The following is a 57671-nucleotide window of genomic DNA, read 5'->3' as shown; positions in this document are numbered from 1 at the left end:
GGCGAGCCCGTTCAGATACTGCGTGCCCGTGCTCGCCGGCACGAAGTACGGGGATATGAGGTCGAGCGAGTGGGTCGGCTGGCCCATCACTTCGCGCAACTGGTGGGCAATCAGTGCTTCCGGCGGCGCGTTGTTCAGGCCTTTCGCAGGGTCGTCGCTGATCATCTCCGTTTTGGCCCAGTCGAGCGGCAGCTTGTCGTCGAGCAGGTTTTGCACGACGCGCGGACCGCGCAGCGCTTCAATATAGGCCGCGGCCGCCGGATCCCGCTCGATCGCCTGCGCATTGCGTTCTAGCGCGGCCAGTTCATCGACGCTCTCATGCGGCAGAATCTTCTCGACCGGATAGGCGGACGCGCTCGCCCAGTAGCGGTCGAAATCGCGTGACACGTCGGCCGCGGCCGGCCCGATCGCGAGTACGTCGAGATCGGCGAACACCACGCCGTCGGTGGCGTCGAAGTACTCGTCACCGATATTGCGGCCGCCGAGGATGGTCGCGGTCGAGTCGGCGGTGAGGGACTTGTTGTGCATGCGTCGATTGGCGCGCGAGAAGTCGGTCAAGAAGCCGAGGAATTTCGGGCTGCGCACGACGAACGGGTTGAACAGGCGCACCTCGATGTTCGGATGCGCGTCGAGCGCGGCGAGCGTCGGGTCGAGCGCGGAGGCGATGCCGAGATCGTCGAGCAACAGGCGCACCCGCACGCCACGGTCCGCTGCCTCATGGATCTGTTCGAGCAGCAGCGTGCCGGTCAGGTCGTCGCGCCAGATGTAGTACTGGATGTCGAGGGTGCGTTGCGCGGAACGGACCAGGTCCATCCGCGCGGCAAACGCGACATGCGCATCCGACAGCGGATAAATGCCCGCCAGCCCCGCGTGTGCGGCGAGCCCGGGCGCGACCGCACGACCGAGGTCCGTGCTGGCGGCCGCCGCCGGCGGCAATGCATGCGACTCCTTGCGACCCTCGAGGGAAGGTAACGGCGCGCAGCCGACGAGCAGGCTCGCGCACAGCAGCGCGCACAGCGCGCCCCTCCATTGCCGAGATGTAAACAACGGGTGGTGTGTCTGCGCTTGCATGGAGTCCAGGTCTTCCTTTGGGTCGCGCGACCCGGCCGGTTCTAGAATCGGAACATCGCGTGGCGTTGCTCGACAAAGCTTGGCTCGACATCCTGGTAGTGGAATGGCGCGCGGATTCTTGCATGCAGCTTGCATTCGCTGAGAAGAATACTATGAGCGCAAGCCCATCGGCGCGCCGGTCGACGCTCTTGTTGCGCAAAGCGCTTTGTCCGATGATACGGGCAGGCTGGGCGAATTCGCACGGAGGGCAAACCCGGCCGCGGATCGACCGCGCGGGTTCTGCGCGGTCCCGGGTGATCCGCTCGGCGTCAGCGTAAAGGGTCCGGTTCTGGGGCCTTCGAGCGTTTCGCTCACTCTGGAGTCGAGCAACGTGAAGATCTCCCGCTTGCTGCTGGCTAGCGTGCTGCTTTTCGTGGTGGGCACCGCGCTGCAGATGATCTGGCCGCTCGCGCAGCCGGCCTCGTATCACCACTTCGCCGATCAACGCTCGTTAGGGCCACTGCACAATGCGTCCGACGTGCTGTCGAACTTCGTCATTCTGATCGCCGGCGTGCTCAGTCTGCGGTGGGTCGGGCGGCATGCGTCGAGCCAGCCGGCGCAATTTCCCGGTATGGTCGTCGCCGCGTCCGGGCTGCTTTTCACCGCGTTCGGCTCGGCTTACTACCACATGGCGCCGAACGATGCGACGCTGGTGTGGGATCGTCTGCCGATGACGATCGTGTTCGCCGGCATCCTCGCGATGCTATGGACGTCGTGGAGCGCACAGCGCGTTGGCTGGGCGCAGATGCTGATCATGGTGGTCGTGTCGCCCGCCACCGTCGGCTACTGGCTCGTGTTCAACAGCCTGTGGCCTTACGCGATTCTTCAGTTCGGCGGGCTCATGCTGATCGTCGGTATGACGCTCACGCGCAAAGTGGACGGCGTGTTCGCGTGGACGCTCGTGATCGTCTTCTACGGGGTCGCGAAAATTTTCGAAAGCCTCGATTGGCAGGTATGGGATCTGACGCATCACCTGATCGCCGGCCATGCGTTGAAGCATGTCTCGAGCGGTCTCGCCGGCGCGGCGATGATTCTGGTCGCGAACGCGGCGCCGCGCTCCGTCGCGGGCGTCGTGCCGCGCCCGCCGGGCGGCGTCGGGCATTCGGGTACGCCGCGTTGAAGCCGCGCGACGGCGGCGCAGTGACGTGGCTTTCTGCCGACGTCACTGCGGCTCGTACCACGAATACGTCGCCAACGTGCTCACCGGCGGCGTGCCGATTTGCAGCGTGATGTCACGCAACGACGTCAGCTCGATATTGCGCAAGTCGCCCATGTAGCGGCGCGAGTCGCCGTTGTCATTGATATACGCGACTACGTCGCCGGTGATACCCGCGACGTTCGTGTTCGTCAGCGGCTCGCCCCAGATATCGAAGAACTCGCCGAGCGTGTAGGTCTTGAGGTTCGGCGCTTCGATATGAATGATGCCGGTGTTGTCGTGCGTATGCATTTCATACGTGCATTGCGACAGGATGCCGACATTCATCGGCAACGCGAGCCACTGGCCGTCCTTGATGATCGCGAGATGCGCGTGCACGTGATACAGCACGCTCATGTCCGGCGCGCAGGTCAGGCCGTCGACCGGCGTGCCGGTGCCGCCCGTCGAGGTCGTGCCGTTCGGCCAGAACGAGCTGCCGACCACGCCACCGAAGATGAGCGTGACCGGGTTCGGATCGAACGGCGGCGGATCGGTCCACGTGTAGGTGGGCACTTGTGTGACAGGCGTGCCGACCATGATCGTGATTTCGGCGTGCGGCGTCAGCACGAGGCTCGCGGGGTCGCCCGTATATTGCGTGAGCGTGCCGCCGTCGTTCACGTAGATCGCGATCGGCGAGCCGGTCAAACCCGCCACGTTCGACGCACTCAGCGTCTCGCCCCAGATCGAGAAGAACTGGCCGAGCGTATAGGTCGCGCCGGTCGTCGCGTCCATATGGATCTTGCCGCTCGAATCGACCGTGTGCACCGGATAGGCGCAGCCGGTCGGCGCCGTCATGGTCGGCTCGACCATGCCGATGTTGGGCGGCAGCGTCAGGAGTTGCCCGTTCTGGTAGATCGACAGATGCGCGTAGGTGTACGCGGTGCTGCGCAACGCGCAGTTCAGTCCGCTGACGGGCTGACCGGTCCCGCCCGATGACGTGGCGCCCGCGGGCCAGTTGCTGCCGCCGAGCGTCGTGCCGTCGATGATCGGCGTCGCGGCGGCGAGCTTGGGCGTCGTGGCGCTCGCGTCGGATGCGCTCGACGGACTCGACGCCGGTGTTGGACTCGATGCGGGCGTGGTCGCGCCGGCCGCGCCATTCGAGCCGGTGCTGCCTGAGTCCGTACTGCCGCCGCCACCACCACCGCCACAAGCGGCGCATGTCAACACCAGACCGATTACGACGAATCGCGAACCCAGCCGTTGCAGCATCTCATACTCCATGCCGTGAAGTGAGAGGTATGCGTAAAGTCGAACGTCACGCACACGCAAAGCGCGGACACCGTACGGACGCGCGCGGCGCGGGCTTCACTGCGTGGAATCGGCCGTGCGCTGCCACCGGGTCGCGTAGGCGCTCGAGTCGGATCACGTCAGGGGATCGAAACCATCTAGCCCAGCGTAGCAGATGGTTTCGCGAGCGAGTCCGGCGCATCACAACGTTTCGCGACATTCTGATGGCGCATTTCGAGGTGTCCCTGGAGTTGGCCGACGGAACGATCTGTCGCGCTTTTATATGAGCCGTCATCGTTCTGTGCGAAGATCGATGCTGCCCATCGCGCGACCCGCTGTGCAGGGGACCGTACGGCGGGCGGGGCGCGCGGCCATCGCTTTCATCCTCGGCTGATCCTGCGGCGCACCTGTTTGCGGATTCATGGAGCACTGACCGATGACCGACAGATTGCAAGCGTCCGTATGCGTAGTGGTGCTGGTGCTAATTGTGGGCTGGGTGCTGTACATCGGGCGCGTGGTTTTCGTGCCGATCGTGTTCGGCGCGATCGCGGTGTACGTGGTGGTCGACTTCACGCGGCTGCTGCAACGCATTCCGGTGATCGGCCCGCGGCTGCCGGTCCAGTTGCGCTACGGACTCTCGATGTTCCTGATCGGCGCCGCGATCTTCTTCGCGGTCGACATGCTCGTCGCGAACTATGACGCGCTCGTCGCGCTCGCGCCGCGCTACCAGGACTCGGTCCTGCTGATGATCCACAAGATTTCGGTCCTGCTGCACCTCGAAAGCGAGCCGACCTGGGAATCGCTGCGGCGGAACATGCTCACGCAGTTGAACATTCAGGCGATGGTGACCGGCATGCTGGCCTCGCTGTCGTCGGTGATCATCGACCTCTTCGTGATCGTGCTGTATGCGAGTTTTCTGCTGGTCGAGCGCACGACCTTCGGCGAAAAGCTGACGAACATGACCGCCAATTCGGCCAACGCAGCGCGCATCCGCGGCGTGGTCACGGACATCAACCGGCGCATCGGCGCGTATCTTGCGCTGAAGACGTTTCTTGGCGTGCTGCTCGGCGCGCTCTGCTGGCTTGCGATGCGCAGCGTCGGCCTCGAGTTCGCCGGCCTGTGGGCGATACTGACCGCGCTGCTCAACTACGTGCCGTATATCGGCTCGGTGCTTGCGATCGTGTTCCCGGTGCTGATGTCGGTGCTGCAGTTCGGCGAGCTGAATTCGATCCTGGTCGTACTCGTGTCGCTGAGCGCGATTCACTTCGTGATCGGCAACATCCTCGATCCGTATCTGACGGGCAACTCCCTGAACCTGAGCCCGTTCGCCATTCTTGCGAGCATGGCGGTGTGGTCGGCGTTGTGGGGCGTGCCGGGCGCCTTTCTCGCGGTGCCGATCACGGCCAGCATGACGATCATCTTTTCCGAGTTCGAAATGACACGGCCGGTGGCGGTGCTGCTGTCGAAAAACGGCCGGCTCGCTTTCGGCAAGACCGAGCAGACCGCCTGAAGCGGCGGCGAGCGCGTCGTCCACCCAGCGCATCAAATGAAAACGGCCTGTGAGGAATAGTCCGCACAGGCCGTTGAATGAAAACGTCTACCTCGACGCGTGCGGCTCACCATCGCCGCACGCTATTGCCATCAGCGCCGAGCGCTTACTGCCCGATGCTTACTGCGAAGAACCCGCCCACGTCTGGCCGGTCGTGGAAGCGTCGCCGATCGCAGGGAAGTCGACGTACGCTGCGCTGCAATCGACCGCCTTCGCGGTGCTCAGTTGCTGCGACGCGGAGCCGTTCAGTACGACACGGTTCGCGGCCGACGGGAAGATCGGCAGATTCACGTTGTTCAGCGTCAGATTCGCATCGGATGCGGTCACCGCGACGTTGTCCGGCGAATCGGCGAGCACATTGTTCAGCGTCATGCCGAGCGGAATCTGCGCGTGCGCGATGCCGCCCGAGTTCGCCTGGAAGCCTTCGAAGATCGCCGACGTGCCACCGATGATGTGGATATTCGACAGCGTGATGTCGTGGAAGTCCGGATACAGCGGCGAAGTCGGATTCGACAGTGCCTTGGTGCTGTAGTACGGCGTGAACAACAGCGCCTGGCCGCTATTGCGGATGCAGATGTTGTTGTAGTTGACGTTCGTCACGAGACCGCCGCGCGCCCAGTCGGACTTGATGCGCAGCGCCTGTTCCGAGCCATCGAACGAGTTGTCGTACACCTGGATGTTCGTCACGCCCGCATTGGTCTCGCTGCCGACCGACACGCCATGACCCGCGTAAATATGGTTGTGCGCCACGACGAAACCATACTTGCGATCGCTCGCGACGTCGCGATTGCCGTCGACACCATACAGCCCCGAGCCTGCCGGGCTCGGGTTGCTCGAACCCTTGATCGCGATATCGTCGTCGCCGGTGCTGATGTAGTTGTACGCGAACACGACGTTCTTCAGATAGCCGTCAAACGCGATCTTGCCGGCCGACGAGGTCGTGGTGCTACCGGTCGCCAGTGCCTGCGTGACCGGCTTCGAAGCCGAACCCGGGTCGAACGCGTCGGTGTTCTTCGCGGTATCGACGGTCGGCACCATGCCCAGGTAGTTCGGGTTGCCGTTACCAGCCGGGTTAGCCGAGGCCGATGCCGACGGCGTCTGCACCTTGACGTTCCACACTGTGAGGCCGTCCACACCGCTCGGCACGACGTGGAAATTTGCACTGTTGTGCAGCGTGATGCCGAACAGCGTCAGGTTCTTCGCGTAGTTGAGCACCATCATGCGGAAGTTCGACTGCGAGCCGACACCGGTCGTGCCATTCTCGACCATGTTGCCGAGCCACGCGAGGTCCCACCACGTCATGTGACGCGCCGAAGCCTTCGAGTTCACGAAGGTGCCGCCGTCGTCGCAGGCAGTGCCGTCCGGGGCCTGGGTGCCCGCCTTGTAGGCGACGTACGTGTTGGTGCAGCTCAGGTCGACGCGCATCAGCGGATAAAGGCTGTTCGACGTGGTGATTTCCGATGCCGCGCGACTGTCGATGGTGCCGCCGCCGACCACCGCCGAGTTGACGAGGTAGCTGCCGCCGATCAGCGGCAGGCAGTTGCCCGAGCTACCCGCCTTGGTCGAGCTGACGGCCGTGTTCGCGCAGTACGGTCCGGCCGCGTTCGGCGAATAGGCCATGACGTCACGCGTCGCGTAGACGGTCACGCCGTTGTCGATCCACAGCGTCACGCCCGAGGGCAGTGTCAGCGGGCCCGTGATGAAGGCGTTGCCCGCGCCGGTGCTCGACACGACGAGGCGCACCGCGAACTTGGTCGCGCGATACTGCGAGGCCGCGAGCGTTTGTGCCGACGCGCCCTTGATGTTGACGTTCGGCACGGCGGCCGCGGTTTGCGATGCGGCGGCCGCTGCGTCCGCGGCCTGGATCGCTGCGCCGACCTGAGCATCCACGGCGGCGCCGCAGGCGTCGAGCGCGGCCTGGATGCGCGCCTGGTCCGGATTCAGGATCGCCGACGTGGCGCCGTTGTCGGCTTCGGGTCCGAGTGCGCCGCTCGGCTGGCTCACGAGGTTGTTGCTGGCTTCCAGTGTGCTGCAAACCTGGTCGGCGCTCGGCAGTTGCGGTGCCGCGGGCAGATTGGGGTCGTTGGCGGTGGTGCCGACCTTGAAGGCGGCGGGCGCCGCCGATGCCGGCGGCGTGGTGCTGCTCGTGGTCGACGCGGGCGGCGCATTATCGCCGCTGCCGCAAGCCGCGAGCAGCGCGGTCAGGCATGCCATGACGGTGACTCGGTAAAGCATGGGGTCATCCTTGTTATTAAAGAATGCGAGCGTTTGGACGCGTTCAGGCCGGGTGAAAGGCACGGAAAGTTGTAAGACGACATACGAATCTTAGGTGAAGGCTGCGTCTACGTACATGCAGTACTTACCCGGACTTGCCTAGCGAATAGGATTTTTTGGAAGGGTAGCGGAGGTCGATGCGTTTATCACTACCCGGCAGTTGTACGACAACCTATAAGGAAGAGTTGATCGCAGCCGGTGACGCGGAATTCGTAGAGAGGCATGCAACAATGGCCTCGCGCTGCGGCCACGGCGAGTGGCCGTAGTGTGTATTCCGATCAACACTAGGCCTGCCACTCGATGACCAAGCCAACCCGGACGCGCCGCGCCGACGCACTCGAAGACCCGGCGCTGCTGCGTCGCCTACTGCGTGCGAAAGACCGCATCGACGCCGCCTCGCACGAAGCCTGGCCGGTGCGGCGCCTGGCCGAAGTCAGCGGCGTGTCGGAAGCGCACTTCGCGCGTTCGTTCAAGCGGGCGTTTGGCGTGCCGCCACACCGCTATTTGTTGACGCGCCGTATCGAGCAGGCCATCACGCTGCTGCGCGACACCGAGCTCGCCATCACGGACATCGCGTTTGCGACCGGCTGGGAAAGCCTCGGCACGTTCGGCCGAATCTTTCGCGACATCACCGGCCTGAGCCCGAGCGGGATGCGCGTGCGGGCACGCGCCGATCAGGCTGCACTCGATCGCGTGCCCGCGTGCATGCTGAAGGCCGCGCAACGCCCGCACCTGACGATCGCAGTCTTGAAGAAGCGTCGCCGCGTGGCCAGCGAATAGCCGCAGTACCGATGCGATTTTCGGCCGGGTCGGCTTTCGGTTCGGACGCGACTTCATGTCCCGCTGCGTCTGCGAAGCGCTTTGACGTAGCGCGGCAGGCGGCGCCGTGATGCCGGAATCCGCAGCATCGATGCGGTTTCCAGCCAAGACCCGCCCATTTCGCCTACCTATACTCGTTCGACCATGCCCGGCGCCACGGCGCAGCCCTTTCTGGAAGCGAGTCATGTCGACGATTCCCGCGCGCATAGAGCGCCTGCCGTACTCGAGGTTTCATCGGAAACTGCTGTGGCTCGGAGGACTCGGCTACGTGTTCGATGCGATGGATGCCGCCGTACTGGCCTTCATGCTGCCGGTGCTGCGCAACCAGTGGCATCTGAGCAGCGTGCAGACCGGCGTGCTCGGCAGCGGCACCTTCATTGGCTATTTCTTCGGCGCCGCGCTCGCCGGCATCCTCGGTGACGTGATAGGACGGCGCAAAGTCATGGTGTCGGCACTGATCATCTACTGCATCGCATCGCTGATCAGCGCCACCGCGCAGGATTGGCCTTTCTTCATGGCGATGCGCATCATCGCCGGGGTCGGCACCGGTGCCGAAAGCGCGATCGTCGCGCCCTTTCTCTCGGAGTTCTGCGCGCGCAAGTACCGTGGCGCATTCACCGGCAGTCTGGCGGCATTCTTCTCGTTCGGCTTCGTCGCCGCCGCGATACTCGGTTATCTGGTGATACCGCTCGCGCCGGACGCCTGGCGTATCGTCTCGGTGATCACCGCGTTGCCGATCGTCATGCTGTTGTGGTGGCGGCGCGCGTTGCCCGAATCGCCCCGCTGGCTCGACAGCCGCGGCAGAAGCGCCGAAGCGGCGGTGATCGTCGACCAGATGGAAGCGGTGGTGCGCGCCGCCGGCTTGCCGCTGTTGCCGGAGCAAGCGCCCGAGGCGAGCGTTGCGGCCGCCGTCGCGCGCGCCACGCCACTGGCCAAACTCAAGGCGCTATGGTCGCGCCAGCTGGCGGGCATCACCGCGATGGCCTGGTTGATGTGGCTGTCGATCACGTTCAGTTACTACGCGTTCTTTACCTGGATTCCGGGTTTGCTCGTGCAAAGCGGCATGACGATCACGCGCAGTTTTTCATATTCACTGGTCATGTACCTCGCGCAAATTCCCGGCTACTTCTCGGGCGCATGGCTCAATGAAAAGATCGGCCGCCGCGCGACGATCGTGACGTACATGGCGCTAGGCGGATTCTCCGCGTTAGGGCTCGCGCTCACGCACAGCGATGCGGAAATTCTGATGTCGGGCTTTTTGCTGTCGTTCTTCATGAACGGGACTTATGCCGGCGTCTACGCCTACACGCCCGAAGTGTTCCCCACCGATGTGCGCGCGACCGGCATGGGCGTCGCTTCGGCAATCGGACGCCTCGGCGCGATCGCCGCGCCGATACTCGTCGGCTATCTCTACCCGCGCCTCGGCTTCGGCGGGGTTTTCGGCGGCACGACGCTGGTGCTGATCATCGGCGCGCTCGCCGTTCTGATCATGGGCGTGCCCACCCGCGGCCGTTCACTGGAAGAAATTGCCGCGATGCGCCTGAAACGCTGAAGTCGCTCACAGCCCGCGCATCGCGGGCTCGCATTCTGCAACCCGAGGAAGAACATATGGACCGCATCCTGTTCAAGAACGGCGCTTTACTCGACCCGCTGCAAGCCGCATTGCAGCCGGGCCACGATCTGCTCGTCGAAGGCGACACCATCAAGGCGGTATCGCAGCAGCCGATCGACGCGCACGGCGCACGGATCATCGATCTCGAGGGTAAGACCATCATGCCGGGCCTGATCGACTTGCACGCGCACATGGTCGCGACGCAGTTCGATTTGCCGAGCCAGGTGAACATGCCCAACGTATTCGTCACCCTCAAGACGCTGCCGATCATGCGCGGTATGCTGCGGCGCGGCTTCACGACCGTACGCGATGCGGGCGGCGCGGGCTTCGCACTTAAACAAGCGGTCGAAATGGGCCTCGCGCAAGGGCCGCGCCTGTTCGTTGCCGGGCGCGCGCTCAGCCAAACCGGTGGTCACGGCGACGGGCGCGCGCGCACGGACTTCCTGCCCGGCGACGCGCCTTGCAACTGCTGCGTGCGCGTCGGTGCGTTGAGTCGGGTGGTCGACGGCGTAGACGCGTTGCGCCGTGCCGTGCGCGAGGAACTACAGATGGGCGCGGACCAGATCAAGATCATGGCCTCCGGCGGCGTCGCGTCGCCGACCGATCCGATCGGCGCGCTCGGCTATTCGGAGGACGAAATCCGCGCGGTCGTCGCCGAAGCCCAAGCGCGCGGCACCTACGTGATGGCGCACGCGTATACCGCTGAATCGATCCAGCGCGCGGTGCGCTGCGGCGTGCGCACCATCGAGCACGGTAATCTGATCGATGAACCGACCGCCGCTCTGATGGCCGAGTGCGGCGCGTACGTGGTGCCCACGCTGGTGACGTACGAGGCATTGCATATCGAGGGCGTGCGCTATGGCTTATCGGCCGAGAGCGCGGCCAAGATCGACATCGTGCGTGAATCCGGCCTGAAGTCGCTGGAAATTTTCAGGCGCGCCGGAGTCAAGATGGGCTTCGGCACCGATCTGCTCGGCCCGGGCCATCGTATGCAAAGCGACGAGTTTGCGATCCGCGCGCAAGTGCTGACGTCGGCCGAGATCATCGGCAGCGCCACCACCATCGGCGCCGAAATTCTCGGCATGACCGGTAAGCTGGGACGCCTCGCACCGGGCGCCTATGCCGACGTGCTGGTGGTCGACGGCGATCCGTTGCGCGACTTGAGCTGCCTGAGCGGCCAGGGCGAGCACATCCCGCTGGTCATGAAGGGCGGGCGGGTCGAATTCAACGAATTGCCTTGAACCGGCGCGCCAGCCGTTTGTCGCGCCGCCGACAGCACATACGATCGCGCCGATCGCAGTTTTGGAGAAGCGCCGCCGCGTGGCCAGCGATACAGTCGAGTCCTCAACCAGGGAGGAATCATGAATCAGGGTGTCAATGTGGTCGGTTTGTACGTCGACGATCAGGACGCGGCGCTTTCGTTCTACGTCGACAAGCTCGGCTTTCGTGTCCACACGGACGTGCGCAACGGTGCGTACCGCTGGCTCACGGTCCAGCATCCGGAGCAGCCGTCTTTCCAGTTGGGACTGTTCGCGCCGGGGCCGCCGGTCCACGACGAAGCGACCGCGCAAACGCTGCGCGCGATGGTCGCGAAGGGCGCGATGCCGCCACTGGTGCTGTCCGTTGCCGACTGTCGCGCGAGCTACGAGCAGTTCAAGGCGCGCGGCGTGGAATTCACGCAGGAGCCGGTGGATCGTTTCGGCAGCGTCGATGCGGGCTTTCGCGATCCGGCGGGCAATGGATGGAAGATGATCCAGGCGGCGGCAGGCAAGTGACCGCGCGGGCGCCGCGCGTAGCCGCCTACGGCCGACGGCACGTCGCATGATCGCGACGCGCCGCAGGCCGCCAGGCCGCCCGAATGGCCTAACAGACTCTTACTGCTGATGCTGCTGCAGATACTGCCTGACGTCGTTCAACGTCACACGGCCCGAATGCGCGGTATCGATCTGGTCAAAATGCCTGGCGATATAGCCGAGGCCATTGCTTTGCGCCTGGGCCTTGGTGATCGACGAGCCGTTGCTGAGTACCGAATTCACGCCCAGCCGGTTCTCGATGCGCTGCTGAGCCTGCTGCTGCAGCGTCGAACCGGTTGTCGGCGCCACCGCGCTGGCACGGTTGCGAGGAAAGAACGGACCGTCCACGCCGTGTCCGCCGTTGGGTAGCGTCACGGGCGCCACCGGCTGAGGCGGCAACGCGTGGGCACTGCCGGCCGACACACCGAGGACGAACAACGCTAGCGCACGTCGCAAGATATCGATTGAAGACATGATCATTCGCCATAAAAGGTAGTCAGAGGGTCTCGCGCGAAGCGAAACCACCATCGATCAGGGTGCGGCCGCGGCGACCGCCTCGCTCGTCGGCGTAGCGGCCGGCGCTTCGTCGCCCCACGGCTTGGGCAGCGTCGCGAGCGTGAGTGCGCCTGCTATCGGCATGCCGCCATAGAAGGCGACGAGATCGGCCTTCATCTGCGGGCGCGCCACGTCATCCAGATAAATCATATGCCCGCCCTGGAAGAAGTTGACCTGCAGATTCGGGTTGAGACCCTGCACCGTCTTGAGTCGCGCGAGCTGCTTCTCGGTATTGAAGAACGGCGTGGCGAGATCGTGGAAGCCGTTTTCCGCCAACACCTTCAGCTGTGGATTGAGCGTCAGCGCGCCGAGCAGATCGGGGATGGTGTCGGGCAACGGCTGACCACCGTGCGAGAAGTTCCACACCTGGATGATCGCGTCGTTCAGCGGCATGTACGCCGCGTTCGGTGCCGTGTAGCCGAGGTAATCCGGCATCTGCGTCGCCAACGCATTGGTGAATGGCTGGGAGATCAGGATGTCCGACGGATCGCCATCGCTCTGCAGACGCGGATCCGAGTTGGGCAACGACACACGCCCATCGTAGCGGCCGATCGTCGAGCCCGGCACCAGCGTAAGGTTGAACGGATTGATGTTGAAGTAGCCCTGCATCGCCTGCAACGTGAGGCCGGATTCGGCGTCCCAGATCCGCTCCAGCCACGTCGGCGGGAAATTCGGCGGTCCCGCGAAAGTGGGCGCGCCAAGCTGGCTCAACGTCCAGTACAGCGAATAATTCTTGAACAGGTTGTAGTTGGCGGTCACGAAGGCCTCGCTGCGCAGCGCGTAGGTCGCCTGACTCGCCGGCGGTGGCGATACCTGGTTGTAGTACGCCGCGACCTCGGCATAGCCTGGCATGTAGCCGCTGAGCGTATCGGTTTCGAGCGCGAGCTGATCGGTCGAACCCGTGATCGCCACTGCCTCGATCGCATCCGCGAAGTAGTTCAGGATCGAAGATTGCAGCGTGATACCCGTCAGATGCACGCCGGCCGACTCGAGCGCGAGCGCCAGGATGTCCGTGCGAGGCGTGCCGTACGATTCACCGTACAGATAGATCGGCGAGCTGCTGCGCGAATTGACCGTCAGGTAGCGGATGATGAAGTCGCGCATGATGTTCGCGTCCGCATCGGTGCTCCAGTAGGTCTGGTTCGTGTTCGGCAGGATCGCTTCGGAGAGGCCCGTGCCCGGCGGATCGATGAATACGAGGTCGGTCGTGTCGATCAAGCTCTCGGTGTTGTTCACGAGCGGGTAGTTCGGCCAGCTCGTGCCGTTCAGCAGCGGATCGGTCGTCGCGACGCGCGTCGGCGCGAACGACCCGAGCCGCAGCCAGATCGACGACGAGCCCGGCCCGCCGTTATAGACGAACGTGACGGGGCGCGGTTGGCCATTCGTGCTCGGCGCCGTGTAGGCGACGTAGGACATCGTCGCTTCGGGTGCGCCGCTCGTCAGATCCATGGCGGTCAGGTGACCGGTGGTCGTCGTGTAGTTGACGGTGGTGCTGCCGGACGTCCATTGGTAATGCATGATCGCGGCTTTCTCCGCGACCAGTGACGCGGCGATGCCGGAGGTCGCACTCGTCGAATAAGTAACGGGATCGATGTAGGGCTGATTCGCGGCCGGCGTTTGCGGCGCGGACGCGGCTTGCGCCTGATTGGCGACCTGCGCCATGCTGCCCGGTACCGTCGATGCCGACGACCCTCCGTCGCTGCCGCCGCATCCGGCCAGCACGACGATTCCGAGTGTCAGCGCACCGAGCGCGGCTAGCCGGCCATGACGACGGACGCGACCATCGTCGGTATTCCTTCTGTCTGGTTTCATCTCGTTCCCTGGTGAGTGATACCGCTACACAAAGGCCGCTTTTCGCCGGTCGCGCGCGTTGGAGATCGAATAACCCGCACCGCACTCGGAGGCACGCAGCGGTTGCATGGACAGCTTTTCCCAAAATCACTAATTCAAACGACTTGCGTTTATATTTCTATTTGCTTTCTGCAATTGTGGGTTGAATGGCCAACGGAATTCCCTGTCGATTTATCTCGACATTTCAAGAAAATTTTCAAGATTGAATCTTTCCGATGCTTACAGCAAGACTGAAAATAGGCTGTGAAACAAGGTCTGTCAAGGGACCAGGCAGTGATTATCTGCAGGAATTCTCAGTTCCGTTGTCGGAATTATTTGCGCTTGAAAATATAATTAAATGGCAAATTTAACCGGCGATAATGCACCGTGGATAGATAAAAAAATCAACCGGATCGCGGGCGAATCCGGTACCAGGTGAGAATCACTGCGAGCAGGAACGCGACGTACGCGAGCACGAATACCCAGCCCGGAAAGTCGTAGAACAGCCAGGCGCTAACCCAGCGCTGTACGAAGCCTTGGGGGCCGGCCGTACCCGTGCGCAGATAGTCCTCGAGTACCGTCAACGGGCACGGCACGTCGAGCACCGCAAGGATCGCCACGACGCCGATGGCGAGAAGGTGCGCGGTCCGGAATGTGCGATTGCGCGCCCACGCGAGTCGCAAACCGTGGGCGATCCAGACCGCGAATAGTCCGCCGACGATAAACAGCACGATCAGCGCGTGTAGCACGAGGACACTATTGGCGAGCCAGACCATGCTGCTTCCACTACCACGATTCTCGAGACGACGTCGCTCGGATCTCAACTGGCGGAGACGACTCACTGCCCATGGCCATACAGATTGAGCAGCATCAACGTTACGCCATTAGTCCACCCGAAGCCATCCTGCAGCGGATACTCACCACCTCCGCCGCCGCCTTCTCCCGCGCCTTCGACCACGTACTTCTCGACGAGCTTCTGCTGCGTGTTGTAGACGTTCTCGACGTCCGCGAGAAAGCGCGTACCGATCGGCTGCGCGAGGTCGGCGCGACCGTAGCGCTTGAGACCCTGAATCGCGATCCAGTGCAACGGCGCCCAGCCGTTCGGCGCGTCCCATTGCTGCGTGGTGTTATAGGTCGAGGTCGCGAGGCCACCCTGCTTGAGCAGCACGTTCTGCACGGTCTGCGCGGTCTTCCACGCGCGATCGGGCCACGCCACGCCGGCCATCAACGGGTACAGCATCGCCGGTGTCTGGTTATCGCGTGCCTTGCCGAGTTGCCAGTCGTAGTCGCCGTAATAGCCGTTGCGATTCCATAGATACCGGTTGATGCCTTCCGCGCGCCGCGCCGCGTAGCCGATGAACTGCGCGACGCAACGGAAGTCGCGTGTCTCCGAGCAGCCGCGTGCGATCGTCGTCTCGAGATGGAACATCAGGCTGTTCAGATCGACGGGGATGATCGATGTCGTGCGCACCGTGGCGAGCGTCTGGTTGTCGCCGAACCAGCGCGAGCTGAAATCCCAGCCGCTTTCGGCGGTCGCGCGCAGATCGCGGTAGATCTCGTTGGCCGGCCGGCCGCTCGCTTGTGCGGTCTGCACGTCCTCCAGATACGACTCGTCGCGCGGCGTGTCGAGTTCGTCCCAGTAGCGGTTCAGCACCGTGCCATCTTTGAGCACGACCACATTGCGCGTCGCGCCGCCGCGCGGCGTGCTGGTCGAGCCCTGCATCCAGTACGCGTACTCTTTGCGCAGCTCGGGCAGGTACTTCTGATAAACCTTATTGCCTTCCTTTTGCGCCGCGAGCTCGACCATATACGAGTAGAACGGCGGCTGCGAGCGGCTCAGATAGTACGTGCGATTGCCGTTCGGAATATGGCCGAACGTGTCGATCATATACGCGAAGTTGTCGAGCATATTGTCGACGAGATCTTCGCGTCCGGACTCCTGCAGCCCCAGCATCGTGAAATAGGTATCCCAGTAGTAGCCTTCGCGAAAGCGGCCGCCCGGCACGACGTACGGTTTGGGCATCGGGATCAGCGAGCTGTAGTCGGGCGCGCTCGTCGTCGTGCGAGTGAGGCCGGTCCAGAGCCAGTCGATGTGCTCGCGCAGACTCTGGTTCGGCGGCGGCGTGATGCTCTGATCGGGCGGCGGTGTGAAGTACTGGCTGACGAATTTCTGCAGCGAAAAGCTGGACTGATTCTTCTGCGTTTCGTACGCCTGCACGATCGCGGCGGGACTGCCATTCGGCGTCGCGTCGACGAACGTCTTCTGGTCGGCGAAGATCTGCGCGGTTTGCACGGCAACGAACAGATCGCCGTACAGAATGTCGGGCGCGGGCGGCAGCGCGGCGCCCACCTGGGTATCGGCCAGACAGCTCGCGGACGCGAACACGAATGTGGCGATGCATGCGACGCCGATCGCGATCGGCGAACGTCGCGGCACGAAGTAGTTGTTTGTGCAGACAGAAAGATGCGCGTTTGATGCGGTGCCGGTGCGAGACAGTGACTGAATGTTCATGATGCCTCCAAGGTTGTGGGCATTTCACTGGTCTCATCGCACGCCATTCGATGCCGTCTCCCGGCGACATGCGAGTCCGGCACGAGGTGGCCGGATCGATGGCTTCAAAAGCATCGCACGCTTTCGACGCATCAGGCAACTGCGGGGCAGCACATCCTGCATGCAGTCAGCATGAAGAAAGAAACGTGATAAACGAAGGAGGGCGGTGGGCGCAATGGCGAATTTGCGCGTGCTTCGTGGTTCGAAGCAATGGAAGCGTTGATCGCGAGCGATTCCGGGAGACAAATCGCTCGGCGAGCAAGCCACGTACCCGCGTCGACCGTTCGGCAAGTCGGCGCAAGTACGCGGGAACAACGAGAAAATTACTGCGCGATGGGCTGCGTCACGTCCGTGCCGAACCAATGCATCGAGATCTTTTTCAGCGTGCCGTCCTGCTTCAGTTGGGTTAGCGCGTCGTCGAGTGCTTTCGCAAACTTCGGATTGTCCTTGCGGAAGGGGATGCCCATTTCCTGATTGGCGCCTTTGAGCACCGCGCCCGTGCGCAGCGGCAACTGCGAGTTCTTGATGATGTACGGCAGCATCAGCCGGTCGTCGATCGTCGCGTCGATACGCTTGGCGGCGAGATCGCGCAGCTTCTCGGGCGCGCCGGGATAAGTCAGTACATTGATGCCCGGCACTGCGCGCGCCATCTGGTCGTAGTTGGTGCCGAGCGTCACGCCGATCTTCTTGTCGCCTTTGAATTCGTCGAGCGATTTGAACTCGCGCTTGTCGTCCGCCCGTTGGATCAGCTGCGCGGCCGAGTACGTGTACGGCTGACTGAAGTCAAGAATCTGCTTGCGTTGCGGCGTAATGGTGACCTGATTGATGATCACGTCGAATTTGCCGCTTTGCAGCGCCGCGATAATGCCGCTCCACTCGGTCGGAATAAATACCGGCTTCACGCCGAGCTTCGCTGCCACGGCCTTCGCGACATCGACGTCGAACCCCTCCAGCTCACCGTCCTTGTTGCGCGAGTCGAATGGGGGGTAGGTGCCTTCGAGGCCGATCTTCAGGACGCCGGCCTGTTTGACCGAGTCGAGCAGATCTTCGGCATGCGCCGCGATTGCGGTAAAGCTGAGAGCAGAAAGAGCCAACGCGCTTATAAGCAGCTTCGAAAGATTCATTGAGTGTCTCCTCTGTACTTGAGTATCAGGCTGCACAACCAACGATTTCATCATCGTGCCCGCCACCCGGCGGTGTGTTTCGCGGAACTAGCCGGGTGGCGGGCGTCATCCTAGCACTCCAAAAGTCGTCTGTTTTGTCTTTGTTCGAGCGGGCGTGCGGGGATGAACTGCGGCTTCGAAAAATCGCGGGACTCGCATGATCGGCCGTTGGATGATTGAGCGCGACCGGGAGCGACCTCCACACCGCTACGCCCTGACCACCGTCACTCCCGCCGCTTCGATCGGTTTGGTCAATTCCGCGCTGGTCTTCTTCTCGACCACGATGGTCTGCGCGAGCGTGATGTCGCCTATCACGAACTGCGACGCGGCGTTCAGCTTCGACGAGGATGCCAGCACCACTGTTTCCGCCGCGCGCGAGGCGAGCGCGCGCTTGATCGCGGCTTCCTCGAAGTCGCCGGTGCTCAGGCCCGCGCTCGGATGCACGCCGGTCACACCCATGAAGTACAGGTCCGCATGGATGCGTGAAATACCTTCCATCGCCGCGGCGCCGACCGCGACGATCGAATGTTTGTAGAGCCGCCCGCCAATCAGGATCACGTCGGCACACGGATGCCGGGCAAGCGCCGTGGCGACGCTCGGACTATGCGTGACGATGGTCGCGTGCAAATCGGGCGGCAGTTCCTGGACCAGTAGCGCCGACGTGGTGCCGCCGTCGACGATCACGGTTTGCCCCGGCGCAATCATCTCGACTGCTCGCCGCGCGATGCGCCGCTTCGCGAGCGTCTCGATGTCCTGACGCTGCTCGAATGACGCGAGCGCGGCAGATGCGGGCAACGCACCGCCGTGGACCCGTTGCAGCCGCCCCTCTGCCGCCAGCTCGCGCAAATCGCGGCGGATCGTATCTTCCGACACACCGAACGCCGCGCTCAGCTCGCCGGCCAGTACCTGGCCGTTGCGCGCGAGTTCGTCGAGAATCGCTTTCTTGCGTTGGGTCGTCAACATTGCGTTGCACGAAATCTCTTGAAATTGCACGAAAGTGCACGATACCATGAATCATTCTCGATGGTCGACAGGAGCCGCCATGACTGCAACGAAAGACCGGGTTCGCATCGTCGGTACGACTTTGCTATCGGACGACTGGTACACGCTGAAGAAGGTAACCTTCGACTTCCTGCGCCGCGACGGCACATGGCAGCGCCAGAATCGCGAGACCTACGATCGCGGCAACGGCGCCACGATCCTGCTGCACAGTCCACGCACCGGCAACGTGATACTCACGCGGCAATTCCGCATGCCGGCGTTCGTGAACGGTCACGACGGGATGATGATCGAAGCGCCGGGCGGATTGCTCGACAACGCTTCACCGGAAGAACGTATCCGGCTCGAAGTCGAGGAGGAAACAGGGTATCGCGTCGGTCAGGTCCACAAGATTTTCGAGGCCTACATGAGCCCGGGATCCGTGACCGAAAAGCTTTATTTCTATGTCGGCGAATACGACGCTTCGATGCGGGTGAACGATGGCGGCGGCATCGAGGACGAAGGGGAAGATCTCGAAGTGGTCGAAATGCCGTTGCAGACCGCGTTGCGAGCGATCGACGCAGGGGAAATCGTCGACGGTAAGACGATCATGCTGCTGCAGTATGTCGCTTTACGCGGGCTTGCATCAGCGCGCGCAGCCTAGTTGCGTCGCGAGTTCGTGCAGGTCGTCGACGACAAAGTCCCACGCCTCGTCCGCCTTCAGATCGCTCGTCTGATGGGGACCATGCTCCGTTGGCCGCCGCACGAAAGCGGTGCTCAGGCCGACGCGTCGGGCGGCGGCGAGATCGTTGTTATGTGCGGCAACCAGGCATAGTTCGCGCGGCGCGATGGCGAGAATCTCCGCCGTTTCGCTATAGACCCGTGGCGAGGGCTTGTAAGCGCGGACGACCTCCGCACCGAGAACGGCATCCCACGGCAAACCGCCACGCTTTGCGATGTCCACCATCAGGCGAATGTTCCCATTCGAGAGCGGTGCAATGATGAAGCGCCGCTTCAGTCGATGCAAAGCGTCGACGGCATCAGGCCACGGGTCCAGACGATGCCAGGCGAGGTTCAGCTCATCGATCTCGGGCTCGCAAGCGCCGGCAATGCCGAAATGCGCGAGCACTTTGACGAGGTTTTCGCGGTGCAGTACGTCGAGCCGTACATAGGGCCTGCGTCCGCTGCGCACTTCTTCCATTGCGGGCGAATACTCGCGACGCCATGCATCCACGAATTCGGACACGTCGAGATCCGGCGCATGCCGGTTCAGAAACGGCTGTGCTTCGCGCGCGACACCGCTGCGCCAGTCGACCACGGTTCCGAACACATCGAAGACGAAAGCTTTGATGCCGGTTGGATTCGTCGGGTCGATGCCCATGTCTTTCCTTTATCGCTGTTGCGAGAACAATTCATGTTAGGCGAAAAGTCAGCCCGCGTTGATATGGATGGTGGAGATCGGTGGATGGGCTCGAAGCGGCGGCGGACGCGGTCGATACAACGGGGAATGCATCGTACGTCTACCGCGTTCCCACAAGGAAAAGCAGCAGCAGCGACGGCTCGCGGTGATACCGTCTACGGGTTTTGCCTGGTCTCATGCGCGTCGATTCCCGCAACGCGGGCGCGTCGTGACAGTATGTTCAACCCCTCTAGTGAAAGGTGCACTCATCATGGCTACCGGAACCGTCAAATTCCACCGCGTTTTGCGCACGACACCCGAGCGTGTATATCGCGCGTTTCTCGAACCTGCTGCGATGGCGAAATGGCTGCCGCCGTATGGTTTCACTTGCGAGGTGCATCAGATGGATGCGCGCGTCGGCGGCAGCTACAGGATGTCGTTTCATAACTTTGGCTCGGGGAAGGGTCACTCGTTCGGCGGCGAGTACGTCGAACTGGTGCCGTTCGACAAGATCCGCTACACGGATCAATTCGACGATCCGAATCTGCCCGGTCAGATGCATACGACCGTTTCGTTGCGGCAGGTGTCGTGTGGAACCGAACTGAGCATCGTGCAGGAGGGGATCCCGGAGATGATTCCGGTCGAGATGTGTTACCTCGGCTGGCAGGAGTCGCTCGCGCAACTGGCGAAGCTGGTCGAGCCGGAAATTCCGGACTGAGCGGTAGCTGATACAGGCGCCTCCGCCTGGTTCCGTCTCAAGCCACGTATTCGTCGAAACATGCAGCGGGGCGAGCGAACCGCTCGTCACCCGCTGCACGATCAAAAGCGACATTCAGCTAGCGTCATCACAAGCGCAGTCGAACTTGTGGCTGGTGCACTGCGCCACTTTGGCTGGCGGCTATGCGACGATAAACTCTCATGGAACAGCCAGTTCGATACCCGCAACTTTCGGTTTTTCTTCGCAATTATTTCGGCTCGAGCAACCCGCAGGGAGACCAGCATGATACGCAAGACGCTCAATGCCTCGCAGCTGCAGCAGGAGGTCAATAGGCGCATCCACCGACTGCAGGAAATCGTCGAGGATGGCGTGAAGATTCGTGTGCCGCGGCCGCAGTTGCAAGAGGCTGACAAGACCGGCTGCAACTGGAACATGACCCACTTTGGCAATGCGGTCGGCTTCGAGCGCGACATCGAGGGCGTACTCAAGGCCGTGCGCGCGGAATACAACCTCAGTACCGAAGTGAAAGGCACCGACAACCCGTTTGGGGACTAACCGCGTAGGACATCGATTCCCCTTGCGGCTCGGCGTTCAGACCATGCGCCCAAGAGCGCGCCAGCAGCACGTCGTTACAACCAGCGCGGATCGCGCGTGAACGCCACCGTCAGCCAGCGGTCCGGGCCCGATTCGCCGATCGCGCGCGAGATCCTGTCGCGAATCTGATCGAACTGACGCACGCCGGCGTGCTCCATCGCCTCGGGTAACACGATATGCACCTCGACAAACAGGCCGCGGCCGACGCGCGTCGCGTAGTGCGAGTGCTTGACGAAGCCATAGTCGGCGGTCAGTTGCCGCATCAGGTCGCGTAGCTCGTGCTCGAGATCCGGCGGCGTGATGAGCAACACTTCCTTCACCGCGCCGATCACGGTTCCGATCGGCATCGCGATCAGGACGAGCGTCAGCAATGCGAGGACGCCGGGGTCGATGTACGGCGTCAGGTGACCGTGCCCGATTCGTTCGAGCAGCCATGCCATCGAAAAAGCCAGCAGCAGCGCCGCGCTGACGCACGTCGACATCAGCCAGCTTTTGATGTCGAGCCCGATCAGTTCGGAGTCGATCGCGCGATTCACGCGCCGCTCGCGCAAGAACATGACGAAGCAGAACGCCGCAACCACCACTGCGTAGAAGACGCCCCAGCCGAACTCGAGCTCGTGGCCGCCGTCGAGCAGGCCTTTGACCGCGTTGATGAATGCGTAAAAGCACAGCACCGACAGCAGGCTGCCGTTGAACACCAGCACGAGCGGCTCGATGTGCCAGAAGCCGTGCTGAAAGCGTCGACTGCTCTCCTGCCGCAGCAGGCGGGTGACGAGGAGCGACAGGCTGCACATCGCGGCGTCGAGCGCGGAGAACATGCCGTCGAAGATGATCGACAGCGAGCCGCTCAGAATCCCGACCGCGATGCCGAGTCCGGCGATCATCACGGTGCAAAGCAGCGATTGTTTGAGGATGCGCTGTTCGAGGTCCATTGCTTTCATGGTCTGAGTGGCGGCCCGTGGCTGAAAGACGATCAGGAGTCAGAGGAGTATATCGGCGCGCGGCGCCGGAAATAGGGCGACCCGGCAGACAGACCTGAAAAGCAACTAACTGTCGAGCCGACCGGCGCCTGCGCGATTAGGCTATCTCCGATCCGCACGTCTACCTGGGCTTGTCTTGGGGCGTCTACACGAGCAGGTGCTTCGCGCCGGCCGCTTATCGCTGAGCCTTGCCCGCGCTCGCTACCGCGCCACCCGTCGCAATTATTTGCGATTCACGAATATCGCATTCGCCGCTTGTCCCGTACCTGAGCCGTCGCAGTTGCGCCAATCTTGGCTGCGTCGCTGCCGCATCGACGAAGCACGGCACGACACCGTTGTTGCATTCGACGAACCCGGCGGCGCGCCCCCCGCGCGCAAAGCGGCCGGCCTATGGAGACGCTGGCGGAGGCGCTACGCCTGAAGAAGCACTATGCGGCCCTGCTGCGCAAGCTCGAATACGAGTAACGGGAAGGAAGCTTGATCGAGCTTGCGCTGGCAGAGGATGTCGTGTTCGACCTGTTCCGCGCACAGCGCGACGCATGGCCTTGCGGCGTCGGGTTCATCAACCCGATACAGGAGGCATGTCCCATGCGTCACGTCCCTTCTCTTCCTGAGCAAACGCAATCGTCTATCTCATTCCCTATCATCGGCACGCTACTCGCCGCCGCGCTCGCTTTCATCCAGGCGCACAACAATGCGACGGGGCAGTGTCATGCCTGACTTTCTGAACGCCTCTGTACAGCCGGATACCGCGATGCCTGACACCGCCGTTATCTGCGTCGATCAATTGCACGCACTGGCAGGGCTGTTGAGCTTGGAAGAGGTAGTGGAGCAGTGCTCCGCTCCTTCAACGGTTCCGAAGGTGTCGATTTTTGGTCTCTTCGAGGATGCGCTCGCGGACGTATGCGCCGTATTGGCGCGAACAGTTTCATCGAAAGCCGAGGAGATTTTGGGCGGTCGCCCATGTACGGACTGCCTGTCGCACGGTAATTATCTGGCTGCTGTCAACCCCGGCAGCGACTTCAGATAGACCATCGACACACCTATGTCCCTGTCCGTATTTGAGATGCACTCGGTGGAGCTGTTCTGCCAGCGGCCACCGGGTGCCTGTTATGTCATCTGCGACGAATGGCACTATAAAGCGTGCCTCGGCAAGGCCGCAGACCTTCAGAGAGCCAGGGCAGAGACCCGGGAGTTTCTTGACATTGCCCAACTGAATCACAGGGCGTGGCAGCAGGACCGGAAGCTGGTCAGCAATCTCATTGGCAGTCACTGGCTGTTTTTTCATCGCGTACGGGACCGCAACCCTGACACCGATGGCTGGTGGGTCATCGTTGCGCTTCTCGAAGAGGTGCGCCGGGGTGCCCTGCTTGCCATTAAAGGCCCTCGCGATAGCCTGTTTCCGTCACCCTACACCAGCACGCCGTTGCGGAATATCGCAGCGGGGACCGGCAGTCACCCGGACCGCGAACCCATTCTGTCCGTCCAGTACGATCCGGCCACCTGGCAAACCCGGCTGAGCGCTGCGCGCGCAGCCAGGGCGACACCGCCGCGCATCGAGATACCACAGGAACTGACCAAGGCGCAGCGGTGGCAGACGCGCAAGGCGCTGATTGCGGTGGGCAATGCGGCCATGTCAGGGCGCGTGCGGGCGGCGGCTGAACGGCTCGCACGCAACAATGTCGCGGTGGAGAAGGCCAGACTCTCCGATCATGTCTACGAGCCGTCAAGGCCGGTGCCAGAAGGGTGGGCGAACCGCAGCGGGGATACGGAATTTCTGGATCAGTATGGCTTGAAGCCGAAAGACCTGAAAATCAAGGGTTCCAATTTTGGAGCGCAGGTGTATGAACCGGATGCGGCGGTCTTCGGCAACGATATGAAGCCCACCCTCGCCTTCAAGGGAACCGAAATGACGAACCTGGCCGACTGGTCGAACAATGTTAACCAGAGCGTGAATATCGAATCGGAATATTACGCACGGGCAGTAAGAAGTGGCACCAAGCTTACTGAGATTACCGAACCTATCGACATAACAGGTCACTCCCTGGGCGGCGGCCTGTGTTCGGCTGCATCCGTCGCCAGCGGCAAGGACTGCTGGAGCTTCAATGCCGCCGGTCTGCACCCGAAGACGGTCGAACACTACGGCGGCCAGGTCACGCCATCGAACATCAATGCGTACCATGTGAACAGCGACATTCTGACCGTGGCACAGACGTGGACGCCGCTGCCCGCTGCAGCCGGTACTGCCTATCCGCTGCCCGGCAGCGGCTCGCCCGTGTCGCGGCACTTCATCAGGCAGGCAATAGACGGCATCGAGCAGCAGAAGGCGGAGGACATCTCTGTACTTGAAGCACTGTCATAACGGGGCTGAAAGCGATGAAAACACTCAGCCGAATCCTTATCGTGCCGGTGCTGTTACTGGCGCTATTCCCTGTGGTTCATGCAATGAAAAAATTTCCCGCCACTGATTTTTTCAGCGGCCCGCAACTCGAACTGGCGCAGGCCATCGAGCGAGGTGACACGGAGCAGGTCAGGCGGCTGGCACCAAAGACGGACCTGAACACGCCCGGGCGCAAGAACATGACGATGCTGTTTTTTGCGTTTCAGGAGGCATTGCAGCGCGACCCGCATCGGCTTGCCGTTATGTCCGAGGTGGTGAAGGCCGGAGCCGATCCCTTGCAAGAGGTGCCGGATTTTGGCGATCCGCTCGGGGTCGTGCTCAACAGCTCCCAGCCGGAATTCCTGCGTGCGATGCTGGACGGCGGTGTTGATCCAAATTTGATATCAGAAGGCACTCCGATAATTTTTGATGTTGCAAGCGATCGTAAATTGGGCTCACTCAAGCTGCTCGTGGAACGTGGCGCAGATGTGAACCGGCGCGATTCATTGCGCAACACATCTCTCTACGAAGCGCTAACTGGCTATGACACTGCGGCAGTCAATTACCTTCTCGATCGCGGAGCCAACCCCAACACTTACAACATCAACGGAATCTCGTTTCCAAGACAATTGGAATCGCAAATAAAACACGTAGGCCTCACCTCTGAACTAGGTGTCAAACTGGTTGAAATCCGCGACCGCATCATCAAGATGGGCGTGAAATGGCCGCCTGAGACGCCGGAGCAGATAAAAGCACGATGGGGAACCAATCCTCCGCGACGGCTCGATGACAGCAAGCTTGCGCTGCCTTGAAGCGCATCGTGGCGTGTTCGTGCGCCTCGGCGGGCCGACACTCGCGCCGCAATGCGATGCGATGAATGGCACGCTGCTCGTCGTCGAAGCGGAGCGTATCGACGACGTGATTGTCCGCTCGCCGACGTGCCCGACGGCGGCGCGCGAGTGATCGATGCTCCGGCCGCCGGCGTGCCTGTCGTGGTCGTGCGGCGCGACGAGCGGGTGTGGGCATACCCGAACCGCTGCCCGCATTTTTCGGTGCCGCTCGATTTCCAACCCGGCGAGGTGCTGTGCTACCGCGCACAGCTGTTGATGTGCGCGCATCACAGCGCGTTGTTCCGCTTCGAAGACGGACACTGCATCGAAGGACCGTGCGCGGGGGCGCGCCTCGATGCGATGAAGATCGCGGCCGACGCTAACGCGTGGATCGCGTTGAAGCCGTAGCGGCGGTCCGAGTCTCGACAGCAGCCGTCCGGTGACGTACCGTTATGGCCTTGCGCATCGGGCTCGCTTCGCAAGCCCGGGCAGATTTCCTTCATCGATAGACAGGCGCATGGATATTCGGGAATTAGCCAAAGGGCTCAAGCTGTCTATTTCGACTGTTTCGCGCGCCTTGAACGACGCCGACGAGGTCAGTGCCAAAACGCGCGAACGTGTCCGCGCCGCGGCGCACGAACTCGGCTACGCCCCGAGCAAGTCCGCTGCGAGTCTGCGCCGGGGTCGGCTCGACGTCGTCGGCCTGATGCTTCCCGTGCGACGTGAAGAAGAGACCTATACCCTCGGCATCTTCATGAGACTCGCCGACGGATTGCAATCAGTGCTGTCGCAGCATGGCATGGATCTCGTCATGTACTCGAGCGAGTCGTGGGACGACGAGTTCGCGCGGCTGCGGCGCATCGTCGATCGCCGCCAGGTGGACGGCTTGATTCTCGCCGGCACGCGGCGGCACGACGAGCGGCTCGACTATGTCGCGAGCCGCAATTTTCCGTTCGTCGCGTTGGGTCGCAGCGAGTCGGGCGGCGAGCACACGTGGGTCGATCTGGATTTCGAAACGGCCGCTGCCGCCGGTGTCGCTCGGCTCGTGGCATGCGAGCATCAGCGTATCGCGCTGGCGATCCCCGACGGCGATGCCATGCAGGCGCACCTCTATTTGCGTGCATGGAAGAAGGCGATGAAGAAGCACGGGCTCAAGGTGCCCGCAGGATACGTGCAGCGCAATACGCTGTCCGAGCGCGGCGGATATCTGGCGACCGAGGCGTTGCTCGGTCTCGACGATGCACCGGACGCGCTCATGTTCCAGAGCGACTGCATGGCGATCGGCGCCTATCGAAAGCTACACGAAATGGGCCTGATACCGGGCCGCGATCTGGCGATCTCGGGCGGCGTGCTGGCCGGTGAAGTCTCGGAATATCTCGCGCCGCCCCTGAGCGGCTTTACGCTGGATGCGCATGCACTGGGCCAGCGCCTCGCACGAGCGCTGCTCGCCCAGCTTCCTGAACTTGCCGAAACCTATCGGGCCGAGCGCGAGCCGCTGCTGTGGCCGCTGACCCTGCGCGACAACGACGGCGCTGCGCCGCCGGCAGCCCGATAGCAGTCGGCGCGCGCACATCAAGCTCTGTCCAGCGGTCCTCGTCGCGCCGACACCCATTGTGGTTTGCGCCAACTGCAGTTGCGATTTTCGTGGGCGCCTTGACGACGCGTCTATCCGGAACGATCATTCAAGCGTTTTCCGGAAACGTTTCCGGAAACGCCGGCCGCAACGGCACGTCAGCCCGTGCTATTCCGCGAGCCGTACGAGACGGCTCCCGCACAGCCCGGAGAAGAAACCTGAATAAAGCGCGGTCGTGGCGCGCAAAACGGAGACAGCATGAAGAAGCTACTTGCCGCGTCCGCGGCCATCGGTCTGGCATTCTCGCTTTCCTGCGCGCCACTGCATGCGGCGTCGCTGTCGGTCTGGGCCGTGGACGAGCCCGACGACTACACCGCGAAAATGGCGCAGGAATTCGCCAAGCTGCATCCCGATGTCCATCTGCAGATCCGCAAGGTGGGCTTTGCTGCGCTCAACGACGAAACCATGCGCGCCGTGATGTCTGGCAACACGCCGGACGTCGTGCCGATCGACAACCCGAACACGGCGATGTTCGCCTCGAAGAATGCGCTGCTCGATCTCGGGCCATATCTCGCGAAGTCGCAGGTCATCGACGCGAAGACGATCTTTCCCGGGCCGCTGAAGAATGCCACCTGGAATAGCAAGGTGTACGCGATTCCGCGCGGCACCAACACGCTGGCCATGTACTACAACAAGGACATGTTCAGGGCCGCCGGGCTCGATCCTGAGCACCCGCCGCAGACGTGGGACGAGCTGTACGCAGACGCGCAGAAACTGACCGACGCGAAGAAGGGCGTATACGGCCTCGCCTTCTCCGCGATCAACACCGAAGAGGGCGTGTTCCAGTTCCTGCCGTTCGTTCAGGCGGCGGGCGCCGACTGGAACCGCTTGAATGATCCGGGCGCCGCTCGGGCGGCAGCCTTCTGGCAGAAGCTGCTGGACAGCAAGGTGGCGTCGCCGGACACGCTCACCCATAGCCAGTCGGAGGCGGCCGCCACCTTCATCAACGGCAATGCTGCGATCGACATCGACGGTCCGTGGGAATTGAATGCCGTCGACAAGGGCGCGAAGTTCAAATGGGGCGTGGCGCTTCTGCCTGTCGAAAAAGCCGGCGGCCCGCGCGCATCGGCGCTGGGCGAGCAGAATCACGCGATTCTGCGCGGCGCAAAGAATCCGGATACCGCCTTCCAGTTCCTCGAATACATGTACGCGCAGCGCGACCGAAACTGGAACGAGTTCGGCATGCAGCCGCCGTCGAGAGACACCAATACGCAAAACCCGAAATGGCCGCAAGCGTATCAAGTCTTCAACGAGCAGATGCAGTACGCCCGTCCGCGCGGACCGAATCCGCAGTGGCCGAAAATCTCGAAGGCGATCTCCGATGCGATCCAGTCCGTGATCACGCATCAGGCAACGCCGCAACAAGCAATGGCAGCGGCGGCCAAGACCGTGCAGCAAGTCCAGAACTAGGCATGGCGAAGGACCTGATCGAGGTGGCCGGGCGCCGGGCGTCAGGCGCCGGCCGCCTTGGCGCGCCGGCCCGTCTCTGAGCGATGAACGCTATGAACACACTGTCACGCCGTACCCCGGCCGGCCAGGCCTCGGGGATTTTGAGCCGCATTCCGCGCGCTCACGCCTTCGAGATCTCGCTGGCGGTGTTCGCATTGCTGTATCTGCTGGTCTTTGCCGGATTGCCGCTCGTCTACAACATCGTGCTGTCGTTTCAGCAGGTCGATCTGATGGCGCCGGCCACGCTGCTGCGTCCATTTGTCGGACTCGCGAATTACCGCGACGTGTTCAGCCGTCCGGAAATGCATCAGGTCGCCGTGAACACGGTGCTATTCGTCGGACTGTCGCTGACCTTTCAGGTGCTGATCGGCTTCCTGCTGGCGCTGCTGTTTGCCCAGGACTTCCCGTTCGCGAGCCTGATGCGCGGGCTGTTCCTCGCGGGCTGGATCATGCCGGGACTCGTGGTCGGCGTCATCTGGAAGCTGATCTTCGCCGGCGACTACGGTGTGCTCAACCATGTGCTGATGCAAACGCACGTGCTCGATGAAAAGGTCTTCTGGCTGTCCGATCCTCACTGGTCGCTGTATGCCGTGATCGCCGCCAACGTCTGGCTCGGCGTGCCGTTCAACATGCTGCTGCTTTCGGTCGGGCTCGCGGCCATTCCGGCGGACCTGTACGAAGCGGCCGAACTCGACGGCGCGAACGCGCTGCAACGCTTCACCGGCATCACGCTGCCGATGATGAGAGCCACGCTGGGCGCCGTGATCGCGCTAGGCGCAATCATGACGATGCAGCAGTTCGACTTGATCGCAGCGCTCACGCAGGGCGGTCCGGCCAACTCGTCGCAGGTCGCGCAATTCTGGTCATGGCAACTCTCGTTGCAGACGTTCGAGGTATCGGCGGGCTCCGCGGTCGCCACGATGATGCTGGTGCTCGTGCTGATCGTCGCGGTGATCTACGTGCGCTCGACGCGCGACGAAAGGATGGTCTGACATGAAGCGCTATGTCCTGTTCGTCATCGCACTGTGCGTTACCGCGGTCTACCTGTTCCCGCTGTACTGGATGTACATCACGGCGTTCAAGAGCGCGGGCGAGATGTTCCACTTTCCGCCCACGTTCTGGCCGCAGCACCCGCAGTCGCACCTGTGGCAGGTGTTCAGCGACAGCGGCATGGGCAACTTCTTGTGGAACTCGTTCGTGACCGCGTGCGGCACCGTGGCGGTAACCGTGCTGATCGGCACGGGCGCCGCCTACGCGTTGGCGTTCGTGCAAAACCGCTGGACCAGCCTTGCGATCTTCACGGTGCTGGTGTTACAGGCACTGCCGTCGAGCCTGATGGTGACGCCCATCTTTACAGCCTTCAAAAGCCTCGGTCTGCTCGATACCCCGCGCTTCGCGGTGGTGCTTGCGCAGATCACGAAAACGCTGCCGTTCTATATCGTGCTGTGCCGCCCGAGCTTCGTGCAGGTGCCGCGCGAGTTGCGCGATGCGGCGCTCGTGGACGGTGCGTCACCGAGGCGGGCATTCTTCAGCGTGATTCTGCCGCTGGCGATCAACGGCATTCTGGTCTCGGCAATCCTCGTGTTCCTGCAGTCGTTCGGCGAGTACGTGTACGCCCGTTCGCTGATTCTCGATGACCGTTACCAGACCGCCACGGTGGGCCTGTCCGCGTTCGTCGGGGCAACCAAGGTCGACTGGATCGGCATCATGACGTACTCGGCGATCTTCGTGACGCCCATCCTCGTCGTCTTCATGCTGCTGCAACGCAGGATCGTGGCTGGACTGACCGCCGGCGCGCTCAAGTAATGCCTACCTTTTAGCCGGCGCCAGCCGGTCGGAGAATCGTTGTGGATCGCATACAGATCGAGCGGCTGAGCAAGAGCTACGGATCCGCTCAGATTTTGAAGGACATCGACATCAGCGTGCCGGAGGGGTGCTTCGTCGCGCTGGTCGGGCCATCGGGCTGTGGCAAGTCCACCTTGTTGCGCACCATCGCCGGCCTCGAGCAAATCACGGGCGGCACGTTGCGCATCGACGGCCAGGTCGTCAACGACGTGCCGCCGCGCAAGCGCGATGTCGCGATGGTGTTCCAAAGCTATGCGCTGTACCCGCACATGGACATCGAGAAGAACATGTCCTACTCGATGCGCTTGCGACGCGCGGCCCCACGGGCGATCCGGGAGAGCATCGACAGCGTTTCCCGTACGCTGGGACTGGAGCATCTGCTCGCGCGCATGCCGCGCCAGCTATCGGGCGGGCAGCGCCAACGCGTGGCAATGGGCCGTGCCATCGTACGAAATCCGAAGGTGTTTCTATTCGACGAACCGCTGTCGAATCTCGATGCAGCCCTGCGTGTTCACATGCGCGCGGAGATCCGCAAACTGCATCAGCGCCTCGGCGCGACCTCGGTGTACGTGACGCACGACCAGATCGAGGCCATGACGATGGCCGATCACGTCGTCGTGCTGCGCGCGGGACAAGTCGAGCAGCAGGGCGCGCCGCTGACTCTGTATCACCGGCCCGCCAACCGGTTCGTGGCGGGCTTCATCGGTTCGCCGGCGATGAACTTCATCGAGGCCGTGATCGGACCCGACGGGCACAGCGCGCATTGCGGCGGCGCGAACGGGCAGACGCTCGAGCTGGGCCGGTCATTGCCGGCGGGCACCGAGGTCTGGATCGGCTTGCGTCCCGAGCATCTGCATCTGCAGCGCGGTGCTGGACACCTGCGCGGCATGGTCGACGTCGTGGAGTCCACCGGTTCGATGAGCTTCGTCACGGTGAAGCTGGACGGCATTGCGGCGCCGGTGCTGATTGCGCAAGCCGGGGTTTGCGCGAGCAAGAGCGGCGAGGCGTTCGGTCTCGACATCGCGAGCGAGCATATCCATGTTTTCGACCGCAACAGCGAGCGCGCGTTATAGGCGAGCAGCAGGCGTTCCGTGATTCGACGGACCCGGCAATGAAAACCATTCGAGAACATGTCAATGAAAATCAGCGATGGCAACTGGTTGATCCGTGACGGCCTGAACGTGTCGTATTCGGCGGCACCGCACAGCGTGGAGATTGTCCGGGACGAACTGCTCGTGCACGTGGCGCCCCGTGACGTATCGAACCGCGAACGACAGCTCGATACCGGGCTCTTTACATGGCGCTTCTTTTCGCCGCAAAGCGGCGTGATCGGTGTGCGTGTCGAGCACTTTTCCGGCTCGCTCGACCGTGGCCCGCATTTCGCGCTCAACCGCGAACCAGGGGCCGTCACGACAAGCAACACCGCGCTCGAGGCGAGCCTCACCAGCGGCTCGCTGACCGTGCGCATCAGCAAGTCGGGCGACTGGTCGGTCGACTTTCTGCGCGACGGCGAGCGCATCACCGGCAGCGGCTTTCGCGCGAGCGGCCAGGTCCACGATGCAAAACAGCATGACGCCGCATTCATGTTCGAGCGGCTCGATCTCGGCGTTGGCGAAAACGTATATGGCCTCGGCGAACGCTTCACCGCATTCGTGAAGAACGGCCAGGTGGTCGAAAGCTGGAACCGCGACGGGGGCACCGGCACCGATCAGGCATACAAGAATGTGCCGTTTTATCTGACCAACCGCGGCTACGGCGTGCTGGTGAATCATCCGGAAAACGTCTCGTTCGAAGTGGCGAGCGAGAAGGTGGCGAAGGTGCAGTTCAGCGTCGCCGGCGAGCGGCTCGAATACTACGTGATCGACGGTCCCACGCCGAAGGCCGTGCTCGAGCGCTTCACCCAACTGACCGGGCGGCCCGTGCTGCCGCCTGCCTGGTCGTTCGGCCTTTGGCTTACCACGTCGTTCACGACGAACTACGACGAAGCCACGGTGAACCACTTCATCGACGGCATGGCCGAACGCGGCATCCCGCTTCACGTGTTCCACTTCGACTGCTTCTGGATGAAGGCCTTCCACTGGTGCGATTTCGAGTGGAACCGCGAGACCTTTCCGGACCCGCAAGGCATGCTGGCGCGGCTGAAGGCGCGCGGGCTGAAGGTTTGCCTGTGGATCAATCCGTATATCGCACAACCGTCGCCTCTATTTGCCGAAGGCATGGCGGAGGGCTACCTCCTGCGCAAGCCGAACGGCGACGTATGGCAGTGGGACCGCTGGCAACCCGGCCAGGGCATCGTCGACTTCACGAACCCCGCTGCGGCGCAATGGTACGCGGGACACTTGCGGCGACTGCTGGAGATGGGCGTCGACTGCTTCAAGACGGATTTCGGCGAGCGCATTCCCACCGACGTGGTCTACCACGACGGCTCCGACCCGCAGAAGATGCACAACTACTACAGCTACCTCTACAACAAGGTGGTGTTCGACGTATTGCGCGAGGTGCGCGGCGAGGGCGAGGCGGTGGTGTTCGCGCGCTCCGGAACCGTGGGCAGCCAGCAGTTGCCGGTGCATTGGGGCGGCGACTGCAGCGGGACCTACGAGTCGATGGCCGAGACCCTGCGCGGCGGCCTCTCGCTCGGTCTGAGCGGCTTTGGCTTCTGGAGCCACGACATCGGCGGATTCGAGCACACCGCGCCGGCCGACGTCTATAAGCGCTGGTGCGCATTCGGGCTGCTGTCGAGTCACAGCCGCCTGCACGGCAGCAAGTCGTACCGGGTTCCATGGCTGTTCGACGATGAAGCGGTGGACGTGGTGCGCCATTTCACCGAATGGAAGTCGCGCCTGATGCCATACCTGTTCGACGCCGCGCAACAGGCGGTCGATCGCGGTGCACCGGTGCTGCGTGCCATGCTGCTGGAGTTTCCGGACGACCCGACCTGCGACTATCTGGACCGCCAGTATCTGCTTGGCGATGCGCTGTTGGTCGCGCCGGTGTTCAATGCCGTGGGCGACGTGGACTTCTGGCTGCCGGCGGGGCGCTGGACCCATCTATTCACCGGCAGGCAGGTGGAGGGCGGCAGGTGGGTGCGCGAACGGCACGAATTTCTGAGCCTACCGTTGTACGTGCGGCCCAATACGCTGCTCGCGATCGGGACCGAGGACCAGCGTCCCGACTACGACTACGCGTTGCGCAGCGAACTGCACCTGTTCGAACTGGATTCGGGGAAATCGGCCAGCGTGACGTTGCGCGGCGCGGACGGTGCAGCGGTGACGAGGGTGAGCGTGACGCGCTGCGACACTCTCCTCCGGATTAGCAGTCATGGCGTCAAAGCGGGATTGCCGCTGGTTTTGCGGCAATGCGCGGCGTTGCGCGATGCGGGCAGCCTTGAGGTGCGCTCACACGCGTCAGGCATGATCCTCGTTCTGCCGGAGGGGGAAAGCGAACACACGGTGTACCTATGACCCGCCCGAGCTCGACAGTCTCGTGACTGTCGGAAACTCGCTTGTCAACGTGGCGCAGTCGTCCGCCGAGGGTCTACGGATCGTCGAGATCCGCGCCGCGTACCCTCTGCAGTCTATCCCGCGGCGGATACCTTCTCCCTACAACTTCGTCGCGCCGACGCGCTACTGATGCGAAGGCGGCAGATACGTCATCTGCTCTTCGTCGTACAGCGCGTAGATCAGCTCGAGCATGCGCCGGATGTCGGCGGATTCGTCGAGCATGCGCGTGCTCATGATGATGGGCGACACGAGGTTCTGATCGTCCAGGTCCTTGTAGGCGACGTCGCCGCGCTGCAAGCCGTAGACGCTCGCCGGCACGATCGAGATGCCTTCCCCCGCGCCGACGAGGCCGAGCGCGATCTGCAATTCGCGCGTCTCGTAGAGCCGCCGTGGCTTCAGGCCGCGATCGTGAAACGCGGCGAGTACCTGATCCGCGTAGCTCGGCCGCGGCGCCTTCGGGAAGATGATCAGTGTTTCGCTGGTCAGGTCGTGCAGCGACAGCACCGGCTTTGCGTCGATCAGTGGATGACCGAGCGGCAGTGCGACGATCATGCGCTCCTCGCGCAGCACGACTCGCCGGATGCTCGGGTCTTCGTGACGAATGCGGCCGAAGCCGACGTCGATGCGGCCTTCCTTGAGCGCCTTGATCTGATCCATCGTCGACATCTCGTGCAGACTCAGCTCGACGATGCTGTTCTCGGTGCGAAAGCGGCGGATGATTTTCGGCAGCATGCCGTACAGCGTCGAGCCGACGAAGCCCACCGACAAACTGCGTTCGATCTTGCCGACGCGCCGCGTCATCGCCTCGACTTCCGACGTCTGCGCGAGCAGTTGCACCGCGTGTGAATAGAAGAAGCGGCCGGCCTCGGTGAGCTTCAGTGGCCGCGAGTTTCGCTCGAACAGCTGCACGCCGAGCGTTTCCTCGAGCTGCTGGATCTGCCGGCTGAGCGGCGGCTGCGCAATGTGCAGGCGTTTGGCGGCCCGCGTGACATTGCATTCCTCGGCGACAGCCACGAAGTAGCGCAGATGGCGCAGTTCCATAGGAATACCTTAAAAGTATCGTCGCGATACTAAAACAGTGTTGGACGATGCGAATGGCGTAGAACTATGCTTCGATCACTGTAGACGCCCCGAAAAATTATACCTCCCAAGCATTGACACCTGGGCCCGGTTCGAAGCGTGCATCGCACGCATACCGACAGTCCGAATCAGGAGACAGCCATGATTCCGATCTACCCGGATCACACCCCTCAGCTGAAGAACATCGACGACTTTCTCGTGGAAGACCGCGAGCGCGGCGATTACCGTCTGCATCGCAGCGCGTTTACCGACGAGCGTCTATTCGAACTCGAAATGCAGCACATTTTCGAGGGCAACTGGATTTATCTGGCCCACGAAAGCCAGGTTCCGAACAACAACGATTACTTCACGACCTACATGGGTCGTCAGCCGGTGGTGATCGCGCGCAACCGTCAGGGCGAGCTGAACGCGTTCATCAACGCGTGCACGCATCGCGGCGCCATGCTGTGCCGCCACAAGCGCGGCAACAAGGCGACCTATACGTGCCCGTTTCACGGCTGGACCTTCAACAACAGCGGCAAGCTGCTGAAGGTCAAAGACCCCGAGGGCGCGGGCTATCCCGACTGCTTCAACAAGGAGGGCTCGCACGACCTGAAGAAGCTCGCGCGCTTTAGCAACTATCGCGGCTTCCTGTTCGGCAGCCTGAGCGACGACGTGCCGCCGCTCGAGACGTTCCTCGGCGAGGCCGCGCGCATCATCGACATGATCGTCGATCAGTCGGAACAGGGCCTCGAAGTACTGCGCGGCTCGTCGACCTATACGTACGAAGGCAACTGGAAGCTGACCGCGGAAAACGGCGCGGACGGTTATCACGTGTCGGCCGTGCACTGGAACTATGCGGCGACGACGCATCATCGCAAGGAAGAAAACGCGCGCGAAGACAAGATCCGCGCCATGGATGCCGGCAGCTGGGGCCGTCAGGGCGGCGGCTTCTACGCGTTCGAGCACGGCCACATGCTGCTGTGGACGCGCTGGGCAAATCCCGAAGATCGTCCGAACTTCAGCCGCCGCGAGGAATTCGCCGCGCGCTGCGGCGCCGAGCGCGCGGACTGGATGATCCAGAACTCGCGCAACTTGTGCCTCTATCCGAACGTGTATCTGATGGACCAGTTCGGCTCGCAGATTCGCGTGGTACGGCCGCTGTCGGTCAACAAGACCGAGGTGACGATCTACTGCATCGCGCCGAAGGGCGAGTCCGACGAAGCGCGCTCGCGCCGCATCCGTCAATACGAGGACTTCTTCAACGTGAGCGGCATGGCCACGCCCGACGACCTCGAGGAATTCCGCGCCTGCCAGCTGGGCTACGCGGGCCGCGCGCTCGAATGGAACGACATGTGCCGCGGTTCGAAGCAGTGGATCGACGGCGCGGACGACGCCGCGCAAAAGATCGGCCTCAACCCGGTGATGAGCGGCGTGAAGACCGAGGACGAGGGCCTCTACACGGTGCAGCACCGCTACTGGGTCGACACGATGAAAAAGGCGCTGAACGCGCAAGGGAGCCAAGCATGAGCGACATCGCGATCACCGATGTTCAGGCTTTCCTGTTCCGCGAAAGCCGCCTGCTCGACGACGAGCAATGGGACGAGTGGCTCGCCTGCTATCACCCCGACGCGTCGTTCTGGATGCCGTCGTGGGACGACGAGGACAAGCTCGTCACCGATCCGCAGCGCGAGATCTCGCTGATCTACTACCCGAACCGCCAGGGTCTCGAAGACCGCGTGTTCCGCATCAAAACCGAGCGTTCGAGCGCGACGATGCCCGACACGCGCACGAGCCACAACGTCGCCAACGTCGAAATAGAGAGCGAGGAGAACGGCGTGTACACGGTGCGCTTCAACTGGCACACGCTGAGTCATCGCTACAAAACGAACTACAGCTACTTCGGCATGTCGCGCTACGTGATCGACTTCAACGGCGCGCAGCCGCAAATCCTGAGCAAGTACGTCGTACTGAAGAACGACTACATCAATCAGGTCATCGACATCTATCACATCTAGCTGGCGCGGTCGCAGGAGGCAAGCCATGGAACACACTATTGCACTTCAGTTCGAAGACGGCGTGACGCGCTTCATCAGCTGCCGCGAGAATGAAACGCTGTCGGATGCCGCGTACCGGCAGAAGATCAACATCCCGCTCGATTGCCGTGAAGGCGCGTGCGGCACATGTCGCGGGCTGTGCGAATCCGGCGCGTACGACATGCCGGAGTCGAGCTATGTCGAGGACGCGTTGACCCCTGAGGAAGTGGGCCAGGGTTATATCCTCGCGTGCCAGACCCGGCCGCGCTCGGATCTCGTGATTCGCGTGCAGGCGTCATCGGCGGCGTGCAAGACCGGTGTGTCGCGTTTCGAAGGCGCGCTCGCGGCGGTCGAGCGGCTGTCGGATTCGACGCTCCATTTTTCGGTCGATATCGACGGCGCGAGCGCGCCGAGCTTTCTCGCGGGTCAGTACGTGAACGTCGAGATTCCGGGCGCGAGCGGCGAGAGCCGGTCGTATTCGTTCAGCTCGGCGCCGGGCGCGACGCGCGCGGCGTTCGTCGTGCGCAACGTGCCGGACGGCAAGATGAGCGGCTTTCTGAGCCGCGACGCGCAGCCGGGGCAGCGCATCGGCTTCACGGGTCCGTATGGGCGCTTCTATCTGCGCGACCCGCAACGTCCGGTGTTGTTTCTCGCGGGCGGCACCGGCATCGCGCCGTTCCTGTCGATGCTCGACGTGCTGAAAGCGAGCGGCAACACCCAGCCGGTGCGGCTCGTGTACGGCGTGACCCACGACATCGATCTGGTTGCGCTCGAACAAATCGAAGCGGCGCAGCGCACGCTGCCAAACTTCAGCTATCGCACCTGTGTCGTCGATGCCGCGAGCAGTCACGTGCGCAAGGGCTACGTGACCGCGCACGTCGAGCGGGAATGGCTGAACCACGGCGACGTCGATGTCTACCTGTGCGGCCCGGTCGCGATGGTCGAAGCGGTGCAAGGCTGGCTGCGCGACAGCGGCGTCGAGCCCGCGAACTTCTACTACGAAAAATTCTCGGCGAGCAACGTAGCATGACGTCGACCTTTATCGATCGCTTCAAGGGCAAGGTGCTCGTCGTGACCGGCGCGGGCCAGGGCATCGGCCGTGGTGTCGCATTGCGCGCCGCGCGTGAGGGCGCGGCTGTGGTGCTGGTCGATCGTTCGCCGATCGTGCACGAGGTGGCCGACGAGATTGCGCGCGCAGGCGGCGACGCGCGCGCATTCATCGCCGACCTCGAAACCTACGCGGGCGCGGCGGGGATGACGGCCTTCGCAATCGATGCGTTCGGCCGCATCGACGCGCTCGTCAACAATGTCGGCGGCACGATCTGGGCGAAGCCGTACGAGGAATATGAAGCGGAGCAGATCGAGGCCGAGGTGCGGCGTTCGCTGTTCCCGACGCTGTGGTGCTGCCACGCGGTGCTGCCCGCGATGCTGAAGCGCGCGAGTGGGGCGATCGTCAACGTGTCGTCGATTGCGACGCGCAGTATTTATCGCGTGCCGTATGCGGCGTCGAAGGGCGGCGTCAATGCGCTGAGCGCGAGCCTCGCGTTCGAACATGCCGAGCACGGCATCCGTGTCAACGCGGTCGCGACCGGCGGCACCGAAGCGCCGCCGCGCCGCGTGCCGCGCAATGCGGCGCCGCAAAGCGAGCAGGAAGCGACGTGGTATCAGGGCATCGTCGATCAGACGATTGCGTCGAGCCCGATGCATCGCTACGGCACGATCGACGAGCAGGTCGGCGCGATCCTGTTCCTCGCTTCCGATGAAGCGTCGTATATCACCGGCACCGTGCTGCCGGTCGGCGGCGGCGATCAGGGCTAGCGAGCGGCACGCGCCGAACCAGGCCAATAGGCCGCGCGGCGATTGTCCTTCATAGAAAGGTGCACCTCCCAACCTGCACTTTGGTGGCACGCGCATTGCTGTATCGGCGGGAACAGGCGAGTACAGGAGCGGCCGATGCGAGTGCAAACTTTCACACCCGAACCCCGTAACATGCAGACAACGATGGAAGGCCGACGGCTTTGGGGGCCCGCTCGGTTCGCCGTCGTTGCCGCCAACGCGGTCGCCTGCTTGTTATTGGTAGCTGGCGCAAACACAGCACATGCCGACGACGTGCACAGCCCGGGCGATTTTCTTGGCTTTGCGATCCAGGATGGTCGCGCCGAAATCCAATCGTGCCAGCTCGCGTTGCGCACATCATCGAACACGTCGGTGCAATCGTTCGCCAAGCGCATGATCGCCGACCACGAATCGCTCGATGCTCGTATCGAACGCCTCGCACAGCGAAAGGGCTACAACTTGCCCACGGGGATATCGATCACCGCAAAGGCAACTCAGGCCGCGCTCACGCCGCTGACCGGACACACGTTTGACAAGGTTTTTATGGACCACAATGTCTCGGATCACAAGGACGACATCAAGCGCTTCAGCGAACAGGCGCAGCGAGGTAGCGACCCCGACGTACGGGCACTTGCCGCCAGTGCGGTGCCCGTATTACGTGAGCATTTGAAGCTGGCTGAACAGACGCGGACGAAACTGGGTCACTAAGGTTATCGCGTCATTACGGGCGGAAGGAAGATTCGCGCTTTCCGGTTGCTCCGGATAGATGACAATGAACCCGGCGTCTTCGGCGACCACGTTCATCTGTGTGCCAGCTGCGAAGTCACCGGGATGCTGCTGCACGCGTAGCGGCCGACCGTCTAAGTGCCCGCGACGTAGACCTTGGCGTGGTGAGGGTTCATCGCTGCCGCTTCGATGCTTCCTTTTTCTCCTTTTTCGCGGCCTTCTTTTCCTTCGGCGTCTTCGTCGCCGCCTTCTTCTGTGTCTTTTTTGCGTCCTGCGCTTTGCTCATTTCATCCTCCTCATATGCTGGCGGCCCTTAGCAACAGCTAGAAGGCTAAGAACAGTCCACGCAAGCGGTGGGCCAGTTCCGGTGGCACCAATTCTCACACCGGCGATGCGGCCACCGACCCTCGCGCGGCGAGTCACTGCGAGCGATCCCGGACCCGTTCCATCTCGTAACGAGGGAGCTCAAGAAACGGATTTTTTACGAATGTCGCTACGCGACGCACTCGAGTCATTGGTCCTGACGCTACGTCGACGGCAGATTGCTCCTTGTCAGCGGACAATGGTGCGCACTGATGTGCTGTTTCTTAGAATCGAGTATGACACGTGCGGATCGCTTTCGGCTGGGCGCGGACGACCTTTCCTATCTACAGGCTTGCCGCGGGCGTGAGGAGGTCGCACGGGCGGAGCGCGAGTCGCAGTTGCAACAAATCGTTGAGGATCAAGCCCATGTCAAGGAAGACCAGGCGCGGACAGGGCACGCAGCGACGCATCCAGGTACTGATTGGCGCAAGCATATTCATTTTAATTGTGACTGCGGGGTGGGTCATCCATCAGACTCGGGCGGTCGCACGCCAGACTTCCGTTGCGTTGGCGTCGGCCGCGACGACGGCGAACGACGCGGGAATTTATGACCGCGCAATGCGCTTCGCCATGCTGGCGATGGGCAACGGTTGGCTCTCGCCGGGATCGGTAGAAGCAGAGCCTGAGCTTATGCGTGGCGCGCAAGCATCGATGCAAATTGCGTTGCTCAGCGGGCATCTGAATGCGGTTGATTCCGCCGTCTTCAGCCCGGACGGTAAGCGGGTGGTGACCGCGTCCTGGGATGGGACGGCGCGGGTGTGGAACCCGGCCACGGGTAAACAGATTGTGCAGCTTAGTGGCCATCAGAATCTGGTCTATTCTGCCGCCTTCAGCCCGGATGGCCAGCGGGTGGTGACAGCGTCCGCGGACAGGACCGCGCGGGTATGGGACGCGGCTACGGGCAAGCAGATTGCGCAGCTCAGCGGGCATCAGGATCTGGTTTATTCCGCCGCCTTCAGCCCGCACGGCCGGCGCGTGGTGACTGCGTCCGCGGACAGGACCGCGCGGGTGTGGGACGCGGCTACGGGCAAACAGATTGCGCAGCTCAGCGGGCATCAGAAACCGGTTTTCTCCGCCGCCTTCAGCCCGGATGGCCGGCGCGTGGTGACCGCGTCCGTGGACAGGACCGCGCGGGTGTGGAATGCGGCGACCGGCCACCTGATCGCCCAGCTCATTGGGCATCGGGAACCGGTAAGCTCCGCGGTCTTTAGCCCGGACGGCCGGCGCGTGGTGACAGCGTGCGATGACAAGACGGCGCGGGTGTGGGATGCGGCGACCGGCGAGGTCATCGCGCAGCTCATAGGGCATCGGGGACCGGTTTTCTCCGCCGTCTTCAGCCCGGACGGCCAGCGCGTGGTGACCGCGTCCGATGACAACACCGCGCGGGTGTGGAACGCGGCGACCGGCCACGTGATCGTGCAGCTCGCTGGGCATCGCGGACCGGTGAGCTCCGCCGCCTTCAGCCCGGACGGCCAGCGCGTGGTGACCGTGTCCGATGACAAGACCGCGCGGGTGTGGGATGCGGCGACCGGCCAGGTGATCGCGCAGCTCACCGGACACAAGGGGCCGGTGAATTCCGCCGCCTTCAGCCAGGACGGTCGGCGGGTGGTGACTGCGTCCCGTGATAGGACCGCGCGCACATGGGACGCGGCGATGGACGTCTTGCTGCTCAGCGGGCATCAAGGGTCGGTCATTTCCGCCGCCTTCAGCCCGGACGGCCAGCGCGTGGTGACCGCGTCCGCGGATGGGACCGCGCGGGTGTGGGACGCGGCCACGGGCAAACGGACTGCGCAGCTCAGCGGACATCAGGGGGTAGTTTTTTCCGCCGCGTTCAGCCCCGACGGCCAACGGGTGGCGACCACGTCCGGGGATCAGACCGCGCGGGTATGGGACGCAGCCACGGGCAAACAGGTCGCCCAGCTCGGTGCGCATCAGGGGTGGGTTTACGCTGCCACGTTCAGCCCGGACAGCCAGCGGGTGGTGACCGCGTCCTCGGAGGGGACCGCGCGGGTGTGGGACGCGGCCACCGGCAAACAGATCTTGCTCCTCAGCGGACATCAGGGCCCGGTCGATTCCGTCGCCTACAGCCCGGACGGCCAGCGGGTGGTGACCGCGTCCTGGGACGGGACCGCGCGGCTGTGGGACGCGACCACGGGCAAACAGACCGTGCAGCTCAGCGGGCACCAGGATCTGGTTTATTCCGCCGCCTTCAGCCCGGACGGTCGGCGCGTGGTGACCGCATCCGCGGATAGGACCGCGCGGGTGTGGGATGCGGCCACGGGCAAACAGATCGCCCAGTTCGGTGGGCATCAGGGACCGGTTTTCTCCGCCGCCTTCAGCTCGGACGGCCGGCGCGTGGTGACCTCGTCCGCGGACAGAACCGCGCGGGTGTGGGACGCGGCGACCGGCGAGGTGATCGCGAAGCTCACCGGACATCAGGGACCGGTTTTCTCCGCCGCTTTCAGCCCGGACGGCCAGCGGGTGGTAACCGCGTCCGCGGATCAGACCGCACGGGTGTGGCCTATCCGATGGCTCATGCAGAAGCGAGGTCAGAGCCTGGCTAAAGCCGTGTGTAGGGAAAAGCTGGTGGGAGCAAACCTGCTCACAACCGATGATGAAGCTGCCCTTTCTCTCGTACGCGGGCGCCGGGGCGAAAACGTATGTGGATCGTAACTCGCCGACCGGTCGGAGCGAACTGCCACGATACGTTTGGCCAGCGCGACCCGTTGCTTTCCCAGCTTCCTAACCAGCTTCACATCGAAGATGTGAGGCAGACATATCCTCATGTCCTCCTGCGACAGATTCCTCTTTAGTTCCGCCTTGCGGGTTCGTAGGCGGCTTTCCGACCGATTTGCGCCTACAGATCGTCGCAATTGTGCTCTCCGACGCGGACCCGCGCTCAACGCCGCAAGAACCACAACAGTACCGATACCACGACCGAAATCACGATGCACGTGACGATCGGGAAGTGAAAGTTGAATCCGTCGCGGACGATATGGATGTCGCCGGGCAGCCGGCCGAACGGGATGCGCGCGAGCCAGTGCCATCCGAGGCCGGCAAGGATGCACAGTGTGCCAATGACGATCAGGAAGCGGTTCATGGAGCGCCGTTACTCACGGTAGCCGACGAGGCCATCATAGCCCACGCAGGCGGAGTGTCCGCGCCGATTCAGCTTTGAGCCACCGCGCCGACAGGATATGTGTTCTTGGGCGACACGACGGACTCTCGACAACGCTTTCTGCCGCCAATTGCCCTGGGCGGGGGACCGTACCCGACCCACTGCGGACGTAGAGCCTGCACAACCTTGACGGCAGTTTCCGAGGCCCACCGGCCATTTGATTGGTCACATCGGAGAGCGGATGCTGGGCGAAAACAGAAGCACGCCTCGTTCGCTCGCCGGGCAGCTCCGTGGATGGAGGCAATCGCTGGCTTGTCCCGCCGCCGGGCGGGCGATCACTAGCAGCAGGCGGTCCTCCGAGCCGTTCGAATGCAGCCGTTCGAGCTCGCCTAGGCTCACGGCGGATGCCGTTTGTCGTGGCCCACGTTGACCTGCAGGAAGCGTCAGGAATGCGGGCCCGCGACATGTGGCCACGACCGTACAGCAAAATGGCGCGAAACGCGGAGACATCGGCATGCCTGCGTGAGGCCAGCAGCTATTCTTTAGACGGAGTACGTTTCAGTTCGTGATGGTCCGCAACGGCTCAGTCCCGACCCTGGCCGCATCACTGACAAGGGGGTTCAAGTGCGCAAAGTACTGGTGGCTGCTCTCCTCGCCCTAAGTATGGCGACTTTGTCCTACGGCTTCGACGGAAGCGGGTCAGGCGGTAGGGAAAGCGGCGAACGGGGTGGGCAACGCACCCCGAAGGTCTTTGACAGCCAAGGCAAGGTGGTGGGGCCGCTGATTAGCTATGAGCCGCTTGGCACTGTTCTTCTCGTGAACGGCGCGGTGATTTTTGCTCCGATTCAACGGGTAAGCATCAATAACGGTAGTCAGCATTCAGCGTCGCAATTTCAATGGGCGGGCGACTTCTCTGCATATCCGACATCAGACTGCAGTGGCAGCCCGCTGATCACTCCGACCGCTGCCGCGACCTCGCAAGTACGGCCATCGCAAATCGTCAGACAAGGAGTCGATGCGACCGTATATATTGCGGGCGACACTTACTCAGTCCAGACGACGTTTATGTCTTTCTTGATAAGCGGCCGATGCTCGCCCGGTCAGGAGACGTTGGAAGCCTGGTCTCCCGAAAGCTCCTATTCGCTCACGCAACACTATCCCGAGCCGCTGACGATTCATTACTGAGCGCCCCGCTTGCCTGCTCCGCGCGCTTAGGCGCCAGTCATTTATTGTGCCATTTCGCCGGCAACCGTCTCAACGTGTCGCGCGCATCATCGCTCTGTTGTGCGCTGATTTTTGTTGCAGCAGGGCAGGCACATCACGGCGCTATCGACGCGATTCGGATCCAACTTAAGCCGTGTTAACCGTGTACCTGCCGCCCCAAGGCGCGAACGGTCTCGGAGCCGGGGCCACCATGCTCAAAGAATGACTATCGGACGCTTTCACCGAAGGCTCGGACAAACGTCTGATTCCCCGGTGCACATGTCGGTCGATTTCAAAGGCTGTTCCCGATGTCGCTAGCGACGTTCGAATGGCAAGATGACCGCATCGATGAGCGACCGCTGGTGGCCGCACTGCATCCCTGGGCCGCAGACGGTCGGCCGCCTTGCATGCTCGCCGCATGTAAAGGATGTATGCAGTTTCTTATGAAGAGAGACGTGGGGCTCAGCCAGCAGCCTATGGGCAAGTGCGCATCTGGTTGTTTTCGCGAAAATGGGCCAAAGTACCTTCCTTTAGCGACGCCGTTAATCACGACGGGCTCTGTGCGCTAACCTCCCCAGTGACGTACCTTGGAAGGCTGATCTGGCCTCACATACGGCAAGACTATCTGATGGCGAACCATGACGACGACCAACCCAACTCTGCGCAAGCTGAAAGACGCGGCCAAGTCGATGCTGCCTGCGCCATTGTTCTTGAGCCTGTTGCATCACAAGTACATTGGCCGTTATCCGAACCTGCTTCGTCCGACAACATTCAACGAGAAAATTCTGCAGAAAAGCCTGCGGCCGGATCCGTGGCTCACGGAGTTGACCGACAAGCTTACGGTCAGGGACTATGTTGCGAGAAAGCTTGGCGAGAGCCATCTTATACCGTTGCTTGCCGCCCCCGAGACCTTCACGAAAGAGGTATTCGATGCGTTGCCGGACTCGTTCGTGATGAAGGCGAATCACGGCAGCACCTATGTCAAAGTGGTCAGAAACAAATCGGCAACCTCATTCGAGGAATTGCGGGATCTCGCGAACCATTGGTTGTCCCTCGACTTCTACAAGATCGGTCGGGAAAAGCACTATCGCCCCATCAAGCCGCGTATCTTCTTCGAGCAACTGCTGCTCGATGAGAGCGGCAACGTTCCCCCCGACTATAAGCTGCAGTGCTTTGGTGCCAAATCAGGCCGGCTGGTCATCTACATTCTCGTCATCTCGGACAGATTCGGCGCTGATACGCGCGGCGATCTGTACGACGTCAACTGGAACCATCTGGACGTCGTCATTGGCGAGTACAAACCCAGTGAAAACCCGCCGCCTCGCCCGGACAATCTCGACGCGATCGTGGACGCTGGGATCAAGCTCTCGGCGGATTTCGACTATGTCCGCGTGGACCTGTATTCGCCCAATAGCCAGATTTATTTTGGTGAACTTACGTTCACGCCGGGTGCGGGCGTTCTGCCATTCATGCCGGACAGGATCGACTACGAGTGGGGAAGCCTGATACCAGACGCTTACCTGTCGATAACGCCTTCCTTACGAGCAACTTCGCCCGGGGTACGGTAGTTTCCTGCCAATGTTTTTCGCGAACCTCCATTAGCGGTAACGACAGTGGTGAAGCACCATGCAAAAAATAACAATCGTGATCTGCAATTACAACCACGGTCGCTTTCTGGCCGACGCAATTGACTCATCTCTTTCTCAGGACTACCCGGAAACGGGTGTTCTGGTGATCGACGACGGATCGACGGACGGCTCACGCGAAATCGTAGAAAGTTATGCCGGCCGCATCCGGGCGCTCTATAAGGAGAACGGCGGCCAGGTCTCCGCATATAACGATGCAGTCAATATGATCGACACGGAATTCGTAATCCTGCTCGATTCCGACGATCTTCTGTACAAGGGTGCGGTGTCCGAGGTCATGCAAGCGTTCGAGGCCGGCGACTCCGTCAAGGTTCAGTTCCGTCTCGACGTTGTGGATTCAGCCGGGAAGCCCTCGGGTAAATACGTACCTCACTCCGTCGCGCCAGTCGACTGCGGTAGGCTGCTGCGCCGGGGTTGGCTCTATCCGTCGCCGCCAGCGTCAGGCAACGCCTACCGGACCAGCGCATTAAAGAAAATCTTTCCCGTGCCGGAAGCAAGCAGTAATCGCTACGGCGCAGACTTCTACGCGATCTACGGCGTCGCATTGTTGGGAGCAATTGCGATGATCCCGAAATCGTTAGGCGCATACCGCGTGCATCGGACCGAAAACACAGGAATCGATTTCGCCAATTCGGACAGCATCGACAAGGCGCCCAGGGCGTTGACCAAGCGTTGGTCGATCCTTCGGCAGCTGGCGCGCTCGCGGCTCGGCATAGAGCTTCCGCCATCGTTTCACGACTTCTCACTCGAGAAAGCGTATTTTTGCTCTGCTGTTTATCGGGCTTCGTTCGCGAAGCGCTGGCGATGGGTCAGCCGGCAGTCGCATGGTTATTTGCGCTCGATAGTCGCCAATCCGTTCTGGAGCTACAAGAAGAAGATAGGCATGCTCGCGCTGTCCAGTCTTTGCCTGTTGCCTTACTCACCGCTTTCCGATTTCGCGGTTCGCTATATTTCCAACCCGCTCGCGAGACGTCGCCTTTAGTCAACTTAAGACGTGTGTGCCCTGTTCCAAGGCTGATCCGTTATTACATTGCGGAGGGCGCAGCAAAGCGCATATCATGGACATCACATTGCGACGCGCAGAACACAGCGACATTCCAGGCATTGTTGCGTTCTACGAACGAGAAAGCGATCCTAATATCCTTCGGCGCAGCGCGCGTGAAGTTGCCAATGCCGTCGATCTTGGCGCCATCTTTCTGTTTTTGGAGCGTAATCAGATCGTGGCCGCTTCAGGCGCGTTCGCAATACATTTCAGGGAAGAACTGTACTTCGAATATGGCGGCACGATCGTGACGCGCCCGTTCAGAGGCTTCGATCTTCAGGATATATTCACTTCGGCACGTTTTTGCTTCGGTGTCCTCTTCCACCCGGAATCGCTTCCAGACCGTGTTTATACCTTCATCAAGCCAGACAATGCCCCATCAAATGAAAATATTAAAGGGAGAGGTTTTTCACTGCGAGAGACAGCGCCCACTCCATACATGAGACCATGTGGAACCTGTAAATCGCGCGCGTCACTCCCGCCTGGCAGAAGATGCTGCTACAACATCTATGGAATCGATATGGAAGCGATCAGGCGTAATGTCCGATACTTTCTCGAGGCCTCCGCGGAGCGCACGTCGTCAAAGGGCACGCGGCTTGAAATAACCTCGACCCTGTTTCGAGACGCGCGCCAGCGCGCTATCCTCCATAGCGTCATTGCTTGAGTGCTCTCGTGCGTGGCATCCACACATCCGCACTCACGGCCCGAACTGTTGCGAACGCAAGGACGGGCGGTGTCGCCGGGGAACATGATCCACGGTCCGTTCGGGCTGAAGTCATAGGTTGGACCGAAGCTCGCCGGCATCGCCATCTGCGCAGTGGTCAGGCCGGTCTCGTAAGAGAATTGCTCAACGAGATATTCACAGTTCAGGGTAACGGCGGCGTTGGTTTGTGTAATAGATAACATTTAATTGGGAGGGCGCCAGCTGCATACGCCGCCCGCTGTCAGAGAAATAGTGAGAACCGCGGCGACACGGGCACCGCCTCTGGCCACACAGATTGTCGATGATCCGGGTGGCCGTGTCGAACGTCCGTAGTCGGGCCGTTAGCGACCGGCGACCGAACGCCACGCTCGCCTCGGGCGCCACCGCTCATGCACACAAGGCATAAAGCGACCCTGAACCGCCTGTCGCGCGGCGCCGGCGCGAACGACCGCTTTCTGATGCGAACGTCAACAACGCATGCGTCATCACTCTTGCCTCCGTGCGCCGTGGCATCGAGTCGCAAGAACTCAGGTGACAGAAGTTGATTTGCGTTTTCGCGCCCTACGAGGGTTGGTGGGCCACGTGGAGAGCGCCTGCTCGGCAACGGCCTCCAGCGTTTCACGACTGAAGCCCGCCTTGGCTTGAACCGCCATTCCGTGAGCCACGGCGCACACGTACGCGGCCAGCGCGGCGCAGTTGGCCGTCCCCGGCAAATCTCCTTCTTGCTGCGCCCGTTCGAACCGCTCGCGCAGCGTTGCTTCTCCGCTCGCACGCGCGTCAATGACTGCGCGGCGCACCGGTTCCGCATCGTCGGAGACCGCCAGAGCGCCGTGGACACCCAGACACCCTCTGCGATCCGGATAACGGGTGTTGAGTTCGGCCGTGCCTCTGAGAATGTCCGCGGCCACCTCTCGCGAAGTCGGCCGTTCCAGCGCCGCCGCGAAAAATTCGAGGTAGTGCTCGTAGTAGCGTTCGAGCGCCCGACGGAACAACTCCTCCTTGTTGCCGAACGCCGAGTAGAGAGCCGGGCGTTCGACACCCGTGGCCTGCGTCAGGTCGGCATACGACGCACCTTCGTAGCCCTTGCGCCAGAACACGCCAAGTGCCGCGTCCAGCGCCTCATCCACATCGAACTCGCGGTGACGTCCCATAGATCAGATTGCCTCGCACCTTTTCATAACGGTCGGCATTGAATAACGACTCCGTCCGATAACATACCGCCCGATATCGTAACATACGTTACGATTCGTCGCCTCCCACGAGGGAGGTGCAATCGCGTATTGAGCAGTCATGCCGTGCAAACGCAACGTCAGGCTGCTCGGCTCACTTGAGGTGCAACGACTCATGTCCACAATCGGCATTATCGGCGCAGGCGAAGTTGGTATTCATGTCGCACGTGCAGCCATCGCGAACGGTTACGAAGTCGTTATTTCCAATTCACGAGGCCCGGACACGTTGACGGAACTCATAGACGAACTGGGACCGTCATCGCGGCAACCGCTGCCGAGGCTGCGGCGGCGGGCGACTTCGTTGTCGTGGCCGTCCAGCTCAAGCTCATCAATAACATGCCAGTGGAAGCGCTCGCGGGCAAGATCGTGCTGGACACGAACAACTACATGATCTGGCGTGATGGTCACTACCCCATCGGCGACTCGGGTGAGAAGATGGAACACGAACTCCGCCAGGAGCAGCTCCCTACCTCCAAGGTGGTGAAGGCTTTCACCCATATTTAGGCCCCAAGGATTATCAGCTGGGGCACGCCTTCTGAGTCCCCAGGCCGTCTGGCGCTGTCGGCTTCGAGCATTCAGCGAGTCCTGACGCAGCGCTCCCGGTCAGCCCGCATGGAAGCAGGAACGCCAGACCCGTTCGGAACTCGCGACCAATCTGGCCTTGGCGCGACGCATCATCGCGCCCCGACTTCTCTCGACGCTCTAGCGACGAATCGCTTGACATGCATACGCTCAATAACGTAACGTTTATTATCGTAATGCGTGTTACGAAATGTCCTCAAAGCTCTCGAAAACAGACGAAATCCAAGGAAAAGAAATGACGAAGAAGTTTGGTGCAAAGTCGACCGCCGATGAGGTGCTCTCAGGCGTTGATCTCAAGGGAAAGCGGTTCCTTGTGTCAGGTGCATCGTCGGGTATAGGCATCGAAACCGCCCGCTCGCTGGTTGCTCATGGCGCCAGCGTCGTCGGCGCCGTCCGGGAGCTCGCGAAAGCTGAACGCGCCGTTGCTTCGGTGCGTGATGCCGCGTTGCAAAGCGGCGGCAGCCTCGAGTTGATTGAAATTAATCTCGCATCCCTGAAAAGCGTTCGTGCTTGCGCCGATAAGCTCCTGACTGACGGCCGGCCGTTCGATGCCATCATCGCCAACGCCGGCATCATGGCCACGCCGTTCGGCCGGACGGTGGATGGCTTCGAACTTCAGTTCGGGACCAACCATCTTGGGCATTTCGCTTTGGTCACGCGGATCGAACCGCTACTCGTCGATAACGGGCGCCTCGTCGTGTTGTCGTCGCAAGCGCATCGCGTTGCCGACGTCGACCTGAACGATCCGAACTTTGAGCAACAGGCATATGACCCGTTTGTTGCCTATGGTCGGTCAAAGACAGCCAACGCTCTGTTCGCCGTCGAATTCGACCGGCGACACCGCGATCGCGGCGTCCGTGCTGCCTCGGTGATGCCAGGAAACAGTCTCACTGCTCTTCCTCGTCATTTTTCGCAAGAAGATTTGCAGGGTCTTTTCGAGACCGTTGGGAACGCGCGCGCCGAAGCGGGTCTGCCCCCGCCGGTGCTGAAAGAAATCCCGCAAGCAGCGGCAACGTCGGTCTGGGCCGCGGTCGTGGCTGACCAGGCCGAGATTGGCGGACGCTATCTCGAAGATTGCGCGATCGCGCCGATCACCGATGTGGCCAACGCGTTTGCAGACGGCGCACGGGCGTATCTGCTCGATGCCGAAAAAGCCAGCCAGCTTTGGGCGAAAAGCGAGCAGTTGGTCAACGCCGCGACGCACGCTCTCAACGACTGAACGACCGATTGCTGACTAAAAGGTGCCATTTGGATGTCCGCACGACTGCCCCCGCGGACGTCCCTTCCTGGCCGATCACCGTCTCATGCAAGTGGCATAAGCACGCCAAGGCCTCGATGCAGCGATCGGCTGGACGCGATCCCTTGCAGTCATTCGAGTCTGCGCGACGGCAACGGCAGTTTTCGTAACTCAGCGGCCACTAGCTCATCTCTGGCCCGCGGAACTATGAATCGAGTCGAAGGGCCGCGGCCGACCCCTATCGCACCATTCGACCGGATGGCCAGCGGATTTTTTCGAGTCGAGCGGGAATATTTGAAGCCCAGCGGTCGTTTAGCCTGCGGCGTTTTCGCCAGTCAGACGAGGAGGAAGCTATGTCTCAGATCTCGTGGGGTCTCAAAGCGGCGGCCGGGATTGTCCTCGCCGCCAATTTCGCAATGGGGCAGGCCGCTGCCGACGAAGCTTACGTTGTCAAACCACTCGTGTCCAACCTGGCAGGTGCTGCCCCGAAGGTCGACGGGGTATTGCAGAACGCCTGGGGTATTGCCTTTAGTCCGGCAGGAAGTCCATTCTGGGTCAACGACAATGCCACGGGCTGCTCCACGCTGTATGACGGCGAGGGGACAAAAGTGACGACGCTGCAGGTCTCCATCCCGCTACCAGGCAACGTCATACCGGCCGGCGCCTGTCGTGCCGTCTATCCTAACCATCCACCGAATCCCACGCCCGCGGCGCCAACCGGGATCGTATGGAATCCTTCGACAGCCTTTCTCGTGCCAGGTACCAAGATCCCGGCCGTATTCATCTTCGCCACCGAAGACGGCACGCTTTCCGCTTGGGCCGGCGGGTTAAATCCGGCGAACAACGCCGTGATCGCGGTCGACAACTCGTCTAATCCCTCCGCCGTCAACGGGGCCGTCTACAAGGGGTTGGTCTTCGCAGTGAATTCGCAAGGAGGATTCCTGTTTGCGACGAACTTCCGCTCGGGCCAGATCGATGTATTCGGTCCGAACGGTCCGAACGGCCTGTTCACGCCCGCGACGACGGATGGTGGTTTCGTCGACCCGAATATTCCGGTCGGTTACGCCCCGTTTGGTATCGCGAACATCGATGGGGACCTTTTCGTCACCTATGCGAAGCAGGACGATAAGAAGCACGACGACGTTGCAGGCCGAGGTCATGGATTCGTCGATGTATTCGATACCGACGGTCACCTGCTGCGCCGCTTTGCGAGCCAGGGAGCGCTCGACTCGCCGTGGGGCATCACGCGTGCATCGTTTGCATTCGGTCGCTTCAGCGGCAAGATCCTCATTGGCAATTTCGGCAATGGTCGAATCAATGTGTTTGACAATGACGGCAGGTTCGTCGATCAACTGGAGAACGAGGCCGGCAATCCGCTGGCTATCGACGGCCTGTGGACTCTGACACTTGGTGGCGGCCGCAATTCGAGTCCGGACGCGCTGTACTTCTCGGCAGGTCCTAACAAGGAGACAAATGGGCTTTTCGGCATCATCGCTCCAGTAGGCGGCTCCAGGTAACGAGCGTCGGCTCCGAACGGGCAATAGCCGCTAGCACGCGGCTCCCTGGATAACTTCAGAACCACGACGTCGCTGACCATTGACGATGTCGATTCTGGTTCGATCCGAAGGACCCCACCGCAGCCGGTCGCGGAACTCGCTAGACGCGACCGGCTCTTCTGGGTGAGACCGGGAACGACCAGTTTTCGCGTCGGCTCAGGACTGGCAGCAGAGTGCGAGAAGACCCCTGGATGTTCTTTTGCCCGGTGCATCCCGTCAGAATGATTTCTGTGATCGACCCGGAGCCGTGCGCAGGCCGCTTTCGGAGCACAGCGGTCCCCCATATGCCCAGGTCGTGGCAACGACGAACGACGGTTACTGGCCGGCTGGTGCCTGATGACGCTCCATGGGAGCCGACGCACAAGGGGCCTCCGATACGTTTTGGCAAAGTGGTAACCGAGGGTTTCACGGGATGAAACTTTCGCTCGTATCCGCCGATAACTCGAGCAGGAACCACCTGGATGGCCGCTGGACAGTCCGCCGGCGCCACCGGGCGCGCCCATACACATGCCACTTCGCACGGCAGCCCTGCGCGGATTCCATTCGTTTGCACGAGGACTCAGGATGCACAAGCTCAGTTTTACGCAGAAGCTTTGGCTGCCGTTGATCGTCAGCCTCGTCGCGTTGCTCGCCGTCTCCCTATCGGCGGCGTGGCAGTCGCGCGAGACGCGCATCGAAGAACGTAAGCACGACCTCACGAATATCGCGCACGTCGGACTCAGCATCGTGACGGAGTATGCGGCGCTGGCGCAAAGCGGCGCGCTGCCGGAGGCGGATGCCCGCAAGCAGGCACTCGAACGCCTGCGCGGCGTCCGCTACGGCGAAGACGGCTACTTCCTCGTGATCAATTCGAAGCCGCAGATGGTGATGCATCCGATCAAGCCGGCACTCGAAAGCAGGGATCTCGCGGGCAGCGCCGATGCCGACGGCCGTCACCATTACATGACGTTCGCGTCGACCGCACAGGCGCCGGACGGCGGCTTCGTCGACTACGTGTTCCCGCATTCAGGCGCGGCGTCGACACAGGCGGTCGGCAAGATCGGGTACGTAGTGCGCTATGCGCCGTGGGATTGGATCATCGCAACCGGCGCCTATGTTGACGACATCGACGCTGCGTTCATGGCGTCGTTGTGGCTGATCGGCGCGATCTTCGTGGCCGTGTCCGCGGTCCTCGTGACGCTCGTCGCGGTGACGAACCGCAGCATCGCGCGCATGGTCGGCGGCGATCCGGCCTATGCGGCGAACGTGGCGGACGCGATCGCATCGGGCGACCTGACGGTGGCGATCCGCACGCGCAACGGCGACACGTCGAGCCTCCTACACGTAATGCAGCGGATGCGCGACGCGCTGACGGGTACCATCTGCCAGATCAAGCATGCGTCAGACAACGTCGCGTGCGGCGCGAACGAGATCGCGAACGGCAACGCGGACCTGTCGTCGCGCACCGAGAGCCAGGCGGCGTCGTTGCAGGAAACGGCGTCGAGCATGGAGCAGATGACGGCGATGGTCCGTCAGACTGCAGACAACGCGCGCACTGCCAGCGAGCTTGCGGCCGGCGCCGCGAAAATCGCGAACCGCGGCGGCGACATGGTCAGGCAGGCCGTCGCGGCGATGAAGGGGATCTCGAACGAATCGAGTCGCATGGTCGAGATCATCGCGACGATCGAGGGCATCGCATTCCAGACGAACATCCTCGCGCTGAATGCTGCGGTTGAGGCAGCACGGGCGGGCGAGCAAGGCCGCGGCTTCGCCGTCGTCGCGAGCGAGGTGCGCAGCCTCGCGCAACGTAGCGCGACCGCGGCGAAGGAAATTCGCGAGCTGATCAGTCATGCGGTGGGCAGCGTCGGCAGTGGTGCAACGCTGGTCGAAAACACCGGCTCGACGATTGACGAAGCGCGCGACGCCATCATGCGTGTGACCGGTGTCGTGCAGGAAATCGCTGCGGCCGCGGCGGAACAGAGCGCCGGCATCGACCAGGTGAATCTCGCGGTCACGCAGATGGACAGCATGACGCAGCAGAACGCGGCGCTCGTCGAGCAGGCGGCGGCCGCGTCACAGTCGCTGAAGGAGCAGGCGATGAGTCTGCAACGCGCGGCCGCGGCGTTTCAGGTGGGCGACGCTGACGCTAAGGGCGGTGCACAGCTCGCGCCGGCGTCGGCGCAGCACTCCGCGGTCTTCGCGTAAGGACCCGCGCTGCAATCTCGCGGCGAACCTTGCGTTTCATGGCACGTCTGCGCGTTTGTTGGACCGTCGCCTTGCGACCCCGAACCGTCGTTCGGACTTTGCCAACCCGACGACTGCTTCCGAAGGTACAACGGCCGTTCCTTTTTCTGCTTCGTGACACGGGTCATCAGTGCGGCAGTTGAACTGGCTTTGATCACGTCTTTGCCAGTCATCAGGCGCGTCCGTCCTTGTTGGGCCCGAACTGCGAGCCGATGATCCTGCGACCGGCGCGCTCCGACGGCATGAGCGCCCGCGAATTGCAGACGCTCGGGCGGGCGCGGTCCGTCAAGGTCATTGACTATCAACTTGCAATGCCCGATGCGGATGGCGGGAACGGCATCGGCAGCGGCAACCACGTCGGGAAACGACCTGTTCGCCAGCGTGCCGTTGCGAGACAAACGCTTGCCATCTCCGTGTGACAGGACACGGGCCCGATTGCATTCGATTCCACGACACCAACGCTCGCGGTTGAAAGATCGCCAGCCGCAAAGCCTGCATCCGTCGGACTCGCGTCATTGCCCGGCGTCATTTTGTGTGCGTGCGCCAATCTGGCGCTGACGTAGGTTCCCGGAATTCACGGCAGGCAGAACAAGAAGCGCGCAAGCGAAACGTGAAAGCGCCCAGGTCTTCCTTGGCGAAGCTTCCGGTAGAGCTCTATAGTGCATGTACCAAAGCATGTCGCATCGTTTTGTAATCCCGGCAATGCGTCACAACAGCTAAGACTGGCCGTCCTTCCAATGGCAAACCCGCAATGGACGAAACAGACGACATTCCTTTGGAGCTACCACTCCCCCATCGAAATTTCGCCGCGACGCGTGCAACTGCCGTGCTTCTTGCGGTCATTTCAATAGTGGGGCCTCTGCTTTGCATCAGCGGATACGCCTGGTTCGACTACCATCGTCGCCTTTCGGAAGCATTTGATCAGGTCGATCGTCTGACGCTCGTTGCCGAAGAACAGGCCGCTACGATGCAGGCGCTTAACGCAGAAGTTTTCGCGCGGGTGACGGAACTCCTGGGCGAGCAGACACCGGTCGGGATCAGCCGTGTTGAATCGACGACTCATGAATCGCTCAGCGCCATCGTTGCGCTATTCCCGCAGATTGCCAACTTTTCGATCTTCAGTTCGACGGGCCAACTGCTTGCGAGCAGCCGGATCTATCCAGTGCCCGCGGTATCGATCAGCGGAACCGAGACACTCCAGGCAGCCTCGGTTCCCGGTAGACAGCCGCATATTTCGCTACCGAAGCCCGGCAACGTCACTCCTGGCAACGTGTTCACAGTCAGCACTTCATGGGTAGATTCCGAGGGTCGATCCCTTGGCGTATTTTCGATCGCATTGCGACAGCAGTATTTTCTGAACTTCTATCGCGAACTGGCGGGCGATGATCCCGCTGTCCTCATCGGACTGTATCGGTCCGACGGCGGCGTACTGGTCCGGTTCGGCAAGACGCGCACTAGCAGCCCCACCGCGGCCAACCCCGAAGTGAATCAGTCAATCGTCAGGAATCCGGAGTTCGGGCATCTGCTCAACGTCTCCACGGTCGACGGACTTGAACGGGTCGTCGCCTACCGACGCGTCGGGGGATATCCGCTGTATGTCACGGCTGGTATCGAGACCGCATCCATCGTGGCCAAGTGGCGCGCCAACCTGGGCGCGATCGCAGCGATCATGCTTGTTCCATGCATGGTCGTATGGGTACTGCTGTGGATGTCACTGCGCAGGTTGCGGGAAGAGGAACTCGCATGGCAGAACTGGCATAGCGAAGTCAGCAGACGTGTGTCGGCCGAAGCGTCGAATCGCCAACTGCGCCGGATGGGGGCGCTTGGCAACCTCGTGGCCAACGTGGCCCACGACTTCAATAACCTGTTGATGGTCGTCAACGCGAACGTGGAGCTTGCGCGGCGCAAGCAATACACGAATCTGAAGAAGGAAGTGCTGGCCGTGCAACATGCCGCGAAAGGCGCGCAAGGCCTTGCCCGTCGCTTGATGAGCGTCGCGCGCAAGCAGCCGGTGAAACTGGAATGCGTTGATGTTTGCAACTGGCTGGAGACGTTGAGCGACCTGGTCGAGACCTCGATTGGCGAACACGTTGCGCTGCAGCTCCAACTCGCCGGTGACACCGGCACCGTGATGGTCGACCCCGTCGAGTTGGAAGCCGCCGTCATCAATCTTTCCGTCAACGCGAAAGACGCCATGCCGGAGGGCGGAACGTTCACCGTACGATGCGATCCGCTCAGCCTCGCAGACAGCCAGTTCGGGCTGCCGTCCGGCGATTACGCGCTTCTTCGCTTCACCGACACCGGTCACGGCATGACCGACGCGGTATTGCGACGAGCATTCGAACCGCTCTTCACAACAAAAATGAAGGGCGCGGGTACCGGGCTCGGCCTTGCCCAGGTCATGACAACATGCGAGCAAGCAGGCGGCACCGCGCGGATAGTGAGCGCACCAGGGTGTGGTACGACTATAAGTCTCTACCTGCCCCGGCTTGAGAGCGTCGAGGATTGCGAGGAGCCCACGGTCGCGTCGGTGCCGGACGCGGCGACCGACCTCATCGCTCCTGGAATAACCGTGCTTCTCGTTGAAGACAATCAGAGCGTCGCGGACGGCATTGCCGCGGTACTCGACGTCTTCGGCTGCAATGTCCGCCACGAACTAACGGCTGACAGTGCCATCGCATTGCTCGAAAGCAACTATCGCTTCGATCTCGTGCTATCGGACGTTCAGATGCCCGGCAAGCTGGACGGACTCGACCTCGCGGAACTTGTCCGGGACCGTTGGCCAGGCCAGACGTTTGCTCTGATGACCGGCTACGCGCAGGAATTGACGCGTGCCTCTGAAGCCGGTGTGGTCATTCTTGCCAAGCCGTTCGACATCAACGAACTGCGATCGTTGGTGAAGAATTGCGTCCGCACCTAGCTGAACGCGACAGCCTTCGACTGCGCGACAGGCATAGCGGCCGCTTTCGAGGTGCAGCCGCCGTTTGAGCGGCTCTGGCTGATTTGGGGGCGAACGTCGCTTCATGGCCGATCACTGCCTCATGCAACCGGCATGCATCGCACGAACTTCGCGAGGCAGCGATCGGCGGCACGCGAACCACTGCCGCCCTTCGGCCCAGTGCGAAACC

Annotated in this window: 49 protein-coding genes and 2 pseudogenes (1 of these 51 cut by a window edge); 37 read left to right on the top strand and 14 right to left on the bottom strand. The window is 62.2% G+C overall.

Annotation, left to right across the window (positions count from 1 at the left end):
• Positions 1-1071, bottom strand: partial view of a phospholipase D family protein gene (locus tag BJG93_RS32725; protein WP_027194602.1) — the 5' portion only. 516 nt of this gene lie to the left of the window's left edge; only the first 1071 of its 1587 coding nucleotides appear in the window; the start codon lies at positions 1069-1071; its stop codon lies off the left edge, out of view.
• Between the two features lie 370 nt (positions 1072-1441).
• Between BJG93_RS32725 and BJG93_RS32720 the strand changes: the two genes are divergently transcribed.
• Positions 1442-2230 (top strand): hypothetical protein, encoded by a 789-nt coding sequence (locus BJG93_RS32720; protein WP_034477498.1) that lies wholly within the window; start codon positions 1442-1444, stop codon positions 2228-2230.
• 42 nt (positions 2231-2272) lie between these two features.
• Here BJG93_RS32720 and BJG93_RS32715 read toward each other — a convergent pair whose 3' ends face one another.
• Positions 2273-3514, bottom strand: coding sequence for a hypothetical protein (locus BJG93_RS32715; protein WP_027194600.1), 1242 nt, complete (start codon positions 3512-3514; stop codon positions 2273-2275).
• A 454-nt stretch (positions 3515-3968) separates the two neighbouring features.
• On the opposite strand from BJG93_RS32715, the gene BJG93_RS32710 reads away from it, so the two are divergent.
• Positions 3969-5042 (top strand): AI-2E family transporter, encoded by a 1074-nt coding sequence (locus tag BJG93_RS32710; RefSeq protein WP_027194599.1) that lies wholly within the window; start codon positions 3969-3971, stop codon positions 5040-5042.
• A 159-nt stretch (positions 5043-5201) separates the two neighbouring features.
• On the opposite strand, the gene BJG93_RS32705 is transcribed toward BJG93_RS32710, so the two are convergent.
• On the bottom strand, positions 5202-7316 hold the full coding sequence (locus BJG93_RS32705) for a glycoside hydrolase family 28 protein (protein WP_027194598.1): 2115 nt from the start codon (positions 7314-7316) through the stop codon (positions 5202-5204).
• Between the two features lie 339 nt (positions 7317-7655).
• Between BJG93_RS32705 and BJG93_RS32700 the strand changes: the two genes are divergently transcribed.
• The 4 genes from BJG93_RS32700 to BJG93_RS32685 all read left to right on the top strand — a co-directional run bounded on the left by BJG93_RS32700 (position 7656) and on the right by BJG93_RS32685 (position 11561).
• Positions 7656-8135, top strand: coding sequence for a helix-turn-helix domain-containing protein (locus BJG93_RS32700; RefSeq protein ID WP_027194597.1), 480 nt, complete (start codon positions 7656-7658; stop codon positions 8133-8135).
• Positions 8136-8358: 223 nt separating this feature from the next.
• Positions 8359-9726: an MFS transporter gene (locus BJG93_RS32695; protein WP_027194596.1), complete on the top strand. Its 1368-nt coding sequence runs from the start codon at positions 8359-8361 to the stop codon at positions 9724-9726.
• Between the two features lie 56 nt (positions 9727-9782).
• Positions 9783-11027: a metal-dependent hydrolase family protein gene (locus BJG93_RS32690; RefSeq protein WP_027194595.1), complete on the top strand. Its 1245-nt coding sequence runs from the start codon at positions 9783-9785 to the stop codon at positions 11025-11027.
• 120 nt (positions 11028-11147) lie between these two features.
• Positions 11148-11561, top strand: a complete 414-nt coding sequence (locus BJG93_RS32685; protein ID WP_027194594.1) for a VOC family protein — start codon at positions 11148-11150, stop codon at positions 11559-11561.
• A gap of 99 nt (positions 11562-11660) precedes the next feature.
• On the opposite strand, the gene BJG93_RS32680 is transcribed toward BJG93_RS32685, so the two are convergent.
• The 6 genes from BJG93_RS32680 to BJG93_RS32655 all read right to left on the bottom strand — a co-directional run bounded on the left by BJG93_RS32680 (position 11661) and on the right by BJG93_RS32655 (position 18641).
• Positions 11661-12059, bottom strand: a complete 399-nt coding sequence (locus tag BJG93_RS32680) for a hypothetical protein (protein WP_027194593.1) — start codon at positions 12057-12059, stop codon at positions 11661-11663.
• 51 nt (positions 12060-12110) lie between these two features.
• Positions 12111-13946, bottom strand: coding sequence for a S10 family serine carboxypeptidase-like protein (locus BJG93_RS32675; protein WP_027194592.1), 1836 nt, complete (start codon positions 13944-13946; stop codon positions 12111-12113).
• Between the two features lie 422 nt (positions 13947-14368).
• A complete protein-coding gene (locus BJG93_RS32670) occupies positions 14369-14740 on the bottom strand; it encodes a DUF2784 domain-containing protein (RefSeq protein WP_027194591.1) in 372 nt (123 codons plus the stop codon).
• A 62-nt stretch (positions 14741-14802) separates the two neighbouring features.
• Positions 14803-16476, bottom strand: a complete 1674-nt coding sequence (gene treA / locus BJG93_RS32665; protein WP_027194590.1) for an alpha,alpha-trehalase TreA — start codon at positions 16474-16476, stop codon at positions 14803-14805.
• A 362-nt stretch (positions 16477-16838) separates the two neighbouring features.
• Positions 16839-17639, bottom strand: a complete 801-nt coding sequence (locus tag BJG93_RS32660; protein WP_027194589.1) for a transporter substrate-binding domain-containing protein — start codon at positions 17637-17639, stop codon at positions 16839-16841.
• Positions 17640-17885: 246 nt separating this feature from the next.
• A complete protein-coding gene (locus tag BJG93_RS32655; protein WP_027194588.1) occupies positions 17886-18641 on the bottom strand; it encodes a DeoR/GlpR family DNA-binding transcription regulator in 756 nt (251 codons plus the stop codon).
• A 79-nt stretch (positions 18642-18720) separates the two neighbouring features.
• Here BJG93_RS32655 and BJG93_RS32650 point away from each other — a divergent pair, with 79 nt between their 5' ends.
• Positions 18721-19320, top strand: coding sequence for an NUDIX domain-containing protein (locus BJG93_RS32650; protein WP_027194587.1), 600 nt, complete (start codon positions 18721-18723; stop codon positions 19318-19320).
• On the opposite strand, the gene BJG93_RS32645 is transcribed toward BJG93_RS32650, so the two are convergent.
• Positions 19303-20037 carry a haloacid dehalogenase type II gene (locus BJG93_RS32645; protein WP_027194586.1) on the bottom strand — a complete coding sequence of 245 codons (735 nt, stop codon included), beginning with the start codon at positions 20035-20037 and terminating at the stop codon, positions 19303-19305. The genes BJG93_RS32650 and BJG93_RS32645 overlap by 18 nt on opposite strands.
• A 289-nt stretch (positions 20038-20326) precedes the next feature.
• On the opposite strand from BJG93_RS32645, the gene BJG93_RS32640 reads away from it, so the two are divergent.
• Together BJG93_RS32640 and BJG93_RS32635 are read left to right on the top strand one after the other, a co-directional pair.
• Positions 20327-20773 (top strand): SRPBCC family protein, encoded by a 447-nt coding sequence (locus BJG93_RS32640; protein ID WP_027194585.1) that lies wholly within the window; start codon positions 20327-20329, stop codon positions 20771-20773.
• Positions 20774-21055: 282 nt separating this feature from the next.
• Positions 21056-21328: a hypothetical protein gene (locus BJG93_RS32635; RefSeq protein WP_027194584.1), complete on the top strand. Its 273-nt coding sequence runs from the start codon at positions 21056-21058 to the stop codon at positions 21326-21328.
• Positions 21329-21402: 74 nt separating this feature from the next.
• Here the strand turns inward: BJG93_RS32635 and BJG93_RS32630 are convergent, their stop codons facing one another.
• Positions 21403-22308 carry a cation diffusion facilitator family transporter gene (locus tag BJG93_RS32630; protein ID WP_027194583.1) on the bottom strand — a complete coding sequence of 302 codons (906 nt, stop codon included), beginning with the start codon at positions 22306-22308 and terminating at the stop codon, positions 21403-21405.
• 516 nt (positions 22309-22824) lie between these two features.
• On the opposite strand from BJG93_RS32630, the gene BJG93_RS32625 reads away from it, so the two are divergent.
• The 12 genes and pseudogenes from BJG93_RS32625 to yicI all read left to right on the top strand — a co-directional run bounded on the left by BJG93_RS32625 (position 22825) and on the right by yicI (position 33945).
• On the top strand, positions 22825-23067 hold the full coding sequence (locus BJG93_RS32625; protein WP_027194582.1) for a hypothetical protein: 243 nt from the start codon (positions 22825-22827) through the stop codon (positions 23065-23067).
• The gene (locus tag BJG93_RS32620) at positions 23060-23377 is read left to right on the top strand and encodes a hypothetical protein (protein WP_231337641.1); all 318 of its coding nucleotides are present in this window, start codon (positions 23060-23062) and stop codon (positions 23375-23377) included. Before BJG93_RS32625 ends, BJG93_RS32620 begins: the two co-directional genes overlap by 8 nt.
• A gap of 15 nt (positions 23378-23392) precedes the next feature.
• Complete coding sequence (locus BJG93_RS32615) at positions 23393-24709, top strand: DUF2974 domain-containing protein (RefSeq protein WP_071336714.1); 1317 nt, start codon at positions 23393-23395, stop codon at positions 24707-24709.
• A 14-nt stretch (positions 24710-24723) separates the two neighbouring features.
• Positions 24724-25539 (top strand): ankyrin repeat domain-containing protein, encoded by an 816-nt coding sequence (locus BJG93_RS32610; protein ID WP_027194580.1) that lies wholly within the window; start codon positions 24724-24726, stop codon positions 25537-25539.
• A gap of 1 nt (position 25540) precedes the next feature.
• A pseudogene (locus BJG93_RS32605) lies at positions 25541-25651 on the top strand (YciI family protein); the annotation flags it as partial.
• A 35-nt stretch (positions 25652-25686) separates the two neighbouring features.
• Entirely contained in the window at positions 25687-25965 is a 279-nt protein-coding gene (locus tag BJG93_RS32600) for a Rieske (2Fe-2S) protein (protein WP_231337640.1), read from the top strand.
• A gap of 109 nt (positions 25966-26074) precedes the next feature.
• The gene (locus BJG93_RS32595) at positions 26075-27112 is read left to right on the top strand and encodes a substrate-binding domain-containing protein (RefSeq protein WP_027194578.1); all 1038 of its coding nucleotides are present in this window, start codon (positions 26075-26077) and stop codon (positions 27110-27112) included.
• A 276-nt stretch (positions 27113-27388) separates the two neighbouring features.
• Entirely contained in the window at positions 27389-28600 is a 1212-nt protein-coding gene (locus BJG93_RS32590) for an ABC transporter substrate-binding protein (RefSeq protein ID WP_027194577.1), read from the top strand.
• Between the two features lie 92 nt (positions 28601-28692).
• Positions 28693-29631 carry a carbohydrate ABC transporter permease gene (locus tag BJG93_RS32585; protein ID WP_051374198.1) on the top strand — a complete coding sequence of 313 codons (939 nt, stop codon included), beginning with the start codon at positions 28693-28695 and terminating at the stop codon, positions 29629-29631.
• A gap of 1 nt (position 29632) precedes the next feature.
• Complete coding sequence (locus BJG93_RS32580) at positions 29633-30445, top strand: carbohydrate ABC transporter permease (protein WP_027194575.1); 813 nt, start codon at positions 29633-29635, stop codon at positions 30443-30445.
• Between the two features lie 35 nt (positions 30446-30480).
• On the top strand, positions 30481-31557 hold the full coding sequence (locus BJG93_RS32575) for an ABC transporter ATP-binding protein (RefSeq protein ID WP_027194574.1): 1077 nt from the start codon (positions 30481-30483) through the stop codon (positions 31555-31557).
• Positions 31558-31620: 63 nt separating this feature from the next.
• Entirely contained in the window at positions 31621-33945 is a 2325-nt protein-coding gene (gene yicI / locus BJG93_RS32570) for an alpha-xylosidase (protein WP_027194573.1), read from the top strand.
• A gap of 162 nt (positions 33946-34107) precedes the next feature.
• On the opposite strand, the gene BJG93_RS32565 is transcribed toward yicI, so the two are convergent.
• Positions 34108-35025, bottom strand: coding sequence for a LysR family transcriptional regulator (locus tag BJG93_RS32565; protein ID WP_034477488.1), 918 nt, complete (start codon positions 35023-35025; stop codon positions 34108-34110).
• Positions 35026-35205: 180 nt separating this feature from the next.
• On the opposite strand from BJG93_RS32565, the gene benA reads away from it, so the two are divergent.
• From benA to BJG93_RS32530, 6 genes are all read left to right on the top strand, one after another.
• Positions 35206-36573 carry a benzoate 1,2-dioxygenase large subunit gene (gene benA, locus BJG93_RS32560; RefSeq protein WP_027194571.1) on the top strand — a complete coding sequence of 456 codons (1368 nt, stop codon included), beginning with the start codon at positions 35206-35208 and terminating at the stop codon, positions 36571-36573.
• A complete protein-coding gene (benB, locus tag BJG93_RS32555; protein ID WP_027194570.1) occupies positions 36570-37061 on the top strand; it encodes a benzoate 1,2-dioxygenase small subunit in 492 nt (163 codons plus the stop codon). Before benA ends, benB begins: the two co-directional genes overlap by 4 nt.
• 25 nt (positions 37062-37086) lie before the next feature.
• Entirely contained in the window at positions 37087-38109 is a 1023-nt protein-coding gene (benC, locus tag BJG93_RS32550) for a benzoate 1,2-dioxygenase electron transfer component BenC (protein WP_027194569.1), read from the top strand.
• On the top strand, positions 38106-38897 hold the full coding sequence (locus BJG93_RS32545) for a 1,6-dihydroxycyclohexa-2,4-diene-1-carboxylate dehydrogenase (RefSeq protein WP_027194568.1): 792 nt from the start codon (positions 38106-38108) through the stop codon (positions 38895-38897). The genes benC and BJG93_RS32545 overlap by 4 nt, the downstream gene beginning before the upstream one ends.
• A 135-nt stretch (positions 38898-39032) precedes the next feature.
• A complete protein-coding gene (locus BJG93_RS32540) occupies positions 39033-39623 on the top strand; it encodes a DUF4142 domain-containing protein (RefSeq protein ID WP_082194478.1) in 591 nt (196 codons plus the stop codon).
• A 747-nt stretch (positions 39624-40370) separates the two neighbouring features.
• Positions 40371-42677: a WD40 repeat domain-containing protein gene (locus tag BJG93_RS32530; protein WP_231337639.1), complete on the top strand. Its 2307-nt coding sequence runs from the start codon at positions 40371-40373 to the stop codon at positions 42675-42677.
• Positions 42678-42903: 226 nt separating this feature from the next.
• Here the strand turns inward: BJG93_RS32530 and BJG93_RS32525 are convergent, their stop codons facing one another.
• A complete protein-coding gene (locus BJG93_RS32525) occupies positions 42904-43104 on the bottom strand; it encodes a DUF2905 domain-containing protein (protein WP_027194566.1) in 201 nt (66 codons plus the stop codon).
• 642 nt (positions 43105-43746) lie between these two features.
• On the opposite strand from BJG93_RS32525, the gene BJG93_RS32520 reads away from it, so the two are divergent.
• The 4 genes from BJG93_RS32520 (at position 43747) to BJG93_RS32505 (ending at position 47677) form a co-directional block, all read left to right on the top strand.
• Complete coding sequence (locus BJG93_RS32520; protein WP_154671700.1) at positions 43747-44307, top strand: hypothetical protein; 561 nt, start codon at positions 43747-43749, stop codon at positions 44305-44307.
• Between the two features lie 656 nt (positions 44308-44963).
• Positions 44964-45893, top strand: coding sequence for an ATP-grasp fold amidoligase family protein (locus BJG93_RS32515; RefSeq protein WP_027194565.1), 930 nt, complete (start codon positions 44964-44966; stop codon positions 45891-45893).
• A 58-nt stretch (positions 45894-45951) separates the two neighbouring features.
• On the top strand, positions 45952-46953 hold the full coding sequence (locus BJG93_RS32510) for a glycosyltransferase family 2 protein (RefSeq protein WP_027194564.1): 1002 nt from the start codon (positions 45952-45954) through the stop codon (positions 46951-46953).
• 76 nt (positions 46954-47029) lie between these two features.
• Positions 47030-47677 carry a hypothetical protein gene (locus tag BJG93_RS32505; protein WP_154671699.1) on the top strand — a complete coding sequence of 216 codons (648 nt, stop codon included), beginning with the start codon at positions 47030-47032 and terminating at the stop codon, positions 47675-47677.
• Between the two features lie 566 nt (positions 47678-48243).
• On the opposite strand, the gene BJG93_RS32500 is transcribed toward BJG93_RS32505, so the two are convergent.
• Positions 48244-48867 (bottom strand): TetR/AcrR family transcriptional regulator, encoded by a 624-nt coding sequence (locus BJG93_RS32500; protein WP_027194563.1) that lies wholly within the window; start codon positions 48865-48867, stop codon positions 48244-48246.
• Positions 48868-49060: 193 nt separating this feature from the next.
• On the opposite strand from BJG93_RS32500, the pseudogene BJG93_RS32495 reads away from it, so the two are divergent.
• From BJG93_RS32495 to BJG93_RS32470, 6 genes and pseudogenes are all read left to right on the top strand, one after another.
• Positions 49061-49651 (top strand): annotated as a pseudogene (locus BJG93_RS32495) (NADPH-dependent F420 reductase).
• Positions 49652-49762: 111 nt separating this feature from the next.
• Complete coding sequence (locus tag BJG93_RS32490) at positions 49763-50746, top strand: SDR family NAD(P)-dependent oxidoreductase (protein ID WP_027194561.1); 984 nt, start codon at positions 49763-49765, stop codon at positions 50744-50746.
• Between the two features lie 371 nt (positions 50747-51117).
• Entirely contained in the window at positions 51118-52281 is a 1164-nt protein-coding gene (locus BJG93_RS32485) for a TIGR03118 family protein (protein ID WP_027194560.1), read from the top strand.
• Between the two features lie 603 nt (positions 52282-52884).
• Entirely contained in the window at positions 52885-54504 is a 1620-nt protein-coding gene (locus BJG93_RS32480; protein WP_027194559.1) for a methyl-accepting chemotaxis protein, read from the top strand.
• Between the two features lie 227 nt (positions 54505-54731).
• Positions 54732-54962, top strand: a complete 231-nt coding sequence (locus BJG93_RS32475; RefSeq protein ID WP_154671698.1) for a hypothetical protein — start codon at positions 54732-54734, stop codon at positions 54960-54962.
• Between the two features lie 332 nt (positions 54963-55294).
• Positions 55295-57463: a hybrid sensor histidine kinase/response regulator gene (locus BJG93_RS32470; RefSeq protein WP_027194557.1), complete on the top strand. Its 2169-nt coding sequence runs from the start codon at positions 55295-55297 to the stop codon at positions 57461-57463.
• The last annotated feature ends 208 nt before the right edge of the window (positions 57464-57671 follow it).

Origin of the sequence: Paraburkholderia sprentiae WSM5005 (genome assembly GCF_001865575.2) — a bacterium.
GTDB lineage: Bacteria > Pseudomonadota > Gammaproteobacteria > Burkholderiales > Burkholderiaceae > Paraburkholderia > Paraburkholderia sprentiae.
This window is presented reverse-complemented; position numbering and strand designations above follow the sequence as displayed.

Bases quoted from the DNA above. Each gene is read 5' to 3' on its own strand.
- BJG93_RS32595 (WP_027194578.1), top strand. From the start codon at position 26,075: ATGGATATTCGGGAATTAGCCAAAGGGCTCAAGCTGTCTATTTCGACT.
- benA (WP_027194571.1), top strand. From the start codon at position 35,206: ATGATTCCGATCTACCCGGATCACACCCCTCAGCTGAAGAACATCGAC.
- BJG93_RS32510 (WP_027194564.1), top strand. From the start codon at position 45,952: ATGCAAAAAATAACAATCGTGATCTGCAATTACAACCACGGTCGCTTT.
- BJG93_RS32710 (WP_027194599.1), top strand. From the start codon at position 3,969: ATGACCGACAGATTGCAAGCGTCCGTATGCGTAGTGGTGCTGGTGCTA.
- BJG93_RS32655 (WP_027194588.1), bottom strand. From the start codon at position 18,641: ATGTTGACGACCCAACGCAAGAAAGCGATTCTCGACGAACTCGCGCGC.
- BJG93_RS32650 (WP_027194587.1), top strand. From the start codon at position 18,721: ATGACTGCAACGAAAGACCGGGTTCGCATCGTCGGTACGACTTTGCTA.
- BJG93_RS32610 (WP_027194580.1), top strand. From the start codon at position 24,724: ATGAAAACACTCAGCCGAATCCTTATCGTGCCGGTGCTGTTACTGGCG.
- BJG93_RS32490 (WP_027194561.1), top strand. From the start codon at position 49,763: ATGACGAAGAAGTTTGGTGCAAAGTCGACCGCCGATGAGGTGCTCTCA.
- BJG93_RS32545 (WP_027194568.1), top strand. From the start codon at position 38,106: ATGACGTCGACCTTTATCGATCGCTTCAAGGGCAAGGTGCTCGTCGTG.
- BJG93_RS32715 (WP_027194600.1), bottom strand. From the start codon at position 3,514: ATGCTGCAACGGCTGGGTTCGCGATTCGTCGTAATCGGTCTGGTGTTG.
- benB (WP_027194570.1), top strand. From the start codon at position 36,570: ATGAGCGACATCGCGATCACCGATGTTCAGGCTTTCCTGTTCCGCGAA.
- BJG93_RS32635 (WP_027194584.1), top strand. From the start codon at position 21,056: ATGATACGCAAGACGCTCAATGCCTCGCAGCTGCAGCAGGAGGTCAAT.
- BJG93_RS32530 (WP_231337639.1), top strand. From the start codon at position 40,371: ATGTCAAGGAAGACCAGGCGCGGACAGGGCACGCAGCGACGCATCCAG.
- BJG93_RS32565 (WP_034477488.1), bottom strand. From the start codon at position 35,025: ATGGAACTGCGCCATCTGCGCTACTTCGTGGCTGTCGCCGAGGAATGC.
- BJG93_RS32580 (WP_027194575.1), top strand. From the start codon at position 29,633: ATGAAGCGCTATGTCCTGTTCGTCATCGCACTGTGCGTTACCGCGGTC.
- BJG93_RS32585 (WP_051374198.1), top strand. From the start codon at position 28,693: ATGAACACACTGTCACGCCGTACCCCGGCCGGCCAGGCCTCGGGGATT.
- BJG93_RS32630 (WP_027194583.1), bottom strand. From the start codon at position 22,308: ATGAAAGCAATGGACCTCGAACAGCGCATCCTCAAACAATCGCTGCTT.
- benC (WP_027194569.1), top strand. From the start codon at position 37,087: ATGGAACACACTATTGCACTTCAGTTCGAAGACGGCGTGACGCGCTTC.
- yicI (WP_027194573.1), top strand. From the start codon at position 31,621: ATGAAAATCAGCGATGGCAACTGGTTGATCCGTGACGGCCTGAACGTG.
- BJG93_RS32525 (WP_027194566.1), bottom strand. From the start codon at position 43,104: ATGAACCGCTTCCTGATCGTCATTGGCACACTGTGCATCCTTGCCGGC.
- BJG93_RS32680 (WP_027194593.1), bottom strand. From the start codon at position 12,059: ATGATCATGTCTTCAATCGATATCTTGCGACGTGCGCTAGCGTTGTTC.
- BJG93_RS32695 (WP_027194596.1), top strand. From the start codon at position 8,359: ATGTCGACGATTCCCGCGCGCATAGAGCGCCTGCCGTACTCGAGGTTT.
- BJG93_RS32705 (WP_027194598.1), bottom strand. From the start codon at position 7,316: ATGCTTTACCGAGTCACCGTCATGGCATGCCTGACCGCGCTGCTCGCG.
- BJG93_RS32500 (WP_027194563.1), bottom strand. From the start codon at position 48,867: ATGGGACGTCACCGCGAGTTCGATGTGGATGAGGCGCTGGACGCGGCA.
- BJG93_RS32615 (WP_071336714.1), top strand. From the start codon at position 23,393: ATGTCCCTGTCCGTATTTGAGATGCACTCGGTGGAGCTGTTCTGCCAG.
- BJG93_RS32670 (WP_027194591.1), bottom strand. From the start codon at position 14,740: ATGGTCTGGCTCGCCAATAGTGTCCTCGTGCTACACGCGCTGATCGTG.
- BJG93_RS32640 (WP_027194585.1), top strand. From the start codon at position 20,327: ATGGCTACCGGAACCGTCAAATTCCACCGCGTTTTGCGCACGACACCC.
- BJG93_RS32620 (WP_231337641.1), top strand. From the start codon at position 23,060: ATGCCTGACTTTCTGAACGCCTCTGTACAGCCGGATACCGCGATGCCT.
- BJG93_RS32485 (WP_027194560.1), top strand. From the start codon at position 51,118: ATGTCTCAGATCTCGTGGGGTCTCAAAGCGGCGGCCGGGATTGTCCTC.
- BJG93_RS32470 (WP_027194557.1), top strand. From the start codon at position 55,295: ATGGACGAAACAGACGACATTCCTTTGGAGCTACCACTCCCCCATCGA.
- BJG93_RS32700 (WP_027194597.1), top strand. From the start codon at position 7,656: ATGACCAAGCCAACCCGGACGCGCCGCGCCGACGCACTCGAAGACCCG.
- BJG93_RS32645 (WP_027194586.1), bottom strand. From the start codon at position 20,037: ATGGGCATCGACCCGACGAATCCAACCGGCATCAAAGCTTTCGTCTTC.
- BJG93_RS32660 (WP_027194589.1), bottom strand. From the start codon at position 17,639: ATGAATCTTTCGAAGCTGCTTATAAGCGCGTTGGCTCTTTCTGCTCTC.
- BJG93_RS32540 (WP_082194478.1), top strand. From the start codon at position 39,033: ATGCGAGTGCAAACTTTCACACCCGAACCCCGTAACATGCAGACAACG.
- BJG93_RS32505 (WP_154671699.1), top strand. From the start codon at position 47,030: ATGGACATCACATTGCGACGCGCAGAACACAGCGACATTCCAGGCATT.
- treA (WP_027194590.1), bottom strand. From the start codon at position 16,476: ATGAACATTCAGTCACTGTCTCGCACCGGCACCGCATCAAACGCGCAT.
- BJG93_RS32675 (WP_027194592.1), bottom strand. From the start codon at position 13,946: ATGAAACCAGACAGAAGGAATACCGACGATGGTCGCGTCCGTCGTCAT.
- BJG93_RS32690 (WP_027194595.1), top strand. From the start codon at position 9,783: ATGGACCGCATCCTGTTCAAGAACGGCGCTTTACTCGACCCGCTGCAA.
- BJG93_RS32515 (WP_027194565.1), top strand. From the start codon at position 44,964: ATGACGACGACCAACCCAACTCTGCGCAAGCTGAAAGACGCGGCCAAG.
- BJG93_RS32590 (WP_027194577.1), top strand. From the start codon at position 27,389: ATGAAGAAGCTACTTGCCGCGTCCGCGGCCATCGGTCTGGCATTCTCG.
- BJG93_RS32480 (WP_027194559.1), top strand. From the start codon at position 52,885: ATGCACAAGCTCAGTTTTACGCAGAAGCTTTGGCTGCCGTTGATCGTC.
- BJG93_RS32685 (WP_027194594.1), top strand. From the start codon at position 11,148: ATGAATCAGGGTGTCAATGTGGTCGGTTTGTACGTCGACGATCAGGAC.